The sequence below is a fragment of the Clostridium sp. E02 genome (genome assembly GCF_003833015.1).
GTDB lineage: Bacteria > Bacillota > Clostridia > Lachnospirales > Lachnospiraceae > Lacrimispora.
On record NZ_RJLQ01000003.1, the window covers coordinates 1 to 57,671 of the forward strand.

The following is a 57,671-nucleotide window of genomic DNA, read 5'->3' on the forward strand; positions in this document are numbered from 1 at the left end:
TGTAACATAGTATTTGCCATTCTTCGTGATGAAAAAGAGTTTCAAATCATCACACCAGAAGAACATCAAAAGAATTACTTAAAAGCGAGATGCGACGTCGCTGCTTAATGTAATGAATACCTCCTTCAAGCCAGCCACTTGATGAAATATCAAAGGGTCTATTAAAGTTGCCCTATTTTGTTTCATTGTAAATATCAAATATTTTTTAATTCACTATTGACATTTATTAGCTGGACTGATCTTGTTTCCAACCAATCAGTTCCCGTACCGGCAACCTCAGATGACAGCGTTAACTCATATTGAGTCCGCAAGGGTTCGACAGCCTATCCACAACAAACCAATAGGTGAAAGGAGAAGTTATTTCCTTTATTGGTTGTTGATGTTAACTCTGTCTGGAATGGATTGCAAGTTATTTCTGGATTTATTTTCAAGAGAAAAAACGGCAGGAAAAAGAACAGAAATGGGAGTTACAGAAATGGTATATTTACCCCCTGTAACCCCCGGCAGCCCCATTTTACCATAGAACTAATTTCCTGTAAATCCTATGGTCCACCATGAACCATGGGAGTAGGCAGTTATTATAAATCAATGGCAACACAGAATTGATTTACCATTCACGTTTAGCCTTGTGTCGCAAAATTTCGCCCCTGTATGACCTTTGAAACCGATGATAGAACACGTATGCCATTCAGGCAATAAAAAGCCTTGTTGGGCATATTTGCAGAAAAAAGAGGGGTATCCTTTTCTCTGATAAATGTTTGAATTGATGTTGCCACCTGTTCAGCTCTCTGCCACTTTTAAAATAAGTCGCATCTATGACTGTTCTTTTATATGTCTTCAAGTCGCAAACTTGCTGCTATTTAAAAATCTGGTTGAAGAATATTTCTGCTCATTTCCTGCACTAAAACTGGGGTGCACCATGGGGTCGAAAATGATGCAGGTTAAAGGCAGGTGCACCTTACGGCGCTCCTGACGGTTTACAGCAGCCGGCAATGCCGACTGCATAAGGATTTTAACCAATCTCCTTTTTTTTTATAAGGTGCCCGTCAATAAAGCAAAAGTCACCTGTTAGGTGGTCGTAACCGCACTGGAGCTAGCCAAGTTCAAAGCTTTTTAAGGTGTCTGCGTAGGTACACCGTATAAAATTTTCCAATTTATACGTTCCAATATGAATTGTTCGCCTTTTAATTTATTCAACCAAGTAAAGAAAAGGTATTAATTGGAAATTACATAGACTCCATCATAAATCAACTTGTATTAGAAGAAGTTTTTCTGTATCAGCACGGTTTTATGGGTGATGTGAAATTATTAAAATATATTAAAAATTGTGATTACAAGGCTATCTAAAACTTAGAGGAGTACATCAGAAAAAACACTGTGCTCCTCTAAGTTATTCAGTAAACTCTTATAAAAGGCTAATATAATTCAGTTACATACATTCTAAATTTTACAAAATATAATTGAGAAAATCCAAACTACAATTCTACTTCTTGAGTTCTAACAGAATTTGCTACAATCTCTAAAATAATTCGATTATCTGCCGGCTCATAAAAAGTTACTTGGACAGCTTCCGCCACTTCTTCTCTGGTTCCTCCGCCTTTTAATATGTCTGCAATTAATTCATCTAATAAATCCGACTTTTTTAAAATACTAATATCCCCTATCTCTTGTTCGGTTGATTGCCTGTCTTTTAGTCGCCAGCACTCCTCAAAAATTAACTTCAATATTTTTGCATTCCACTTTTCTATTACAATTTCTGCTTCGTTACCAAATATTTTTATACTTTTGATGATGCCATCAGACAAACCTATATTATTTAAATTATCCATTACTTCCTCCAACTCTAATGCGGAAAATCTTCTCCGGGTAGGAAACCAGTTCCAGACCCGCTCGTATATCCCGGTGGATATACCTTCTGCACATTATTCTTATTATTCCAACTTTTGCTAGGATCAATCTTATACTCGACATGATAATGTTGACCGTGATGTCGTGGATTATATGTTTCTCCAGGTTCCAGTGGGTGTGTTTCTGCTCTAATTCTAACGTTATCACTTGTAGGTATCTTTTGACTTGTCCCACCATTTGATTTTGTTACTTTATCTCTTGGTATTTCTGGTAATAAATCATCTGGATTTTCTGGAAATTTACCTACGCTAGTCTCCTTGCCCGAACCTTCATTCGCTTTTTTAGCTGGTGTTGAACCCGTATCAGATTGATCTTCATTTTTACATTCATTATATCCACTGGGATCATAATACACCACTGGATTATTGGCACAATACGCATAGAGGTTCAGCCCATCTCCACGATATACATCCTCCTGCAGGAACCTTCCTACCACCGGATTATAAAATCTTGCACGAAGATAATACTGACCTGTCTCCTGGTCATACTGCTGACCCGTATACAAGATCCGGTTTTGGATTTCCTCTGACTGTCTGCGGATCGCTCCAAAGGCATCATATTCATAGAAATTTTCTACTTCCCTCTGGTTCCCTGTTATGTACGCCGTACTATTCTGCTCATCTAGATGATATGCATGGTATCCCCCTTGCCCTTTGCTTTCACTGGCTGCGATACCATATCCCAAGACATTCCTATTTTCTGCATTCCAGTCCCCATCTGTTTCTGCCTGCAATACTCCGTTATAGTAGATGAATCGGGAGACTTGTCCATTCACGGATGACCCGGCTCTTAACTGCTCTCCATCGTAGCAATTCTCTAGTTCTAATCCATTTCCAGACACTCCGGTCTGTTGACTGAACGGATTATAATGATACCTCCTTTCCTCCCCGCTTCCGGCCTCTTCCAGGAGATTGCCCTGTTTGTCATATCGGTACGCATAACTCTTTCCAGACACAGTTCTCTCTATAAGCTGGTTTCTTCTATTATAACAGTACCTTTCCTCCCCTGCAACGAAAGTCTTCTCCATGCGGTTTCCACACAGGTCATACCCATACTTCATGGATTCCCCGTCATACAATTCTTCAGTCAGACGGTTCCTCTTATCATAACGGTATCCGATTACCGTTTCTCTTAAGCCAGTCTCTTCCGGCAATGTCCTTACTCCGGTCTTTGCTGTCCGGTTTCCATTTAAATCATACTCATAATGGAAATCAAGCAGCGGACGACTGTCCTCTAAGAAAGTTGCCAAACGACTGATGTTCCCATCCGTATCATATTCATATATGGTTTTGACTCCATTCAAATGAGTGATTGTTTCAAGTTTCCCATCCGCCCGGTGACCGTACCGAACAATCTCATAACCGCTTTCATCCCGAATACTGCTTAAATTTCCTCGCCAGTCATATCTATATTGCACAGTTTTTCCTGTGACATCCGTCAGAGTCTCTAGGCTTCCATCCCCATAATAAGTACAGGAGACAAGCATCTTTCCAGACGATGCTTTCTTCATTAGCTTCCCGTCCGGTCGGTATTCATAGGTATAGCAGAACCCTCCTGCCACGGCCTTCTTTTTCATACCGAAGGTATCATATTCCCAGCTTCTTGTAACTTCATTTTTTCCATTTACATCACAGCCCGTTTCCAGAACTGGGTTTTTATCTACGTTATAGGCGGTCCTGATCTGGTTTCCATTCCGATCAACGTGCAGTATCCTGCGGCCTTCCCGGTCATAGCGAAAGGTTTCGCTGTTCCCGTCCTGGTCTATGATCTCACAGACCTTTCCCTGGCTGTTATAGCGATAGATGATCTCCCCACCATTCGCATCCGTTGTGCTGGTGATATTTCCCATGCTGTCGTAGGTGTATTTTTCATTTCCTCCATCGGCATTGTGAACATTTTTAATCCGCCCCCAGCTGTCTACATCATATCCAGTCTGATTCTGATTTCCATCCACCACTCCAGTGATTCGTCCATTGGCATCATAAGAATATGCCTGAGCTGCCATTCCCACTTTCTTACTTCTGGCTGTATGGATCTTTGTTTCCTGACCTTGGACTCCATATGTATATGTGATCTCATTCCCATCTGCAGTCCGCTTAGTTTCCAGACTTCCGTTTGGAAGATAACGGTTTTCTTCCAGTATGGTTCCCTCCCCGTTCGTTAGGGTCAGGACATTCCCATAGGTATCATATCCATAGGTGAAACTATGAAGCTTTCCAAAGTTTTTCTCTGCCTGTGGGTAACTCTCAGTTTCCAGACGGTCATTTTTGTCATATTCATACTGAAAAACGGGGCCCAGACAATCACTCACATGGGTGATTCGATCTTTTAAATCATAATCATATCCAAGTTCCCAAACCTCTCCACCTTTTCCCTGACGGGCAATTCTTGTAATATTTCCTGCCAAATCGTAGTGAACCGATACGGTCCGGTCAATTCCGTTTTGCTTATCAAGAATTCGTTCTAAAATCAAACGGTCACAGGAATCGTATTCACGGAATATCTCATACCCTTCAGGAGTTTGTATCTGTGTTCGGTTTCCATTCTCATCATAATGGTATTGGGTAACTGCATACTTTGCTTCTCCTGGCACCGGATCAAGTCCACTGTCTAATTCTTCTTTTGTTTCCACCAGCCTTCCAGCCTTGTCATAACCATACTGAATTATCTGGTATATCCCTTCTGATATGGTCTTCTCCTCATAAATCCGTTTCCCATGAACATCGTAACCATACTGAATCACCGCTCCCAAACCGTCCTCTACACGGATCAAACGATCTCTCTTATCATAAGAGTACTTCAGAATAAGTCCTGGACCTTCTTTCTCTTTCAGCTGTCCGTCAAGGCCCCAGTATCCTCCGTAACGTTGCTCTTTCTCCTTATTTCCGTTGGCATCGTAAGAATAGGCGGTCCTTTGGTAGAACACCTCTCCATCTTCCTCCTTTGCCGGCTCCATGATCTCACAAAGCTGATTTCTGCCATTATAGGTATACCAGGTTGTCCAACCCAGAGAATCTGTCTTTCTTGTTGGATTTCCGGATATATCATAAATATACGTCGCTAGCAGCCTACCATCCGGACCGATTACTGTTTCTAAGTGTCCAGCATTATCATAGGTATACTGCCAACCATCTCCATCATCTGTCACAGCATCATAGAATTCCGGCAGTACATGCTTAATGCGGTTTCCATTGGCATCATAGAAGATCCGTTCACAGCCTCCATCTGGATAGTGAATCCGGATCTGGTTGCCGTTACTGTCATAATCATAACAAATTCCTTCTCCGTCGTCTGTTTCCTTATTATATGCATTGGGGTGGATCTTTTTCAAGACATTGCCTTCCCCATCCCGAAACTGTCTCTCATGCCCTCCGTCTGGGCGGAGGGTATCAATCAGACGATCCAAAAAATCATACCTGTAGGTATACTCTCCCTTCTGTTCCTTCCAAGCTTTTGGCGGATACAAAGCTAAGAGTCTACCCATACCATCATATTGGAAATGAGATTCATTCCCTTCCCCATCTCTTATCATGGTTTGATCGTTTTTTGCATTATAGCCGTATTCCGTACGAACAAGACCAGACTCTTCGGCCATCTTACGCCCCATGACATCATATTCAAACCGCACCTCTTCACCATCTGGGTAAGTAAGAATACCCGGCATTCCAGAATTCGTGTCATAATGGTATACGGTCTTATTTCCGACTGCATTTGTCTCCTCTAAAAGCCTGCCCTGCCGGTCATAGAGATAAGATTTTAAAAAGCAATTCTTTTGGTCTTTTGCAAATTCTTTTTCAATGATAAGATTATGATTTTTATCATACTCATAGCAATACTTCCGCCCTGCATTATCAGATTTTTCGATCAGGTCATCTGCTTCATTGTAATGATAATCGGTGGTAAGCCACCCTTTCCTGCCTTCCCTTCTAACTCGGCCTGCTTCATCATAAATCCACTCTTTTACCTGTCTTAGACGATCTGTTTCCTTTATTCGATATCCATTTTCATCGTATTCATAGTGAGTTTCAGACCCATCTTTATAGAGAACTGCTGTGATCTCCATATTTCTTCCATATTCATAGACTACGGTTTGCTTGTTTGCGCTGCTGTGTACCGTTACCTTCCGTTCCTCATCTAAATATTCCGCCTCGTAGGTATCCCCATTTGCTAAAGTCTGAAGAACCATTCTTCCTTTTTCATCATAATGATTTTCCAGATAGGCTATCTTCGCCTGGTCTACTGCCTTCGTTAAATATCCCTTTTCATCGTATTCGTAATGGGTCATCCCTTGATCCATGTGAACTACGTCCGTTAAGAGTCCACCTTCATAACGGTACTTCATGGTACGACCCATGTGATCGGATATCTGAACAAGCCGCCCATCTCTCATCGTTATATTTAAATGACCGCCAAGAGCCGTTTTAATTCCCTCTAGGTTTTTCCCATGATAAAGGAACTGGATCATCTGTCCATTTTGATCTGCTATGGATTGAAGAAGACCATGAACATTGTATCGGTAGATCCTGTGCTCCTTCCGGTCTTTTACAATCCAGCCGTTCTTGTCTTTGATCAATTCAAACCAACCACATCCGTAGGTAATATTATGGGACTTTTCTCCATCCCACTCAAAGATTAGGTGATGTCCGGAATCAAGTGTCACATGACGTTTATTCCCGTCCTGATAAAGTTTTCCTTCATATGGAAAACTCCAGCCAGCTCCCATGATACCACCTTGTTTATTTGTGGAGTGATACTTTCTAGTAATTCGTATAGACTCTCGGATATCTGGCAGGATAAAATCAACAGCAGAAATTAAAAATGCTCCGGAAACGACATCAACTGGCTCTCCAAAAAGCTGTCCAACGCCCGTTGTTATAAAGTTGCTTTGCAGCGACTGAATTACATTAACCTCTCTGTTTGGTAACAAAGCATCTGCTGTAACATCAACTACCGTACCAAACCCAGTTCCCGCCGCTGTACCCACCACTTTCTTTAACAATCTGGAATCGGTTTTTACCAAACTCTGTGCCTTCCCAATAAATGCCGTACCAGCCGTGCCCTTTATCATACCTAACCCTGCATTGACTAACATATTTTTTCCATTTACTGTTCCAGTTGTCTGATAGTCACGAATTGCTCCAAATATCAAGGTTCCACCAGTTTGAGCGACAAAATTAGTTACCTGTGACTTAGAACACATTAATTTACTAAATTTCCCAACTTGGGCAATATTTTTTAAGGCTTTACCAGTGACCACATCAAAGACCAGATCTGTCGCCATAGATGCCATATTATACGCATCCTCGTTTCCCATAAAAATCGTATCGCGAATAAAATTAGCTGGTCTTGAGGCATCCAGAGCATTTACCTTGCTGTATCCGTCTAATCCTTCCGCCATATCTGCGACTGAAAAAGTTGCTTTTACCCCTGCTGCAATCAATAATGGAGCGGTAGCCCCACCGGTGCATACCGTAAGTGCGGTTAAACCTACGACTGTAACAATGCTTACAACGCCATTAAAAAATTTCTGTTTGCTTTGTTGTTTCCGTTCAACCAATGCAGAGGTCAAAGCACTATTTTGCTCCTCACGATTAGCCGCATCTTCCTTTGTCAATTCAGCTTCTATTTCCTCTGCCGAAGGAACTGCCTCAGGGCAGGAATCTGCCTGATGGGTAACAAGATTTGATTTGATATTGGCTTGTTCTTCCAGGGAGATCATGTCATCTCCCCCATCTCCAAGTTGGAGCACCACCTTATTTTCCCCGGATAGCATTAGATTGCGAACTGGCACTTCTCCTCCTGCCATCATTCCCTTCTGGGTTTTTATATTGATGTTCTTTCCTGTTAGAGAAAGGTATCCGCCCTTGTTCATGTTAAGCAGAATGGTCCCACTGGAATCAGGTGCATAATTCAACGCATCTGCAGTCATATTCATAGCACTTCCGCTAGGATCTGAGAAGCTTTTGTTGTCCGGATTCTTTCCCGCTCCGCTTCCATTTCCAATAGCATGTACCGCCACTGCACTCTGTTCATCGTGCTCTGGAAAATAGATATGTACCCGGCTGCCTTCTTCTGGCATACAGTAAAAACTGCTGCTCTCAATGGCATAGGTGAAATACTTTGTCTCAGCGGCTGGTGCATAAATTGGATCGATATCAAACTGTACCCTTATACGATTTCCGCTCCGCTCCTTTACCGTTGCCGGAATGCTCATACCAAATATTCTTGGATTTTTTTCCTTTTCTATTCGGAGACCTTCCTGTCTGGAAAGGGCATACCGGTAAATCATTTCTCCTTTTATGGTGGTGATTTCCATTCCTGTGATCACAACGGATATCTTATTCATGGAAATTTCTTCACCCATCTGCAGAAAACGTCGTGTTTGGATGTTCCATTCAGACACTTCCTGAGACAAGATTCCCAAAGGTTCCAACACTTTGGTATAATGAGCTAAATTCTTTTCCAGAACATAATCCTCTTTTAATAACTCCGTTCCATAGTTAATATGAGGGATACCAAAATATACCTTTCCACAGTCATCTGTTGCATCCACCAATAGACAGGTGTCAAAATGACTGGCCAGCCTTCGCAAGAATACCCAGTCGCTTTCTTCGTACTGCAAAAGCATTTCGGGTATTTTGGCATCTTTTGTAATTTCATCCTTAATATCAAACCGACCATAATCAGTGAGCACCTTCTGTGCCACATTCATATATGTCATTGCTCCATCAAGAAAACTTCTGCTTTTTTCCGTACGCTCCCAATCCTTTGTATAGGAATAAGCTTCCAAATACAAGAATGGAAGACCCTTTTCTACTTTTGTATAGACCGTTTCTATTTTGCCTTGGAAAATCACCTTGCCATTGGTGTATTCCCTTTCCCTGATTATAACAGGAAGGACAGAAGCCATATTTACAAATTCTTCCGCTTTTTCTCCATCTACCAGCAGCTTCATGGAAAGAAATCCATGGCTGTTAAGTCCCTGTGTAAGCCGAAACGATTTCACTTGGATCACACCTTCAAGGGCCAATTCAATCTCCAGTTCTTTATAAGCTAATTTCATAATTCATTTCCCCCTTTATCATGAGGTAAAAGTTCTTTTGTATTGTTCCATAGCTATTGTTTCATTTAATAGATGTAACGTATGTCCAACCAATATCAGTGTTTACTTCAGAATATGTATCAAAGTTTTCTATAGCATCTTGTAATCCATTTTTTTAATAGTATTATAAAATTCAGATAAAGCATCATACGATACTCCTTCTAGTTCTGGCACTTGATTAAATATTTCCAATGCTTCTTTTTAGTTTCCGCTTTATAGATTTCATCGATGACATTTGCCCCTTGCAAAGATACTTGAATAAATATGCTGTAAAAAATAAAATTTATATACCGATATATAAATACTTCATGAACGTATTTTTGGGCTTTTTCATCATTCCACAGACGACGTTTCATTTTCTGGAAATAGAAAGGTATTGTCTACAAACGTACAATTCTCCATTTTCTTTCTAGCCTGTTCATAATCTTCTCCATGGGCTACAGCCCAAGTTTTAACCACCACATCATACAGTATATAATTTTGATACTCCTTAATATCCTGCTCACCAATCTCTTGTTTTTCTAAAAATCCATATACTGTTTCCGAATCATAAAAGTGAGTTCCCATTTCCCCCTCTGTCGGCCAGTATGAAATATGGATTGGTTCCAATGTCATGTTCCGTTTTTTGTAATCATAACTCATATAAATTATTACTTTTGTTGTATCATTTAATTCTATATTACTTTTTATTTGTATTTTATCCCCTTCTTTAGGAAAATATAATTTAACCTTAAAGCCAGATTTCAAACATTCTTGCCTATACGGTATTCTTAACCCTCCAAAATTTTCAAATTCTGATAAATTTTCATACGATACTTCTTCTAGTTCAGGTACTTGATTAAATATTTCCAATGCTTCCTTTCTAGTTGCCGCTTTATAGATTTCATCCATGACATTTCCCTCCTTGGAAAGATATTTGTAGGAAACTACTATTAAAAATAAAAGTAAAATCCCCCCCCCAAAATATACTAATTTCTTTTTAATCATAACTTCTCCTGTCTATTCTTAATTACAACTTTTCAATTTCATAAGAAAATCATAGGTGCCTTTATAAATTTTACTGTCTTTTATATCCTCTATATTTTTTATTCCATCATTGTTGGCATCTTTAACCGAAATACGATCAAAAACAGCCTTTTCTATAGATTCATACGAATTACCTTTTAGAAACTCTTTTGTTCGCAGTTCATCTGTATCGCCTGCAGAAAGGTCACTGTAATAATTATTCATACTATCTTGTAAACTGATGCCAGTACTCATCCTGTTTACAAGATTATCTGCGTCTAAATCTGCAATGTAATCATCTTCTCCAAAAGAAACCCTTTTATTATCCCCCGCATAGACTGCATCTCCAAGCCATCCTGTGATGTCCTTCCGTTCCTCTGCATTTTTCCAAGAGAGGGCATTTGCCCCTAAGTTACGCCACTTATTATCCACTTTATGTTTGTCCTCATTCAAATTAGCTGAAATGGTGTATAACATATGGGAATAATCACCTTTCCCAAAAAATTTCTGGTAAAGTTCCTTATAGTAATCCAAATATTCTTCATCCGTATACGTTTTTCCAGTAGCCTTTTCCATATTCTTTTTCCAAACATCAAATTCATCCTTGTCTTCATCTAATAATTGGACTACTACATCATAACTGTAATTTGAAGGATCACTACTCATGAAATGCTGCAAACGAATCATCTGCCTTAAATATTTATAGTCCTCCGATTTTATTCCTAATTCATTACAAAAAAAGTCTTCCTCCTTATCATATTTATATGCCCAGCCTGCTCCTTTTCGCCATGCATCAGTTTCAATTTTCGCAAAAAGTACCTTTACCTTTTTATTGTTATAATCTCCTAACTGACTGATTGCTCTTGCAAAATACCAATCCCTTTCAATAGGGGACTGATCTTCAAAATTTTTTTGTATTTTTTCATATATATCCTTCATGATATTAGAGCTTTTGTCATCAAATCCAAATTGTTCCTGCATAAAATCATTTCCATTCGTTTGTGCATTCTCTTGTTTTCCGGCTGAAATTCCGCTCCCAGGTTCTGGCTGTCCCGATTCCACGATCTCTATCTCTCCTCCGTAGATACAATAAAGCTTGGCTCCTCCCATCAAAGGACATTCTTTGTCGGTTTCGACCCCCTCTTGTCCATGATCCCATTCCTTGGCTATGATATGAGGCGAACAAACTCCCACCACTTGAGCCACACCTTCCTCTGAAGGGGCTTCCTGTTTCTGTTTCTTCTTTTTCCCTCCGGTAAAGAATCCCATCACATGATCTAAGAAGGTATCTGGACAAGCTTCCTCTACTGCTTTTTGTACTTTTGCTGCTTCTGCCTGCGTACTGGGATTCTCCATACTATAACAACCGCCAAAGCAAATCACGTTGTAGTCTCCCTTACAATCCTTTACTGTCATTTGGGGTTGATTCTTTAAAAAAACACCATGCGTTTTATGCAAAACAGTGCAGCTACCTCTCATTCCCATGCTGCAAGTGGCAGATGCTCCATGTACAACGTATGTATCTGTTAGTTCTGCCATGCTTCCACCTCAACTTCCTTCCATGTGATCCCAATTACATCTCTGCGCAGCAAACTTTCCACAACTTCTAAACTTACAAGTGGATTGGGAAACCGTTTGTCATCAAGCAAAAACACCTTATGTTCTCCGATTTTTTTCGGGTCAAGAACCAGCCGTTTCACACTCCCATTGGTGTAAAATTCTGTCTGGTTGGAACACATATTCATACGCTCTAAAAGAAGATGATGGTAGACTAGAATGCTTTCCCGTTCTTTACTCGCTATGGTAACGGTCTTAAACACCATATCATCCTCATACATATCAAGTACCTTTTTCACCTTATCTGAAACTAAGTACACGGGACTCTGGATAAAATCAGGTGCGGTTTCCCCACTATCTTTCGTCAAATACATCATGTTAGATTCCGTCAGTTCTTCCGCATCTTCCTTATAAAAAATATGTCTGGGACCACTGATATCAAAATCGCGGAAACAAATTTTATCTGGTAGGGTCTTGTCCTGTTCCATCATGAAAAATCTCATCTGATTTCCCTCCTATCGATTAAAATATTCTCTAGCTGCTCTGGTTCCAAATGCAGAAAAGATATATCTTTCTCCATAAATATGGAATACATAAGGTTTGCTCCTTTAAAATCATTGTCTTTCCATACACAATCAACAAAATCAGCCTGTTGAATCACTGCATTTTGAAAGCTACAAGCTTTCAAAGTACAGTTTTTAAACTGCACTCCAGTCAGATTTGCGCCATCAAAACTCAGATTCGTTAACGTGCAGTTTTCAAACTGACTGAAAAGAAATGTTTTTCCGGAACAATCGGAATCTTTTAGATCTGCCTGACTCCAGAACCTGGAAATCATAGTACCCTCCTGCTCATCGGAAAGCCTTAAAGCCCTGTCCCAATCCTTTTGATCTTTTTTCTCCCGGTCCACAAAGGCGATAATCTCACTGGTATCCCTATACTCTCCCCAGTAAATCCCCCAAGTGTCTAGCTTGGGAATTTCTGCAAAATCTTTGTTTTCTTCAATGTCACGAAATAGGAATCGAAGCTGACCTGCCAATATCTGATTCCACTCCATGGCCGTCTCCTGTAGGATGTTATTTCTATCATAGGAATTGACCTTTCCCATATACTTTCTTCTATCCTCTTCCAGCCGTTCCCTGATTTCATCCAGTCCTGAAAAGAGAAATTTCAGGGAAAAAGTCACTTCAGCAGGCGACTGATCCATATACCATCTGGCATCCATTGCCTGTGCAAACACGCTATAATCTCCCTTTAATAGATCGATACGAAGAAAAGAAAAATAAAAATACATAATTTTTTCTTTCTCTTTTATTATAATTTCATCCCTGAGAGATACTATGGATTGTCTTATGACATTCGACACTTCCTCTGCCTTATCCTGAAGTTCCGTAAAAAACTGCATTTTCCTCTCTTCCAGATAGTCTTTTTCCTCTTCGATAAATCGTTCCAATGCTTCCTTTCTTGTCATGTCAACCTCCTAATTCACCTTTACCTCAGTTCCCTGAATCAATAACTTTCCATCTACAGGCATCTGAATGGTGCCTCCTTTGACGCAGGAAATCACCGCCGTTTCAAGCGCATTTAAAGTAACCGATTCTTCTGCCGATATTTCCAGATTGTTCTCTGCCTCAATGTTTATAGTATCCTTTGCGCACAGGGTAACATCGCCACCTTTCCCAATCTTTACGCTCGCAGCGCCTCCGCTGCAGGTAAGAAAAATTCCATCTTCCGAAAGTTTCATTTCCTGCCCATAAGGATTGCTTAAATATTTAGTGGAAGGACTTCCCATCCGGTCAGGGACTCCCCCACTCTTCCCGTCATAAGAGCTTACAGCACTCACGGCGATTACATCCTTTGTATATTTTGAAGGAAAGTAAATGCGTACCTGATCCCCTGGCTCTGGCATATAATACCAACCGCTTCCGTCCGGGGACGCTGACAAAGTGGAAAAAGAAAACCAATATACATCATTTGCAGTTTTAGACTCTCCATCGATATCCAGATGGATTTTAATTTTGGTTCCTGCAATGTTAAGAACCGTTCCCTGAATGGCCGTTCCGATTAGATGCATCGGATATCTGGCTTTCGCAAGGATGCCTTCCTTTTTCTGTAGTTCGATTCGACAGTGGATCAATCCACGTATCAGCTCATAAGACATGCGGCGAATGACAAATTTTCGCCCTTCGTTTTCTAGTTGTTCAAAATACTCTGGCACGTGGTTTGTTTCAATATCTAGAATCAGAAAATCATTGTCATGAACCTTTTTCCCCTGCATACACCAATAACTGTATTCTCCCATTTCCTTCTTAACCCCTGTCTTTTCATAGTTCCATTTCCCCCAGGGTATATCTGGAACTCCTCCGTACAGTTTGATGGTATCTGCCGCAGGATTGCATACGAATACAGCATTTAATATGGAAAGCATCCGTTTTAAAAATTCCCAATCCGTTTCCTTATATTGGACCGCAATTTCTCCCAACGGTCTGTCCGTTATGGATAATTTAATATCACTTCCTGGATATTCAGAGACAATCATTTGAATCAACTGACCATAGGTCATGTTCACATCCTGAAAAGAACGAGAGCGCTTCTTTTGATCCATCCGAATGCTTCTGCTTTTGGCCTCAGCGAATATTTTTACGGTATTTCCTTCTGACTCCACCCTTACTCTGGTTAATATCCCTGAAAATACAAGTTCTTTTTCCGATAAATAAACGGATACAGAATCGTTCTCAGAAAATCCATATAACGCTTCTTCCCCATCTGTTTCCGCCAGATAGCCCTGAAGGAGCAGACTTCCATGCTCACCTGGGGAAACGTCTATTTTAAGTTCTTCCAAATTCTCGATCGGAATACCGTTTACCTTAATCATTTCTGCTGTATATGCCATAAAACCACCTCCTAATTCTCATGAACCTCATCACCATGAAATTCTATCGTTCCTTTTTTCATCTCAATATTTGCTCCTGACTGGCAGGATACCAAGATGGAAGTTTGTGATTGAATCGTCAGATCTTTTTTTGCTGTAATGTTTAAATTCTCTGTTGACAATACCGTAATATCCTTTAAAGCGTTTAAGATCACTTCTCCATTTTTCTTTAAAAATACACTCCCCTGACTTTCTCCAGCAGCAATGAGAACCCCTTCTTCGGTCATCTGTACCTGATTTCCTTGATCCGTCTGAATGTTTCTATGATTGGGATTGCCCATAGAATCCGAAGTGTTTCCTTCTTGTGGTTTATGCCCCTTTACATTTGTCACCACATAAGCTTCTTTTTCATCATCGGTAGGAAGATAAACACGCACACTCTCCCCCCTTTCCGGCATACAATACCAGCCACTTCCATCAGCGGAGGCCGCTACTGTTGAAAACGGAAACCAGTATTTATCCCCATCCCCTGCTTCTATGTCCATATTTAATTGAACCAAATTCCTCTGAACCGCCGCAATGACGCCTTCAATTGAAATCCCCGTGATATTATTATTAAAATACGGTAGAATTTTAAGACCTTCTCTCTGTCTTAATTGATATTTGTTCTTTAACAGACCGTTAACCAGCCTACGCTCTGCCGTTTCAATATACCAGGCATTCCCCTTATATGTAATCTGACTGCCTATTGAAACAATATCGTAGGATTCTAACTCATACATTGTATTTTGAGACGTTGTAAGTTCATGAAATCCATTTTCTTTCCTTGCCTTTAATTGTATAAAATCCTGTGATAGCTTAAAAGGAATCTCATTCCAGTTCCGATTTTCTGGCTTTGGAGACAATCCAGCTTCAAAACGGATATCTGCAAAAGCAGGATCTGGATACAAGTTTTCTTTGTACTTGGATAAAAAACGTTTTAGAAATTCCCAATCGGTTTCTTCATATTGGATGAGAAGCTGGTCTATGGGGTCATTTGGTATGTGTATCATAAAGTCACAGCCAGCATATGATTCCATAACCTGACCGATTAGCTCATGAATTCCCATCTTAGGATTCTGAAACATTCGCTTTCTCTTGAGAACATCCATCTGTCTGGTTCCATCCCAAGCTTCCATTGTGACTACAAGTTCTTCTCCATCCTTATCCAATGCGATTTTATCCAGTACACCGTAGAACAAAACGTGTTCCTCTTCCCCTTTTTTGTATCGCAGAGAAATCGTATCCTTGATTCCATGAAAATCATTTTCATCGGCATCACTATCTAATACCGCTTCGACATACAGGAAAGCATGTTGTCCAGGTTTTTCTGTAATTCTGAGTTTACGAAAATATGCAATTCCCATTGCCCCAAGAAAAAGATCTTTATAAGTAACCGCTCCATACTCATTCTGGTTGTTATTTGTCACTTCATTCACCATAAAAACACTTCCTCTCTCTATGAAAGACAGCTGTCTAGATTTATCACCATTGCTTCTAGGAAGATTCCATAGATATCTTGATCTTCTTTTTTACAATTGTAGTTTCCAGTAAACTGCTGTTCCTCCCCTCTAATCCGAAATATAATATTGTAAATCCAGCCCTTTCCCGTTGGTACATCAAAGCAGATATACTCCACATGGTCCAATTGCTTTTTCTTAGTTATCTTTGCATGCAAGCGGTTGGCCGCCATCCCATTCACTAGCACATTGGCCCATTGATCTAAAGACATGGGTTTAATACGTTCCTTGGGCCAGGATAAGATCTGGCTAACTTCATGGGTATGGTTGACATAAATAGCACCCTCTTTTTCTAGTTTTGTAGCCTGATAAAAATTTTTAAAGAGAACAAGAGGTATCTTGCGCTCCGTATATTCCGATGTTTCAAATTCAAATAGTTCATCATTTTCAAGTCTTATTTCTCCTGCTTTGATTCCGTCTAGAGCTTTTTCCAATGACAGTTTTTCAACTGGTATTGTTTGATCTCCCTTTATTTCTTTTGCAGATTCTTCCTTTTCCTTCTGCCTTCTAGCACGTTCCAAAAGCGCAATTTTTTCATCTAGATTCATGATTTTCCCACCTTTCTACAACAGCATAACGCTCCTCTTGTTCTGATTCCCGGTACCTCTCTTTATTTCCCCACTTCTCTGACTTTTGAGACATTCCAAAAGTCCCCTGTAAATTCCAGCATTTCCTTTTTCACCACATTCCTCCCCCAGTCTGGCTGATAAATATTCACGGATGCAGTCAACTGAAACCAGTCCATAATTTGCCAATGCGGTCATAGAAAAGCTCACATCATAGGGATCTGTAGACTGGCTTCTCAGCATTTCTTTTGAGAACTGTCTTATGATTTTCGGATTTAAAGTACTCCCTCCGGTTGCTGCATATGGCTGGTGAATCAAATTAATGGTGTCATATTCTGTAGAATAATCGTGAAGACTTTCATGGCTATCCCGAAGCCTGGCACCTTCCTGCAAACGGAACCTGCACAGCTCCATCTCACAGGCCGGATCTGGTTTTTTGTCTTCCAAAAACACTCTGGTATTTCCCATAATTCTTCCTGCTTCTCTAACCTCCGCAAGAAATTGTATCTTTAAATACCTAAATTTATCTTCCGCCTTACACTCCATTATGAACGGCTGCTCTAATAAATAGAGCTTTCCTTTCCAATATAGAATGCCGGAGGATATGGTAAGTCTCCCATCATCCCAAGTAATTGCGCAGCCATTTACCACTCCATCTCCAAACTCCTGAAACGATAAATCCAGAAAGTTCTTAGGGTAATCTCTTAGTTTATCTAGCATTTCTGCTCTTAAGATACGTTTCTTTTCAAATTGAGGATATTCATATTGAAACATTTCTATTTCTCCTTTCAACATAGTGTTATTTCATCGATTACCATGGTTTCGTCTATTTCCACAATTCCAAAATGATAGTTATAAAACACATCAACATGATAGGGAAGTTCAATAAACATTTTTACTAGAAAGTCCATTTTTGCTATAATCGTTTTGTCTTTTTCCCGACCTATGTATACCAGTATTTCATATGAATTCTGGTTGCTGTGATAAACAATATTATTGGGGATTAAAGCCTCCATCATGTCTTTAAACATATCCAGTGAACTTCCAGTTTCATACTGTTTTAACAAACCACTTAATATAACCTCACGTTCTTCCCCATCAAACAATATAACGGACTCTTTTGCCTTTGTCCCAAACGCATCCTCCATTAAATCTTGGTACAGAAGTTTTTTGTGATATTCTTCTTTTGTCATCCCCGAAAGGACATCATTCTGAGCCAACTGATGTAAGATCAAGTGAAATAAATTTCCCCTTAATGTCGAAAATTCCTCTAAATCTGGTTGAAATAAATCCTTAAAAATGTTATAAAACCGATAATAAGGATTGACCTCAATGACTGAACCTTCCTCCAATTCTATCTGGTTCAAATAAGGAGTCGATAACTCCATATAAGTACTGAATTCATGGGCCATCTGAAACCGAATACTCTTTTCCGGTATTCCTTGCCTTTTCAACTGCAGCATTACTCCCCACAAATAGTTCATACCAGCTTCCCTCCGCATTCATACTCTGGATATAGCTCCTGCACTTCAGAGGTAATAAAACTTGCCAGATCCCTATATAGCCATGTTTCTTTTCCTTTTGGTTTGAAATAAATGGTTAGCTGTTTTTTCCCTGTTCTATCCCGGATTTCATCTTCCATAAAAAAATTCATGGGATAGGTTTCCAGGGTTTCATGAGTCTTATCAGTCAAACCACAATCTTGATACTCAATATAAACCTCTAATCCAAACCCTCGGATAAAACGTTCCAATTCTCCTTTTGTTTTCACCATCTGCCCTGCTTTTCCGTGATAACGTTCCGCAAATCCATCTTTTCTTAAATTCTCCATTAAAGGATATGTATAACGGTCTATCTTTCGATTTTCCCCGCTGCAGATCTTGTAAACATCCCATTTTTTAGAATTTGCAACTTTTCCTGTAACCAAAAGTTTTTCTCCGCTTTGACGTACACTTCGAATTCCTGCCTTTTCCTCCACCAGATATACATGTTCGGTTCCGTAATCCCGTATCGATATTACGTGTTCATAATTTTCATGGTCCCCACATGCAACAGGAAACCCAACACTTTCCAATTTCAGATGGCATACATTCCAGATGGGAATCATATCGTAATGTATAAAATGGTTATAGATTCCAAAATCTGCCCCAAAATTGGTTACCGGAACCTGATCGTTTATTTCGTCTGGAATACTAGTTATACAAATGTCTGCCATTTTAAAAAGGTAAGGAGCATTGATTGTTTTCCATGGAATTCCATTCTTCATAAAGAGATGATACAAATGTTCTACTTCATCCAGATAACGTTTGCTTGGTTCCAGCCTTATGCTTACTGGGTATTCTTCTCCTGCCTTTAAAATCCCGGTATAGCTATCCTGATTTTTGAATATTTCTTCCACTTCTAAAACATCGCACTGTAGAAATACGGTGGATATGCAAAATTTGCCTTCTGATTTTATCTTCTCTTTTATATCTGATATCTCATAAACTGTATTTTCCAGATCCTCTTCACACATAGGGGACATGAGATGATGCGACTTGTCCAGATAAGACCGCTCCATTAGTCCGGTGCGGATTAAATACCGGTTAATGTCATAAACCAGATCATTCATTACTCGTTTTTCTAGCATTTGATACATCTTAAGATTGGTTTCGTATAGCTCTAGGAATACCCCTTCCATTAAATTTTTAAATACAACCCTTTCTTCCAGATTACTAATTGATTGAATCTCTTCCCGAATCATTTCTTTCATTTCTTCTATTTGATCCATCATGCATCGCCTCCTTCCTGCATTTTTATTGCCGGTCTTGCACTTAAAACAATATCGCCATATAATTCCCTGAATTCATGCCAGATACTGGGCAAAAAAGAACTAACGATCACAACATAATTATCTCCCACTTTTCGGCATGCAATATACCAATTATTTTTTATCCCATTATCCTCTGAATAATATAATTTTTGTATGACATTATCATTTAATTGGGGAAGCTCTCCATCTGGTAATAGTGTTAACTCGGACTCTTTAATATTTGAGGCTATAAGATTTATAAGATCTTCCTCTGCAGTACTTTCAGCAAGGTCTTCTTTTCTATATACCAATACAACAAGATCTAAATTACGTGAACTGGAGGTACAGCTTAAATCAAGATTCTCCGAATAGTCTTCAATAAAGTCATTCGGCACCGTAAGTGTTATCAGACCATCTTTTGTTGTGACTTCATAGGTCTCTTCGTCAGCAAGCCTGACTATACTGGATTTGGTTTGTTCCGTGGGTATATGATCCATCATACTTGATACGAATACGACTCCAAATATCCCCAGAATTATTAATAAAATAGTCGCTATGATTATAATTATGGCTAAAAAATTTGTTCCACCCTGTTTTTTTATGTATCGTTTCGCTTCTTCAGTCGTCATGCCTGAGGTCCGTCTGATGACAGTTAGCGCTTTTTTACGGTAGATGGAATTTCCAAACATTCCAATCACGATATGAGGCACCAAAAATCCCAGTGGAATAATGGACAAGACCAGACTAGCTATAAAACATAAAAAAGCCTCCAAATACATTTTTCTGTACACCAGCCAGTAAACTGGAAAGAACACTGCAGCTATGTTCCAACTTTCAAACTTTTGGTCTGTCCTTATATTACCCCATTTATTTTTGTAATAATCAGAGTTTTCCCCCACAAATAGTTCAGCACCCCAGCTATTTAATATTTCATATTCGTTTTCCATTGTTTATTCCCCTTATGTATTATGTTATATGTTATATTTTCTTTATTTTTTATTCCCGTTTCTGTTCTCCCCATAGGAGAATGAATGGAACAATGCGTTATTATTGTGAAACAGTCTTTCCTTTATAGGGTTCTGATCATCCTGACTATTATTTTTTTCATCCAGTGAATTATTGGTCTTTATAAACTGACTCATCACGTTACTTGCAGCTCTAAAGTCCTGTTTCCCTGTTATAGATTGTGAGATGAATTCAACCCCAGCCAATGCCAGTGTTACGTCTCTCACTCCAGATGCCCCCTTGCCGCTGCTTTTGATCTTAGATGAATTATCTCCAGTGCTACTGTCTTTGCCTGTTTTTTTATACAATACTTTTCCCATACATCTACACTCAATATTTCCAGATTCGTCAAATTCGATTGAATTATTTCCGGTTCTGCCTGCTTTCAATTGAATTCCTTTGCCTGCTTTTATCTGCAGACGCCTAAGCCCATCCCCCATTTTTATATTTCCTGAAGCCGTTAATTTTAGGGTACCGGTACTATCTAGACGAAGAGTCCCATCTGATGTCATTTTTAAGGATGAATTCTCTTTTCCAGTTGAAAATTTGACGTCTTGCTGATTCATGCAAAGCTCATTTCCATTCTCATTCCTCATAAATTGAACCTTGATTGGAAGATCAGCGGTTTGAAAGCCTGTATCCTCTCTCATGGCAGAGGTCACATATCCATTCCCTTCTTCCTCATCCGGAAAATGAATTTCAACTTTCGTCCCTATTTCAGACATGTAATATCCCATTTCATTATTTTCACCTGCTTCAAATGGAAAATATGGCGTATTCTGGCCTGTAATATCATCCATTAAAAAGTGAAGCTTTAATTTGTTTCGCTTAATATCAACAATTGAAGCCCACTCCCTTGTACTGGCAATTCGATGGTTGGATACATATGGAAATTCTTTTTCCTTATTATGAATAAGTTTTACATTGTACTGGATTTCTTCCCGATTAATGACAAGACTGACTGATTTAACAAAACAAGTTCTACTTTGATTTTTTACTGTATCACCAATTTCATACTTTTTATCAGAGATGATCCAATCTGTTTCCTGTTTCTTTAAATGATTTATTTTTATTGATTCCGGCTGTTTGTTTATCTCATGGATTTCCTCATGAAGGGGTCTGCCAAATGAAAACTGAATGATCGCTGAAGCCGGATCAGAATAAATCCCATCGTGAAAATGAGAAGCCATCCTTATCATAAATTCCCAGTCCGTTTCTTCATACTGGATAAAAAGATGCGGTATTTTTCTTTCCTCTGATATTTTATCTATAAAAGAGACATCGGGATATTTTTCTATAATTGTGCTGAGGACATCTTTGTATGTCATATCTAGGTTTTGAAACACTCTTTTTCGTTTAATCAGATCCATATGATACGTAACGGAAAGTGCTTCCAAATTAAAATAGCAAACTTGCATTTTTTCTTCCAGCTGCATATTGGTAATCAGCCCGCAAAAAATCAAACGCTTATTCCGATCCTTGATGATGATTTTTTTCTTTTCATCGACTTGTAATACCTGTTGGTTCGAACATTCTTCTTGACATATACCGCTTAACGTCAGATGTGTATGCTGATTGACTTCTTCTGTTATCTTTAGATCATAAATATTAACCAATTTTAATTCCAGTGATATTGTATTCCCCTTATATGTATAGTCCATATGTTTCCCCTCTGATCTAATAACTGAACCTATTTATTATTAATACTGTAATTGATAATTTATATAATCCTCAATGAATTTTTCCTTCTCGTCTTCTAACTGACCGATTACACCATTAACACTTTCATTTATATTATCAACTGCATTATCAATAATTTCATCTGCTTTTTCTTTCGCACTACGAGAAGCATACGCAGCTCCATTGAGAGCTGTTTCAGCTAAATCTATACTCAGATTAATTTGATCTATCTTTTTTTTCAGCTTAGTATTCATATCTTTCTTCTGACTCAGCTTCTTTTCCGTGTTGAGCCAATACTTTACTGATTTAGACTGAATAATTTTATTATTTTCTATAGTTTTTTTTGCTCTCTCTACAAGGGAAAGCTTCTGAACCGCACTTATATCCATCTGTCCATTATCTTCCACAGTGATAATTCCGCCCCGACAACACCCTAATACTGATTTCTTTAAAACGACCTCTACCTTTTCTCCATCAATATATAACACTTTATCTGGTTCGGTAATTACCCATTCGTGATAAATCTCCGGCAAACATGGCACTACTCCCCCTGATTCACTGTCATCTAGGATTGAATCCGGCGCATCTGCAGAACATTCACAATTCTGCACAACAATGTTTATCTCCGGTTTGTTATCTTTTTTAGAAGCGACTGCTTTTCGCTGAATCATATTCCCATGGTTTTCTATGTTTTTTAAATCTCCCAACCCATTGCAATAAGGGCACATCAGGATGGCTCCCTCTACCACAAAACTGGAATCCTCCTGATTCAATTTGAATTTCGAAAAATCCACTTGGTAGATTTCTGACAGTTTTTTACAAATGGCATCTTCCCTGCTCTTATTTACTTTGGAGTAGGCTTCCTCCGCTTTCAGAATGCAGTTCCAGTAACCATCACTCCACTTGGTCGAATTTGCAAATACCTCTCCATTTTTATCTTTTGCATATAAAAGACCGGAAATTTTTTTAGCAATGGTACTTTTCATGCTTTCTGGCAACGCATCAAGCTCATTCATCATTGAAATCGTATTGGCTATTCTGGAGGGAACGAACGTACGGTTTACCATCTTTTTTTTAGGTTTTAAATAGTAGTTGGGCTTATGAACATGGAAAAAATACATTTTGGGATCAAAAGTTTTTTTCTGTAAATCTGCATTTACATAATCTACACCGGAATCAAAATAAATTGAATTTTTATTAAGTCCTGTTTTTGATAATAACTGGCTTACAGGATCTCTGTATTCGTTAATGTTGTATATTATACTCTTGGCAAATTTCTGTTTTCCACCTGGTATTTTATTCAGAAAAGTTTGTGATTCTCCCTGACCGTCATAAGAATATACTTTATCAATCATACCTTCAGGAAGCAAATAAGCACAGGATGCCGCCATATTCCCCCCTTTTGAGTGACCTGCCAAGGTTACGTGATCCAAACCGGAGTTTATTACATAGGATGCTGCTTCTTTTTGTGATGGGGTTTGGGAGGAAAATATAGCTGCAACATTGTCATCCCACTGACTATCACCTGCAGTACCACGAAATATGATCGTCGGTTTTACCTTGTTTTGAGGATCTATTAGTGTCATGGCTCGGAAATCGGTTTTGTCATTATTCGTAAAATCTTTGATTTCCATTCGCATTAATGTATCGGAATCTTTGACCTGGTCAATGACGTCCAGGAATTCTTCTTTGGTCATTTCACCGCCGAGTTTTTCTTCTGTATCTAAGTTTGATACATATTCCTCAATAATAGCTACAAAATCGCTCATCTTTTTACTATTACTATCCTTTAATGTTTCCCAATTATCATTCATAGTAAGGTGGTATATTAAACTAACAAGTTTTGCACCATCCCTATCATTTAGCTCATTCAATGTTGTCATCCTCCATTACTTTTATAAGCAAAATCTTTTATAGTAAATATATTTTTCAAATTTACCCCCCATGAATTATATTTAGTTGAAGGATAATCACTGAGTTTTACAAATACAGTATTTTCTTTCTTTCTCTCATCCAACAACTTAAAATCATCTTGGGATTCAGCTTTAAAACAGGTAAAATAAATATTCATATTTTCATCATATTTATCATAAAATTTTTCCATGATTTGATATACCTCATTTCTTAATAATACATGATCTAATTCTTCATCTTTATTTAAAATTAAGTATATGCGCAAACTTACTTTTCCATTAACATATCTAAAATATGATTCGGTTGATGAGTATTGATTTATGCTATTAGCAAAGGTTATGTTAGGATTCACATTGACTACTAATTTATATTCTTGAGTAATAACTCCTTCTATTCTACTTTCAAAATATTTCTTTATCTGCTCTCTAAAAAATTTCCAACAGTAACTGTCACGTATTTCCTTAATTTTGCAATCTTTATCTGACATTGGAAATAAATACACACGGAAGCCAAAATCCGGTTCCTCCTCAGTGTGTACTTCATAATATATAGGGGAGCCATCCTCAGAAAATGGAATTGGTGAACCTCCACCTGTACTAATCCACTTAGGGTTAATGATGAATTTTTCTCCATATTTACTCTCAAGATGGTTTTCTATGGCCGCTGGATACTCGTCTGTAATAATTTGTATCTTTTCTTCTCCTCTTTTATGGTAACCTATTATCTCTTTCATAAATAAGATAATTAAAGTAAATATAATTACACCAATTACTATCCCAAAAACTATCAGTACCTTTACCATAAATTCCACCACATTATTAATTGTATCTTTATTCATATCCGCATTATTCCTCCCTTTGTTCCATATATTAAGCTAATAAACTTAGCTGCATCTTTATCTTCTATTTATTTAAACTACATCACCTTCCTTATTAATAATAAAGAAAACTGTTAAATATCATTAGTATCAATCTTTATCTCAAATTTTTCGTCCATTTCTATAGACCAAATTGATCTTTTGTACACTTCTGGATAATTACTTTTATATACTATAAAGTCTTTTCTTTCTTCATTTTTTACATCAATATATCCAAATTCTTTCTTACTTTTTGTTACATAATATATAAAATCTATATTTACATTATTATTTTCCTTTAACGCTATTAGCAGCTGATCCATATCCTTCTCAACTTTTAGTTCAGTACTTTTATTGTTTTGTGATACAAATACGCATATACTGATTCTTGGTTGGATTCTACTACTTCTAAAATAATCTTCTATTTTTGAATCTGGCATAACGTAACTTTCAAATGTTGTACCCCCATATATACTAATATATACCTTATATTCATCCGCCAATGTCTCATTAAGTTTCTCCTCAAGCTTTCTTCTTAACTTTGTTCGCAGAAATTTCCAGCAGTAGCTATCACGAATCTCTCTTATATCACTATTATGACGGTGTCAAGCTTTTTTGTAACACCTGTGTATAGTTTCATTCCCTACGCAGCACATCGTGCTGCATAAGGTGTAAGACCTCCATTATAACGGTGTGGTCTTATGTAATTATATTTTATATAAACGAAATCATAAACACCTTGGTCTAAAGCTTCATTGGTTTTGAAGCGATGAATGTTTAGATATTCGTTTTTAAACGTATTATAAAAACGCTCCATTACTGCATTATCATACGGACAGCCCGCTTTACTCATACTTTGCTGAATATGTTTTTTTCACAAAACTCATTAAAATCTTTCGATGTATATTGCGACCCTTGATCCGAATGCAAGATAATTCCCTTTGCTGGTTTTCGTCTATCTAATGCAATTCGAAGTGTATCAATTGCCAATTGTGCATCAATGTGATTACTGTTAAGCGTAGCTATTACTTCTCTGCCACATAAGTCTAAAATCGTACAATTATATCTTTTTGTTCCATCTGGACGAGGCATATAAGTAAAATCTGTACACCATATTAGATTCGGCTTTTTTACATCAAATTCACGATTTAATAGATTCGGAAATATTTTGTTTGCAACTCCTTTTTTGTACCCAGGTTTTTTCCTTCGAACAATTGATCTTAGCCCTAATTCCTTCATATAATGATGAATGGTAAGTGCAGATCTAATGATTCCGTTTTCGTTTTCAAGATAATCACGCATCATGTTATAGCCTGGAATGCCCTCCTCACGATGGTACTTGGCAACCATGATACGTTGAATATATGCCTTTTCTTTACGATATTCTTGTTTTTTATCCTTTTTGTAATTGTAGTAAGCATTGGGACAAATATGAAACTTTTTCAATAACCATCGAACACCAAATTTTGAATGATATTTCTGGATAAACTGGTATTGTGCTAATCTATTTCCTTCGCAAAGAATGCTGCCGCTTTTTTTAAGAAGTCATTTTCCTTTTTTAGTTCTTCTAATTCTTTTTTTAAACGCTTTGTTTCAGCATATGCGTCAGATTCTTCTTGTTTAGTTGGATTGCTTTTGCATTCTTTGCGGTATTGCTGTAACCAGTATGTGATTGTGCCGCTACCAAGATTGTATTCTTCAGTAAGGCTTTTTTTAGTTCTTTCCTCTTCCAGATAGAGGCGAAGTACTTTTTCTTTGAGCTCAGGCTCATAACGATTGTTTGACATGTTGTAACTTCTCCTTTGATGTAGGTTATTTTACCAAACTATACCTTGGTGTTACAACTTAATTATACAACGTCAAATAGAACAAAAATCAAAACCACTAGTTTTAGTCAATATTACCGACTTTGCCCAAATTTATAAATATGTTGTATAACATATAATTTATTCATTTTATTATCATATATGAATATATCATATAATGTTATTTTATTCAATATCTCTTTAATAACTTCTTGCTATTTTCTACATTATAATTTATGCTATTATATTCCAACTCTCAAGATCTTCTTTTAAACCTTCTGCGGCACCAATCACTTCTCTGTATCCATCTTCTGTAACACCAATGGCTACAAGTACTGAAACATTTTCATATTCTCCACCCCAGCATCGTTTTAAGAATACACCGTCCACAAAAACATATGGATAAGTTTTACTCTTAAGCTTACGATTTCTCCAGTTTTCAATGTGTTCATATACTTTTTTGTTTAAATTACTAATTGTACCAGGAGATACTTTTGTCCCCCACAGTGCTTGTGTAATATCCTCTACTCTGCGGACAGATACACCAGCAAGATACATCTCAATAAGAGCTTCTTCCACAGATGTTTCACGTCGCTTATACCGTTCAATAATGGCAGTTTCAAAGGCTACTCCTTTTAATTTAGGCATTTTTAGATTTACCTCCCCAGAAGTAGTAGTAAATGTACGGTCATAATGACCAGCACGGTACCCTTTGCGTTCTTCATTACGTGCATAGCGTTCTGCATTAACAAGCTGCTCTGCTTCCGCGTCTAGCAACGCATTTAAAGTCTCCTCAACACTGTTTTTTACTAAATCCTTTAATTGGGAGTGGATTAAATCTTGATTCAATTGTATAATGTTCTCAGACATAGTTTTTATCCTCCTTTGGAAATTTTGTTGTGGTAACTTAATTCTACCAAACGATAAAAACTATGTCTATTTGCTTATTTGAATTTGCGCAATCTATTATACGTCATCCTATTATAGTCGAATTAAATCGTGGATTGAAAAAATTTAATATGTTGTATTATATTAAGCTATTCCCATCTTGTATGGGATAAAAAAAGTTGTCAAGACTCCTGTCCTGACAACTTTTTTATAATAAGGTTAAAATTATCCCGCATTTACTACGTTTACAATCACCATTTTTTCAATCTTTCTTGTTGGTGAAATTGCTGCTGCAAAGGCGGTTAGTATCGATGCAAAAATAATAATACTTAAGACGAGGAAAGGCGGCTGCCACTGCTGCCCCCAATTCGCCGTGATTAACAGGTGAAAGAAGAGCCGGTGTAACAGAATCCCCAAAATACCTCCCGTAATACTGCCTGTTACTGCATAGGCAGCTGCCTCAGCCATAACGACTCTCTTTAACTGCCAACCAGACATACCAACTGCGCGCATGACTCCATAATGATTCATTCTGCCAGACACACTGGCATTTACCGTATTCATAATATTAATCAGTGCAACAAACGCGATTACAAGTAAAAATCCATATACAAATACTGCCATCGCAAAATATCCGGTGCGAACTTCATTGTTATGCTGTTGTAAGTCAAGAAGCTTTATTTTGGCAGGAAGCTTTTGTCTGACCTGATCCGATATATCCTGTGTTACCTGCATATCAATGACCTTATAATCAGAAATTCCGGTCAGTGCAGTAAACGTGGATTCGGAACAAACGATAATCCATTCCCCGTTTGCAGAATCAAAGGGAACTCCCGATACAATTCCCTCCACTTCTACTTTATATGGTATCGCTCCAATCTTTAGTGTAACCTCATCTCCAATCTTCCAGCCAAATCGTTCTAAGTACCCATAATCAACCAGTACCCCGTTTCCATTCTGCACCTGATCTAGATCGCCCGAAATCAGTGCATCCTTTGCCCACTGAAACTGCGGTTCATCATAAGAAACTAGAGTCGCAGTATTTGCACCACTTTTATCGTTGGCCTGGATATTATTCGCAAACATTCTCCCATACACATTTTTTACATATGGAAGAGATTTAAGGCTTTCTTTCAAAGAGTGATTCAACTGTGCCATATTCTGGTCTCCCTCCAGTGTCATGTCCGGAGCATATGGCTTTAAAGGACTTAATGCATGATTCATGAAGGTAACAAGGATCGTAAAACACAAAAAGAGAATCATGCTGATTGCAAAAGACCCGGAAATCAATATCATGCTTTTGGTGTTTGAAAAAGCATGGTTTAATCCCATCGCTATATCAACAGGAAATCGTTTTGTATTGGATGCTTTTGTAATACTGTAATCATTAAATTGATTGGTATTGCCTGTAACCGCTTCCTGGGGAGAAACCTTAGCCGCATGTTTTGCAGGTGCATCCGAAGCGATCATCACTGCAATTATTCCGGTCCCAACACCGGCAAGAATCCCCGGTAAACTGATCTTAAACATCGGCATAACTGGAAGGTACTTAGAATTTAATCCATTTAGAACGGCAATTGCCATCCACAATATGAGACTGCCAGCTAATACCCCTGCCGGAATTGCTCTTAATAAGTACTGTAGACCTTCCAGCCTGACATAACGTTTCATCTGTTTTTTTGTCGCACCCAGGCAGCGCAGCAAACCAAAAAACTGAGTCCGTTCCAATATACTCATATTAAAACTACTGGCAATCATAAAAACACCTGCCAATAAAACGAGGACGAATAAAATACCTGCCGTAAGATAAACGGACAGCATGGTAGAATTATCACTCTGCCCCATTAACCCCAAGAGCATCACATTTGTTGAAACCTGCTGATCCGATAATTGATATTCCACTTTCAGTTGTGAGAGCGCTTCATTTATATTTACTTTGTTCTTAAATTGAATATAAAAAAACTCCTTATACTGGCTGACCGGAAGTTCACGCATCCCCTCTGGTGATAACTGCAGACCATGAGCATCGGATCCTTTTAAAGTAGAATAATCCCGATACATTCCGCTTATTTGATACTTCCGTACCTGCCCATCGCAAAATGCAACCTCTATAAAATCTCCAATCGAAAGGTTAAATTGTTCCATTGCCGGTCTGTCCAGTAAGGCTTCCCGGGCAGAAGCCGGATAGTGTCCTTTTGTTACAATTAAATTCATTTGCTTGGCAAGTTCCCTGCTGCTGCTCTGTACAATTAATTCCTTCCCCTTATAGGTTGTATCTTCTGCCATACCAAGATATCCAGCCACATTAATATTCTCTCGTTTTCCTATTTTAACAGCAAGATCATCCGGAAGGTCCGATAGGATGGCATGCCAGTTGCCATAGCGTCGGATTGCCTCATCTGTTTGGGATGTTAAGCTCATATCTGCCATTCCAAAAATAGTGGTTACCAGCATAACGGATACCGTAATGCATATCACCGTCAGCCTGCTTTTTCTTTTGTGTACTCTGGCATATTGAAAAACAAGGGATAGATAGCTTTTCATTGAACATACCTCCCCAGATCTGTAAGTATGCCGTCCGTCACCTCTAAAACCCGGTCAGCCGCAGAAGCGAAGCCTCTGTTATGAGTAATCATGATTATCGTCTGCTGGTAACGTTTCGATGCTGTCTTTAAAAGTGCTATTACTTCAGCACTATTTTGAGTATCTAAATTACCTGTGGGTTCATCTGCAAGAATTAACATAGGACGTGCAATCAGAGCTCTTCCGATTGCCACCCGCTGCTGCTGGCCTCCGGACAGTTGACGCGGTAAATGGTTTCGTCTATCTTTTAAAGATAGTACAGAAAGTATTTCTTCTACGTATTCTGGATCTGGTTTCTGGTAGTCAAGCAATAGAGGAAAAACAATATTCTGCTCTACATTGAGTTCCGGTATTAAGTTATATGCCTGAAAAATAAATCCGATATTTCTACGGCGAAATATGGTAAGTTCTTCATCCTTCATTTGAAAAATATTTTTTTCGGCTATCATCACGTTACCTGACGATGGGCTGTCAAGAGCACCTATCATGTTCAGTAATGTACTTTTTCCAGAACCCGATTCACCCACGACTGCAATAAATTCACCTTTTGGAACCGTAAAATTCACATTTTTTAATGCCTCAACTGCCGTTTCTCCTGAACCATAGGTTTTACAAAGCGCACTAATTTCTAATAAACTCATAATCTGTCACACCTTTCTAAACAATTGATTTTAAACATTTAACTGGCTTAATCCAATGTTAGAATAGCAATGTTTCATTACTCGCACATGAATCTTAGATTACATTTTAGTAATATTAGGAATACATATTGTAAAAGTACTTCCCTCACCCAAAACGCTATTTACGGAAATGGTTCCATTGTGTGCCTCAATAATTGCTTTTGCAAGAGGAAGCCCAAGACCAAGACCCTGTACATCCCTTGAGAAGCGGCTGCGATAAAATCGCTTAAAAATATGATAAATGTCTTCCTGATGTATCCCACTGCCATTATCCCAGGCCTTAATCTGTATCATAGATGGCAGTTCTTTCCATTCAAGCTCAATAAGACAACCCGCACCCGTATGATCCAGTGCATTTTTTATTAAATTTCCAACTGCCTCTGCCACCCAGTTTTTATCACAAAAAAGGGATGATGTTTTTGAGCCTTGTAAGGAAATAATCTTTTGTTCCTCACTTGCCTGAAATTCAAAACGGGATTTAATCCCATTCATCATTTCGGCTATGTTTTCCTCCTTTTTCTCAACAACAATTGTTCCTGCATCTAACCTAGATAGTTTTAACAGGTTCTGAACCAGCACATCGATTCTGTCAAGTTCCTGTTCAGACAGCGAAACAAATTCCTGTATTGTTGCCATATCCATAGATTCATCCTGCAAAAGGCCGTTGTAGATATTAAGCGCAGCCAATGGGGTTTTTAACTGGTGAGAAATATCCGAAATGATTGCCTTTAAAAACTCCTTCCTCTCCTGTTCTTTCTCAGCCTGTGCATTCAGTACTGAAGCAAGTGTATTAACTGCATGAAATAATTTATACAATTCGCCCTCATGATTGCAGTCAATATTGATATGGGTATTGCCTGACAGGAATGAGTTTACCTGCAAGGCAGCCTGTTCAATTCGTTTGCTTTGTTTCCATAAATAAAGCAAAGAACTGCCTAAGATACCTACCGCCAGTAATAAAGATAGGATTAAAAATAGAATTATTAATTTTCCGAATAAACGCCACGAAATCAACTGGATCAGGATCGTAAAACAGCATAGAATTAAAAATTCTCCAATAAAAAATCCTTTCGTTTCTGCGGTCGTAAAAATTCTCATTCTGCCACCTCAATCATTTATATTCCATTTATAACCCATACGTCTAATTGTCAGCACCATCTGAGGATTACCAGGTTCCTCTTCAATTTTCAATCGCAACCTGCGTATATAAACATTCAATGTGTTTTCATCGATATAATCCCCTTCATGATCCCATAGTTTATCTAAAATCGATTCTTTTGTAAGAATTTGATTTGGATGTTGCATGAAAAGGCAGAGCAATCGGTATTCCACCGCAGTCAGATCCAAAGGCTTTTGTCTTTTATAAGCCTGTCCCTGCAGTAGTAAAACCCTTATTCCGTTGGAAGCCAATTCTGTTTCTGTCGTTTCAAAATGCTTTGCCCTGCGCAGCAAAGCATTGATTCTTGATATAAGAACCCCCAGTTTAAAAGGCTTCGTGATATAATCATCACCACCCATATCAAGACCCATGACAATATTCGTTTCCTCGTCAAAAGCTGTCAAAAAAATAATAGGAACTTTGGATATCCGGCGAACTTTTTCACAAAAATCAAACCCTGATCCATCCGGCAGAGCTACATCCAAAATTAACAAATCGTATTTTTCATCTTCCCACTCTGCATTCGCTTCTCTCACCGAACGCGCGATATCCAGATCATACCCCTGTTTTTTTAAAGCATAGGAAAGTCCGTTCATTAAACTCAAATCATCTTCAAGCAATAATAGCTTACTCATTTTTCTCCAAACATCTTTATATTAATCTTGTACTATCGGTAACTCTTATTACCCTTTTATTGCTATTATAAGCGATCAATTATAGAATAGCAATGAATGTTTCCTCATGAATACAGAACTATTTTTAATTTAAATATATTGTTTTCACACTCTGTTGTTACATATCCGTGGTATTTTTCAGCTGCCTTACAAATGGAATCAATCCCAATTCCATGATTCTCAATATCTTCTTTTAATGTCAGAATTTTACCTTGTTTATTTTTACGAATTTTACCATCAAATGAGTTTTCTACTGAAATTATCAAATTACTAAGATCCAATTTCATTCGAAGTTTAATAAAACGCTCACCACTTTTAACTCTTATATTTGCTTCTATTGCATTATCTAAAGCATTTCCAAGAATAACGCATAAATCCGTACTATCAAAAGGAACGGAAGTTGGTACATCTAACTTTATAATAAAATCTATTTTATTGTTTATCGCTAATGTATATTTATAGTTTACAAGTGCATCTATAACTAGATTATTTGTATTAGCAATGTGCAAATTTTGAAAAGGTTCTTCCAGTATGATTTTCTCGAAACACGTTTCTAATTCATCATATTTTTGTTCCCCTAACAATTTTTTTAAATAGATAATATAATTTTTAAAATCATGTTTTGTGCGTCTTAACTCCTTTACACTACTTTCATTTTCTTTTATATATATATCATATAAAAGAATTGACTGTTCAAGTACCTGGTTTTTTCTCTTTAATACAAGGTTTTCAGATAAACGCTGATATGATTTAATAAATCCATGCAAATCTTTTACAAGCTTATTCAATTAAGGCCCCCTCTATTTGATTGAAATAAAGACCAGCTACCTCTTTTCTCCTATCTTCACTAATGAAAAACACCTCTCCATTGATTAATTCTATCTGGTTATAAGATTTCCGCACGACATACATTGTATTTACCATGTAAGATTGATGGATTCGCCAAAAATCAATTTTTGACATTTTAAATTTTGTTTCAAGCTCATTCAGTTTTTCGTAATATTTAACAATACTACCATCTATTCTATGTATGAAGACAACACGTCTCTTACTTTGGAAATATAAAATATCTTTTACTAAAATCTTATAGGTGTCTTTCCCATATTTATATCGAAAATAACTATTTCCAGAAATTATTTTCTTATATGCCTTAACGAAACAGCATTGAAAATCCACACTTTTTAACGGTTTTACTAAAAACTGAAACGGCTGTACCTCGTATGCTTCAATCGCATACGAAGTATGACTGGTAACATATATAATTAAAACGATCTCATCAGCTTCGCGAATTTTTCTGGCTACAGTAATCCCATCCATACTTGTCATTTCAATATCAAGAAAAATAAGATCATACTTTATCTTCTCCTCAAATATTTTATCAACCAGTTCTATTCCATTAAAAAACACATCAATATCGACTGAAAGATTCTGTTTTTTCGACATATGATAAATCATTCGTTCAAATTCACCTGTAAAGCTAATATCATCATCGCAAACGGCTACTTTAACCATTCCACTCAACCCCTTCTCTTTCACAACACCTCAGCTTTTAAATCATTGCTAAGTTCCGTTTCCTCACCTGTCCTTTTCATCCTTTGTTACGCCAATGGTAAATAAAAATCAGCAATTTATTACTCCGTAAATATTTATATAATAATATTAGCATGCCAATATCCAAGATGCAATATTATTGTATATTTTTTCATAACTAATTATATTATTAACTGTTATATTTTTTATATAAGTAATAATTTCCATTTTTTTAATAAAGCAGATAATTAAATAGAACGGTGTGTCAATCTGTTTTTGGGGATGGAAAAAGGGGCATTATCTGCCCCTGTGTCTAAATCTAAGTTATGTTTTTAAATATCATCGACTCCCTGCATGGCATCATATCCGGTTTCGCCTGTTCGTACTTTAACTGCGTCCCGTACATCGTAAATAAAGATCTTTCCATCTCCGATATGTCCGGTATATAACACTTTTCTCGCAGTCCGAACCACTTCCTCAGCCGGAACCTTGGCAACTACGATCTCCACCTGTACTTTCGGAAGCAGCATCATATCAACCGGTACTCCACGGTAGTATTCTGCGGCCCCCTTTTGTATGCCACAACCAAGCACCTGCGTAACTGTCATACCAGTTACTCCAATTTCATTCATAGCCGTCTTCAACTCTTCAAATTTGGACTGCTTTGCAATAATTTCAATTTTTGTTAAGACAGATTTATTCGAATTCGACTCTTCCGTCACAACTTTTATGGGAATGGCTTCTTGAACCGGTATATCCCTTTTTATCGCCATCACACCGGAGACAGTTTCCACCTGACTGCCCAAATTATCCATGGGAACTACAGGTAAGAAATCTGCATATGCATTGGCAAGTCCGTGCTCTGTACTATCAAGGCCCTCAATCTCCTCTCTTTTGGTAACACGCAAACCAACTGTCCGGTCAATTATCTGAAACACCGTGAACATAACAATTCCAACCCAAGCCGCTACCGAAAGAACACCAACAAGCTGAATACCAAGAAGGTTCCCCCCACCTCCGTAAAACAAGCCGCCTTCCTTCGCAAAAAAGCCTACCAGAATCGTTCCCAGTGCACCGCACACTCCATGTACTCCGATTGCACCAACAGGATCATCGATTTTTACGACCGCATCAATAAATTCAATGGACAAGACCACCGCAAATCCTGCGCATAATCCAATGAGCGCAGCTCCTGTAGGCGTGACTACATCGCAACCAGCTGTTATAGCTACCAAGCCTGCAAGCGTACCATTTAACGTCATGGATACATCTGGTTTCTTATAACGAAACCAAGTAAACAGCATCGTGGTACACGTAGATACGGCAGCAGCCAGATTCGTTGTCATAAAGATTCTTCCTGCCTTTTCTATATTGTCGCCTTCCATGGACAGGGTAGAACCGCCATTAAAACCAAACCAACAGAACCAGAGAATGAATACCCCCAAGGCTCCTAGGGTAATGCTGTGACCAAGAATTGCTTTTGGTTTTCCGTCCTTTGTATACTTCCCAATCCTAGGTCCCAAGATGGAGGCCCCGATTACCGCTGCTACACCACCGACCATATGAACTGCAGTAGAACCAGCAAAATCATGGAATCCTAGCTGAGCTAACCAGCCCCCTCCCCAAATCCAGTGTCCGGAAATTGGATATACCACACAAGATATCACTGCACTATAGACACAGTAAGCAGAAAATTTGGTTCGCTCTGCCATAGCCCCTGACACGATGGTCGCAGCGGTTGCACAAAATACCGTCTGAAATAGTACAAAGGACCAAAGGGATATCCCGGAAGGAAGGATCTTCGTGTAATTTCCATGAATAAAGAAATCAAAACCTCCGAAATAACCAGTTGCAGACCCAAACATAATACCAAAACCCACAAACCAATAACCTGTGGTTCCAATGCAAAAATCCATCACATTTTTCATGATTATATTGCCGGAATTTTTCGCCCTGGTAAACCCTGCTTCTACCATAGCAAAACCTGCCTGCATAAAAAACACAAGGGCAGCTCCGACCAAAACCCATATCGTATTCACAGCTGACATATGACTACCTCCGTTTTTTATATTGATTCACCGCTTGTAAAAGTCTCTCCATTGCCTCTTTGATCACCCGGGTTGGGCAAGCTATATTAATCCGTTCAAACCCTTTGCCTCCCTCTCCGAATATATATCCCTCATCTAAAAACAGCTGAGCTTTTTGCTGCATAAATTTCTCCAGTTCCCGATATTCCATTCCCAGACCTCGAAAATCCATCCATTGCAGATAAGTCCCCTGCAATGGGTATACTTTAATTTCAGGAAGATTGGCCAGCATAAACGCTTCGATGTACGCTCGATTGGTATCCAAAAGAATTAACAACTCATCAAGCCAATCCCCACACTTGGTGTAGGCAATCTCACAAGCTTTATATCCCATCAGATTTAACGAATGATATCCTCTGGAAGCCGTAATCTTCCCCCTCATTTTTTCATTGGAGATAAAATGATTGGATGTCTGGAATCCAGCCAGATTAAATGTCTTACTGGGAGCTGTACAGATCACACAATTATCTAAATACTTTTCTTCAAAGGTCCCCATGGACACATGCTGATACCCCGGCAGAATTAGATCAAAATGGATCTCATCGGAAATAATAAACACCTCATTATCCAGACAAATCTCTGTCATTTTTAACAGTTCAGCCTCCGTCCACACCCTGCCTACCGGATTATGAGGACTGCATAATATAAGAAGCTTTACCTCTTTTTCCTTTGCTTTTGCTTCAAAATCTTCAAAATCTATTTCATAGGAATCTCCTGTATTGATTAATTCCGTTGTAACTAGCTTTCTTTTATTAGTCTCAACAGCCATGCGGAAGGGATAGTAAACCGGTGTCATAATCATAACCGCATCTTCGGGCTGGGTAAACGCACTCACCATCTGCCCCAATCCAGGAACAACGCCTGCCGTTTCTACAATCCATTCTTTTTTCGGTGTAAATCCATGTCTTTTTTCCATCCAGCCAATCACACTGTCATAATAGCCAGCAGTTGCTCCTGTATAACCCAAGATTGACTGATCTAAATAATCCTTTAATCCATTAATAATTTCCGGTGCATTCTTTAATTCCATATCGGCTACGGAAAAAGGAACAATTCCATCCTTGATATTGGGATTCTTAAGCTTCATATCATCCCATTTAAACGAACCCACATTTTCTCTTCTTACCAATGTTTCAAAATCGTAATGCATACTTTTTTCCTCCAATAGAGTTGATTATTATTTCCCTTCCATGTCTGCCTTTTGCTCCGTTATTCGCTTTAAAAACTGCTGGGTTCTTGGCTCCTTTGGATTTACAAGAATCTCGGAAGGTTTCCCTTCTTCCACTATGTTTCCGCCTTCCATAAAGATAATTCTGGAAGCAACCTCTCTTGCAAATGAAATCTCATGGGTCACTACAATCATCGTAATCCCTGTTCTTGCAACGGTCTTTATGGTATTTAGAACCTCACCCACCAGCTCTGGATCCAGCGCAGAAGTCGGTTCATCAAAAAGAATTACATCCGGGTCCAGAATCAATGCTCTGGCAATCCCCGCTCTTTGCTGCTGCCCTCCCGAAAGCTGAGATGGATAAAAATCACAACGTTCGGTTAGCCCTACCTTGGCAAGAATCTCCCGGCTCATTTTCTCTGCATCCGCCTTTTTGAACTTCTTAACGGTTACAAGGCCTTCCATAACATTTTCTAAAATTGTTTTATTCTGAAATAGATTGTAATTCTGGAAAACCATAGCCGTCTTTCTTCTTAATTCAATCACCTGGTTTTTTGTATGTTTTTTGCAATCTAACTGAAATCCATTTACGGTAACACTGCCATCATCCGCACTATCAAGAAAATTCACGGTACGGAGAAGGGTTGTTTTACCAGAACCGCTGGGTCCCAGGATCACGACTACTTCACCCTTTTCGATGGATAAGTTAACTCCTTTTAGAATGTGGTTGTTTCCAAAGGCTTTATGAATGTTCTTTAATTCTGCCATATATGCCATAATAACGGCTCCTTCCTATTATAAATGCTTCATTCTAAACGGCGGCTCCTGCTCTGAATTTCTTAAATCTATTTTCAAAGTTTCTGAATATTTTATTGAAAATAAAACTAATCCCCTCATATAAAATAGTTGTCATCACATAGGCTTCTATAAAATTTAATGCGGGCATTGCTAGGAGATTCGCCGTTGCCGTTATTTCGTATACGCCGACGTAATAAGCAAGGGATGTTCCTTTTATCAAACCGATGAAAATTCCACCAAGGTTTGGAAGGGCAATGGCAAGGGCTTGAGGAAAAATAATACGCACCAATGCCTGCGTTCTCGTCATTCCTACGCTGTATGCCCCCTCCATTTGTCCCTCATCAACCGCCATAAGGGCAGAACGGAAAATTTCCGAAGAATAGGCTGCCTGATCAAGAACAAGTGCGATAATTGCATATACAACTGGCGGGACTGCATTCACGTCTAAGGTAATCCCAATGCTCTGTCCATAATCGTAGAGAATAATGGGAAGGGCATAATAGGATATGTATAATAGAATAACCATCGGAACCCCTCTCATAAAGGAAACGAACACCCCGCAAATCTGTGTCAGTACTGGTATATGGTACTTTCTAACCAGTGCGATGAAAATCCCTAAGAACCAACCAACACCAGCAGAAACAAAGGCCATAAAAAGTGTAATGGGGACCGCCAATATTATTTTCGGCAATGAATCCATCATAAATTTAAAATCCATCCTGTTTTCCTCTCTTCCACATGAATTCTTGCATTAGCTTGTCGCTTTCTTTCTGCCTTTTGTATATAGTTTCTCAGTGATTTTACTTAAATACTCCAATAAAATACAGACAACCCAGTAGATCAATCCAGTTGCAATATATACTTCCAACCGATTCGCACCATAACTGGCAGAACTTATGGCTCTTGCTTTCCCCATCAGATCTATGACTCCAATGGCAAATGCCAGAGAAGTTTCTTTAAATAACATAATAACGTTATTTCCAAATGCAGGGATAGCAATTCCCAATGCCTGTGGGAAAACAATTCGGTAAAAGGCAGTGAATTCCTTCATTCCAACGCTGTAAGCTGCTTCTTTCTGTCCCTGATCCACTGCCAGATAGGAAGATCTCATCATCTCCGCCATATTGGCGGAAGTACTCAAAGACAGGCAGGCAATAATAAAAGCGGACTTACTGATTTCCGATAAATCGATTCCCAGCCCTTTTGCCAGCTGGGGCAGACCAAGATAAATGAGAAATATTAAAACGAGTGTAGGAATTCCTCTCATAAAGGCGATATATCCATTGGCGATCTCTCTTAACCATTTATTCTTTCCAATTCCTGCCACCGTTACAAACGCTCCCAGAATCAAACTGATTATCAGAGATAACAGCAATATTTCCATGGTAACAGGAAAAGCCCTTAAAATATTTGGAACATAACCTAGTATTGTTTCCGGTTTAAATGTATTCTCCAAATCCTTTTCCCTCCATTCTTGAACAAATTTTATTTTGTACCATTGTCTATCATATCTGAATAGGAGGAGAATACATCCTGCCCTAAGAATTGGGATGAGATCTTAGACAGAGTTCCGTCTTTTACCATATCCTTTAAAGCACCGTCAATGGCTGCGTTTAGTTCATCTTTCCCTTTTGCACACATAAGATAGGTATCCTCTACCATAACAACATCGGTAAGGCTTATATTATCAAGATGCAATTCCTCTTGTACGCTATCATAGGTAGACTCATAGGTAAGAGCGGCATCTACCTGCCCATTTGCCACTTGCTTGAAGCCGTCCGCCGTAGATAAGTCACTGACTGCATTGATTTTAATCTCTTTCCCTTTATTCTTTTCATTGTAATCCACCAACATGGAATATTCATAACTTGTGGGCGACTGGTTAATTGTTTTTCCAGCCATATCATCAAGAGATGCAATCCCGCTGTCCTTCTTTACACATAGCGACATGGGAGAAAGACAATAATACTGTTCCGGAAAAAGATATTTCCCCTTACGTGCCTCGCTCTTTACAAGCTGATGGGATACCACATCCAATGCACCTGAGTCGATGGATACAATCAGCGTATTAAAATCCATAGACTGTATATCAAATTCATACTTATCCAGTCGTTTGTCAATTTCTTTTAATACCTCAATGTCATAACCAGTTGGTTCCCCCTTATCATCAAGGGAACAATAGGGCGGCATGGCATTTCCAGTTCCCACCTTTACTTTGATAACTCCAGAATCCTCGCTCTTTGCGCAACCAGTGGCAGAAAACATAAGAACCAAAACCATAGCAGTACAAACCACTCTTTTTATTGACTTTTTCATTTTTATCCTCCTTTATAGGCTTGCTTAACTAGTTGTTTTCATTCCGCTTCCGTTGGGAAAAAGGGTAACAAAAAAGGCGCTTCCTATAAACTGCCTCCAAATATTCCTTGGATTAAAATCCAATTCCAATTTGTTTACACGTCTATAAGTAAACGCCTTTGTCCACTATATGTTCCCAATCCTTAACGGCTTCAGAACTATTACGGAAAGTATATGCTATGAAATTCTTTTTGTCAAACATTTTTTATCACGATAATAATATTTTATTATTATCACAAAAAATCGAAGCCATTTTTAATATTTTGATACATTTGTTACAAAACGGACAAATTAATAGATAATTTCACAAACAATGATTGCCACCGACCCCTTTTTTGGATATAATAGTAAAAAATTATTCGCTTGTTAAGAAAGGAGGAAAAGAATGGACATTATGACGCATTATGAATTACTCACCGATTTTCTCGGTAATGTTCTAAGTGATAATTACGAAATCGCCTTATTGGATCTTCGAGAAGGGAAACGATGTATCACTGCTATCGCAAACGGACAGAACAGCGGAAGGACAGTCGGAGCTCCCTTAACTGATCTGGCACTTAAAATCATTCAACAGGGGATTTGGAAAAAGGAACCCTATCTTATCAATTATAGCGGATTGACAAAAGATAAAAAGCCACTGATCTCTTCTACATTATTTATAAAAGAAGGACAAGAACTGCTTGGAATGTTCTGTTTAAATGTAGATATTCAGGTTTACCGAGAACTGTGCTCCTCTATATTAAAGTTAGGGAAAATAGCTACAAATAGCTCTGTTGAAACTATTTCAGAAATAACGCCGGAACACTTGGAAACTTTTACCAATGATATTAGCGATATTATTTTTAATGCCATGCCGGATTATATGATAGAGAACAAAATCCCCATGGACCGCCTGACACAAGAGGAACGAATTGTTATCGTAAAACAACTCAATGAGCAAGGTGTTTTTCTAATCAAAGGGGCCGTAAGTGAAACCGCCACAAAACTAGGATGTTCCGATGCAACCATCTACCGGTATCTAAGTAAGATCGGTAAAACAGAACATATGGAAAGCAAAAAATAATTGACATCTTTTATCAACCGTGATAAAATTTTTGATAATATTTTATTACAGCAGAAATTTGTTATTAAAATAATTAAAATGGAGGTATTCATTATGAAAAAAATTGAAACTGATCATGCACCCGCCGCCATAGGTCCGTATTCTCAAGCTTATATCTCAGCCAATACTCTCTATACTTCCGGTCAGATCCCAATCTGCCCATCAACTGGAGCTGTTGTCGGTACATCCATTGCAGAACAAGCCGAGCAGGTGATGAAGAATCTAGGAGCCATTCTTTTTGCAGCTGGAAGCAATTATAAACAAGTTATAAAAACTACCTGTTATCTTGCTGATATGAAAGATTTCACGGAATTTAACCGCATTTATGAAACATATTTTACAGAAAAACCGGCAAGGTCCTGCGTGGCTGTAAAAACCCTTCCAAAAGATGTGCTGTGCGAAGTGGAACTGATTGCTGAAGTCTAAAGTGCTATTTTCTCACTTACTTACATACACAAACTCTCCTTTCGTAATGAAAAGGAGAGTTTGTGCAAAAAACCTATGATTTATCTTCCAGATCCCATATACGCGAATATCTTATAAATACAAGACAGACCACAACACCAAGTATGGCAATGGTCAGGAAAAACAGGGCAGCTCCGGAACCTTTTCCGCTTCCTAAAAGAGACAGCCATCGGCTCCCTGCCTTTTGTGACACCATGAACGTTTCAAACACTCGATCTACAAGAAGACCTCCCAGAAAATACCCGACGGGAATGGTAAAAAACTGTAGTGTATTCCTTACGGAATAGACCCTTCCCTGGAGTTCTACTGGAATATTGGACCGCAGCAGAACATTCATATTCGTCCCCATTACCGGTATTAGAATCCAGCCAAGAACGGCTCCTATGCACCAGACTGGTACATTTCTCCCGAAGGCAAGTATGATATTTTCCGTTGCCATGGAAAACAAAAGCGAATTGCAGATCACCCGTACTCGGCTCTTTGGCGCAGGAGTAAACGAAACGATCATGCTTCCAAGCAGACTGGCAAGCCCGGTGCACATGTTCACAATTCCCAATGCTTTCTCTCCTCCCCCTGCTCTGGAAAGCAGCATGGCGGGTAACGCGGCATTATACATGGAGGCGACCAGATTAATAGCTGCCAGGAATAAGATCAGATCCAGAATTGCACGGTTGCTGGATAGGTACCGTAATCCAGACCAGGTTGCATGAAGCATAGATTCTTTGTCCTTCTGTTCCTGTTCCTCTTTCTCTCGTTCTGGTATTTTAATCCGGAATGCAAGAGTGATAAAAGCCACACCGAATGTACATAGATCAAACAGCAAAATAACATTCATTCCAGCAAAAGCAAGTGTTGCAGCAGCAAGAACTGGAGTTAAAATAGTATTTAGTGCATTGGAAAAACATCTAAGTCCATCGACCCTCTGATACTGGTTTTTCGGTGCAATCAAACTGATCGCTACGTCTGATGCAGGCTGCTGAATGGTATTCATTAAGCCATTTAAGGCATTTAACAAATACAGATGCCAGATCTCTAGACTACCTGTTTTTAAAAGAAAGAATATGATGACCGTACTGCCTGCAGCCAGACTGTCACAAACTAGCATCGTATATTTCTTATTCCACCGATCACACAAAGCTCCTGCAAAAAGACTTAGCACCACATACGGTGCGTAGGAGCATATGGATAAGAAAGCAGTGGTAAGGGCAGATCCCTTCTGCTCATAAGACCAGATCACTAGCGCAAAGCTGGTCATGGAACTTCCAAGCTCTGAAAAAGACTGTGTGATCCATAAAATAAGGAATGTGTGAAGTCCCCCAAAGAGACTTCTATATTTTTTTATCATGACTTTGCTCCTTTTTCGATTTATATCAATTTACGAAAAATGCAAAGTCTAATTGGACGGAATATCAAATCAATTCCTCCATGCAGTCCCGTCCTTTCTCAGACCTTGCATGGAGCACGATCAATACAAAGCATCCTCTTTTCCCCCTATAAAATCAAACAATATATCATACAACGGTTGATTATAAATTAATTTTATTGTAACATATTCTTCGATTTTTACAATGATTTTTCTATTAAAACAGCATTTGACTCCCTTATTTTTTTATGTTAGGATAAGCCTATATTTTAATGAAAGGATACGTTATATGAACCTTATGAACTTAATGCAGCTAAAGGATGCTTGGTCAGCCTTTAAAGGCAATCACCCCAAATTCCCCCTGTTTCTAAAAGCGACATCCGAAAACTCCATGAAAGAAGGAAGTATTGTAGAAATCCGTGTTACATCACCGGATGGAAAGACACTTACTACGAATGTAAAGCTAAAAGCCTCGGATCTTGCACTGTTTGAACAGGTAAAGAATTCGTTTCAATAAATAAAGGAGCAACTCTGTTGGTTATTCAAAAACAGGTAAAAACCAGTACATAGGATACTGGCTTTTACCTGTTTTTACTTCTTCTCTAATATTTTTTAATTTGGTTTAAAGCATGATTTAAATCTTCCATCTTAAAATCAGGATTATTGTCTTTATCACGGTCGACAATACTCATAAGAGACAGCCCTAACGGAATCCCCTCATCTTTTAATATTTTTTCAGCTGTTGCAGGTGCGAACCGAGAAAATACCTTCATCGCATCCTGATTTTGAGTAATATCATAAGCACTGTCTTTCAAAGAAAAATAGCCTTCTCTAACGATATCATCTTCCTTCAAAAACCAATTCCTTACTGCCTTACCAGCACCAGAATCCGGCAATTGGTAGGACATTTCCTTCTCATCCACTCGTTCAAAGGTCACACAGTCCTCTATATAATCTGTTCCTTCTTCTGCTTTCACACGTTTCACTACAAAGCAATTTTTTCCTGGCAATAACGCTATATTCTGAAAAATAACCGTACCATTTCCATTGTTATGGGCAGAACAAATAAAATCTTTTCCATCATTCCCAAAGAGTGCAACTTCGTCTTGATTCGTATATACTTTTATATCAATAAGGTCTTCCGCTCTTTTACTGAAGCGTTTGGAACAAATATGAATAAATGATTCTTCTGACCACATTGCTTTATAATAATAGAACGCATCCTTTTTTATCTTACGGTCATAGGTTACAAGACCTTTTTGATTGATATATTTCATTCCGCCTTCATTTCTTCTAAAGCTAGAAAAATCAAACATATTCCAAACAAAGCTGCCCCACAGATACTCTTTGCTATCAAAAATCCGATATACGGTTTCACTATATAACGCCTGATACTCTTCCGAGTAGTCTCTTACTGTTGGTTGCTCAGAATGTAGGGATGGGTTTGTATCAACACCATATTCACTGACTCCGATAGGCGTCTGCGGGCAGGCAGCATGAAATTGATCTAAGAAACTATCATAATCATTCATTTCACCATAATACCAGCCAAAATAAATATTATAACCCACCATATCCGTGATCTTGTTTAATTCACTTTCATACTTTACCGTATAGAGATTAGCACCCGTTATAAGTCTGGTATGATCCAACTCACGGGCATGGGAATATAATTCTCGGCACATATCATGCATATAAGGTGCATCCTTAAACATGCCAATCTCATTTTGTATTCCCCAGAAACAGATGGAAGGATGGTGAATATTTTGTAAAATCAGTTCTGTAAGCTGTTGTTTTGCGTTTTCGAACAGATCTCTGTCCTCCGTCATTTTAAGCATGGGAATCTCTGCCCAGACAATATATCCCTCCTGATCACAGCGGTCATAATTGTATTGGGGGTGCTGATAATGGGAAAGACGAATGGCATTTGCACCGATTTCATGAATCAATTTAAAATTAACTTCCTTATGCTTAGCAGTCATCGCAGAAAATACTTCTGCAAAATCCTGATGCATGGATACACCACGGATTTTTTCCTTCTGCCCATTTAAATAAAAGCCAGTCTGACCATCCATCTTTATGCTGCGGAATCCAATTTTCTCACAAACCTCATCTACCGTTTTGCCATTTACACATAAGGATGCCCGTAGCGTGTAAAGGATGCCCTTTCCTTTCCCATTCCATAAGTACGGATGGGGAACCTGGAATCTGACTGATTCATTCACCGGTCCCGAAGCCTGGGCTGCAATTGTTCCATCTTCGTCAAAAACATCGTAACAGATTATCGCGCCATCGGGTGCAATTACGTGAGAATCAATTTCCAATAACCCATTCTCACCCTCCAGACTGGCACGGGCAATCACTCCATTGGTTCCATAATAAAGATAGTCGAAATGTTCTTTCCCGGTTATCAGCAGATTTACGTTTCGGTAAAGCCCCCCAAAAATTGTGAAATCGCCGAATATAGGTGATATCTTCTGGTTTTCGGCATTGCTAACATATACTTCTAAACACACTTCCTCTTCTGACATAACGCAGTCAGGCAACTCAACACGAAAGCAGGAATAAGCTCCCTGATGTTCCCCAATCAGTATGTCGTTAACGAAAACCTTACAATACTGATCTGCACCTTCAAATTCCAGAAATACTTTCTCCCAATCTTTCGATACCATAAGTATTTTCCTATAAACAGTCAGTCCCCGGTACTGGTTCTCATCTGTATACCATGTATGAGGGAGCGTAACCTTGCAATAATCTTTCTCACTTAATGTCTCAGGTATATATGGATTCAGAATATCTCCATCGGATAATTTTGAGAACTCCCATCCATGATTTAATAATATTTTATTCATTTTCTTTCCTCATTTTGTAAATAGTTTCTTCGACTCTTTTCATTTTTTCCGGTGTTAGATCATAAAATTTCATAGCAATAATATTAAAAATTGCTCCAAGCAATTCTAGGCCATAAAAGAACACGATTGCCATAATGAGCAGGGATGTACTGTAAGGTGTATCAAGATCAGGGAATTTATCAGCAAACCCTATCGCAGCAAAGCCAATCCCTACTAAAAGTGGACCAAAGGATGAAATCATCTTATCCATAAAACTAAATAACGTTCCAACCATGCCAGGGATATATTTCCCGCTCCTGCTCGCCTCATAATCATTTACATCTGCAATCATAGGAGGGATGATTGAACTGGAGATCATCTGAAATCCTCCACCAATTACAGACACTAAAAACAGCATAATCGTAAAAAAGGAGAAACCGGTAAATGCCTCCCCATAGCCATTGACATAACCTGGTAAATTTAATGTTCTAGGATCACAAAAAAACCATAAAATAATAGCTAGCCCATCCATAATAACAACACCCCAGCTACCAAGCTGCATCGCTTTTCTTAAACCAAGCTTTCTGCCTATGGTACCAATTCCCAGTGTCATCATAACCAACCCAATTACAGTGATGTACATGGTCCAGCCGCCGGAAAGTTTATAATTTCCTGCAACAATGCCGTAAAGAACAAGTATGATAGCACTCGTTTTACAGGTATTGGCAAGCATGTCTGTGCCTTTTGTAACAATTATCATCTGAAGGGGACGGTTCTTTGCAAGTACCTGTATATAATCCGACATTTTTACCTGTGGGGCTTTTTTTGTGCTTGTGTCGCTAAAAAAACGAATATCCTTTGGTGCAATCGATATATAAGCAATAACGATACCAGCTGTAGCAAGAAGCGCAACAATCAGCCAGTACTCATGGAATAATTCTGCACTTTTAAGTGAACCATATTTTACGGCCAGTGATGCAACAACCATTGTCATTAAGGCTCTCATAACACGTACAATCACGGTTCCTACAATACTAAGTATCGGTCTTTGAGAAGGATCGTTTGTCAGACACACATTTCCAACATGATTACTGATATTTAAAAATGTATAACCAATATAATATAAAAGTGTAAATATAATAAAAAATATTGCTCTGAAACCATTTTCAGGTAAACGGTCTGTTACATTGAACATTAGAAAACTGTTGACAAACAACATTGTTCCGCCGACTATCAGACAGAGCCTTGTTTTTCCAAACCGTCCGCCGAACTTATCAATAAGGAAACCAACAATAGGATCTGTAACGCCATCCCACAAACGCATAATAGTAGAAAAACTAGATGCCAATACTACCGCCATCCCTACATATCCATTGAGATAATATGACATAATCATGGTAATTCCCATATAGAGATTCACCGCCATATTCGCACCGCTAAATCCGAAGATTCGCCAGACCGGAACGAAATGTATCCCGTCCTCCCTCATATACTTTTTTATTTTTTCATTTGAGCTGTTATCCATTATGTCCTCCCTGTATTTTTACATTATCAGCTACGCGTAATAGAATAGCATATTTACATTTTTTGTGATAGAATAATATCATTCAAAATAGAAATATATCATTCTCCCGGAGAAAGGCAGTAAAATGAAAAATAGTACCTATGAAAAATATACAATTGCAACGTCCTTAATTCAGGATTTTTATCATTTACAGATTAGCGTATTTGACCAGGAAGATCTAATAGAAAAATTTATTGATAAGAATCGAATTCATAATGTACAGGCTTTTTTTACCAGTGAGATTTTAAAACTTTATACACAGCAATACATTTCGGATCGAATCTATTATCTGACGGATGCATTCATGGTGCATTTAGTTATCTTTTTTATTGAGGAAAATCCTGTGGTAATAGGTCCTTTCTGCACGCTTCTTATGACGCCTAAGGATGCCCGTACCATATTTGATCAATACAAAATAACAAACTTAAGCCAGACGGATTTTTTTTCCTATCTCAGTTCGCTTCCTGCCATAAAAGAATCTGAGCTTTTTCGCATGGTTTCGTCGTTGATTCATACAGTCTGCCCGCAAAGTCCGGAAAAGCAGATTCAGCATATTAATTTTTTTAATCACACGGCTTTAATACCAAAAGAATATGAAACCCGGGAACACTATACAGAACTTCTTGAAAAACGGTATACGTATGAACAGCATTTTATTCAGGCAATTGAACGTGGAAACTCCAGATCTGCTATTTTTAATCTACATAATATGCAAATGGATGTGGCCTATTTAAAACGGATTGGAACTACCCTGGAAAATGAGCGGATCGGAGCGGCGATTACCAGAACAACCGTAAGACTTGCAGCACTTCGGGCTGGTCTTCCGGCCATCGTAGTTGACAGAATTTCGTCTCAGAACACTGCAGTTACTCATAGTGCAAAAAGCGTGGAAGAAATTCTGACTGCAAAAGAAAAAATGATCCGCGAGTTCTGTAATGCAATCCATCATTACAAAGATCACAACTATAGTTTCCTCGTACAAAGCGCGTTATATTTTTTTGACCACGAATATTATAAAGATATCAGGATTAAAGAACTTGCTGATGAATTAAACGTATCCCTGAATCACCTAATTTCTGTATTTCGCAAGGAAACCGGCACCACGCCTAATTCATATCTGCAAAAAAGCAGAATGAAGCAAGCCTCCATTCTGCTTTCCAGCACCAATATGTCCATGCAGGAAATAAGCAGTTCCGTTGGCATATCAGATGCGAATTATTTTATTAAGGTATTTAAAAAATCATACGGAGAGACACCAACCAATTACAGGAGAAAATACCGAAGCTAGTTTTTCCCTCTACAGTCTGGTATCCCATCGTCACAGAATACTTTATCATTTGCAGTTCCACAGAATTTACTTTTTCCGCATATTTTTTCAATTGTAGCTCTGACATTCTCCTGATTGCTGCCATAAGCATTCACAAAGTTCATGGGAGACACTCCGTTTTCCACCTCAATTCGGTCGCCCAGTTCCTATCGAAAGATGATTCAAGACATCTAAATTTATTTAATCAGTCAGGCAGAATTTTTGTTGCTATATTGTTTTAAAATTCAGGTTTTTATACTTTTCAAGCTTCTCGCTTGCAATTCTTCGTTTCTCAGGATCGGAGAAGAACCCTCCCTGTGTATGGATAATTTCTTCCAGGTGCTTGCCCCTTCCCTCCAGGGTGTTGCGGTCTCTTATGAGCCCATTTTCCTGAATCACAAACTTCCACTTTCCCTCTTCTGCTTTTTCAAGAGTTCCTCCAGCACCGCATACCTGGCATTCAACTGGAAAATGAAGCCCATCCCACTGCACTTCTCCCAAAATCAGTGCATTGGAATGGCAGTTTGGGCACCAACCCATATCTTCGTCTCCAAGCCATTTGCGTTCTTCCACAGGAGTATTGATTGCGGTCATGACGTTCGTTCCCATTTGCACTACTCGTTCAATCATCTCGTCATGAAGGAGACATTGTGCAGGAGCTGGAACTCTCGTAGCAAGATACATATCCACAACCTTAAAGTCTGAAGTAAACATAGCTGCCTGCATGGATTCCAGAGCCATGGACTGCCAGGAACGGGTGGATCCCCCTACCGCAATCAAAGCACTGACTCTGTCCTTATGTTCGATTGCCCCGATGGACTCCAAAAATGAGTTCTCATAACTTAAACTTCTCTGGGCAAACTTTGAAAATACGGAACAGGCTTGCAAATCGTAAGTGGGTGCTGCAAAAATAACTCCGTCAGCCTCCAGCAGTACTTCCATAATCTTTTTCTTATCATCCTTTTTATCCAATACGCAGCCGGCATTCTTTCCCTGTGACATGCCTATGGTACATGAGGTGCAGCCGGTACAATCTATAATGTCATAATCTCTCAAATTGATCATTGTAATATCGGCTCCCTCCTCCTGACATGCAAGAAGTGCTTCCTTTAATAAAATATCACAATTGCTGTTTTTACGCCCTGCGCTGACTCCTAAAATTTTTACTGACATGAAAATTCTCCTTTTCTATTTTTCGAAACTTTAGTACAATTATTAAATGTTAACATAGAAAATTTCTGTTATGTAATATCTATAAATATACTGTATACCTAACGTTAAAAGAATAACATAGTGTGAAAGAAGAAGCTTCCACTATTTATCGAAAATATTTCCCATATTACAGGATTATTTCCTACATTTGTCTCAATGAAAAGGAGTTTCAATGGCTTGTTTAAAAAATATAATTCAAAAAATTCAAGATACATTTATAACTGCATACAGCAGGAATTATATGATTGTCGCAAAGCGGATTTAAAGAGAGATGAATTATTACAGGTATTGCAGGCAGGTTATGGGTACCAGAGCATGCTTGACACGGCAATGTCATTTTTAAATAATCCCATAACTTTATGTACCACAAGCTTTTCCGTCCTTGCCTCCAGCCCTGAGAATTATTTTGATGATAAATTTGATGTGTATGACAAAAAATTCTATTTAAAAAGTAATTTTATTCAGAGTATGAAAGAAAAACAGGTTCTGCAGCATATGTTTACCTCTTCCTCTCCCATCATCGTGGATCCGGATGATTCACACGAAAACGCTTATCTGTTCTGCAGCATTCATATAAGACGTGCCGCAGTGGGATACTTATGCATCACCTCTCTTAACCGCCCTTTTAAAGCTGCTGACAGTTCCTTTGCCATGAACTTGTCAAAGCTAATCTCACTGGAGATGCAAAAGGATGAATGTTACGCAGAAAAAACAGGTCTGAAATATGAGTGTTTCTTAACCGACTTAATCGAGCAGAATCTACATAGCAAGAGCATTACAACCCGGTACCTGGCAGAGTTGAGAGAGACCTTCTATCCGTATTTCTGGGTACTGGGATTCACCTTTCATGGTTTTTCCAATAACTAGTTGAACCCTAATTACTATATTGATCAGCTGTCTGGAATTTTTAAGCACAGCATGGCTTTCTTTTATAAAGGGACTTTAATTCTATTGCACACAAGTAACTACAAAGATCCTTACCAGTCCATTGACAAACAGAAGCTGTCTCATTTTCTTCAGCTTAACCAGATCAATGCTGCGATTAGTTTTCGGTTCGAACAAATATTAGACACCCCTCGCTATTATAATCAGGTAATGTTTCTGTTGAAGAATCAAAACTGTATTATGAAGGAGCACATTCTTAGTTATGAAGACAATTATTTAAACCATCTTCTGGAAGCCGCTCATAATGAAATCAATCCAGAGACCCTCATTCATCCGGATCTTTTGTTTCTGCAAAACTATGACAGGGAAAATAACACAGAATACATGAAGACTCTTACGGCATATTTTCTGAATAATCGCAATGCCTTAAATACTTCTAATTACCTGCATATTCATAAAAGTACCTTCTTTTATCGCATCGGTAAAATCGCAGACTTGACGGAATTTGATCCTTCCAATGCACAGATTCTTTTCTCCTATGAATTTTCCTTTCATATATTGGGTTTCTAACGTTTGATGTCATAAAAGCAGGCAAAAATTCATCTGCCTGCTTACTTATCCTTTCAGATTGTCAGATTGTCTTATCATATCCTCAATTACAATATCGTATATTTCACCAACTGTGTTGCAATACTCAAGAACTTTCCAAGGCTCATTTGTGTGAAAATGTATTTTCACCAAGTCTTCATCGCCTGCCGCAATTAAACTGTTTCCTTCGAACGTATTTGTAATATATTCTGCAATTTGATCTTCATCTAAATCCTTATCTCTTTTATCAATTAATAATTGTGTATCGTAACGATACGCAAACTGATCATCCTCTGCATCTATTGATTTTATTCCCATCTTATCTTTCCTCCAAATTCTAATTAATTTACAATAGATTGTTACCATTCGCTTACTTTTCGTGGGCTACTAATTTTTTATCCTTTCGAAAGCTACAAGCAATATAGACCCTACACCATAACAGATAATATCCTTTATATCAAACACCGAACCTAACACAATCCGTAGAAACCTATTATGTTCCAGTCCAAGTATGTGTACGAATCTGAAATATTGCAGCACCTCTACTCCTGCTGCAAATAGGAATATATACAATGGGAGTAATCTGCATCTTTCCGGAATGAAGATTCTCGTAAAGCTATACACTAAAATCACTACCAGCATATCGCCAAAATACGGCCGCACAAACGTATCATGTACATATAATGCTATCATAACTTCCACAAATAATAGCAGTAGAAATACAATCGTATACTTAATTCTTAATTGATTCTTTTTTAACATTTGTAAGATCATAACGCTCCTTAATGATTGAACTCCAATGTTCTCCACATCCAACTGGTATGTATAAATTTACTTAAATTGGCTATTTCAATAACTCCAGTTTTTCTATATGATATATTTTAACATAAAACAACTTATATTGTAATAAGAAAGAGGAATTAAGTATGGAGAGCAGAAGAACGAAAAAACTAGTATTTAGCGCATTAATGGCAACGCTTACCACAGTTGCCACCATGGTAATTCATATACCAGCCCTTAATGGTTATATACATCTGGGGGATGGTTTGGTCTTGTTAAGCGGCATACTTCTTGGTCCTATGGCGGGAGCAGCCGCCGGGGGAATTGGTTCTATGATGGCAGATTTATTATCTGGCTATGCATTCTATGCGCCGGCTACATTTTTTATCAAAGCACTGGCCGCCTTCTTTGGTGGATATTTGTACCGCAGACTTTCACGCAACCGTCACAAAGCATATTTTCAAATACTTCCTTTTCTAAGTGCAGGTATTTTATGCAGCAGTATCGTCACTGGAGGTTATTTTATATTAGAGCTTATTGTATATAACCGAGCGGCTGCCATGATTAATATTCCATTCAATCTGGTTCAGAATCTATTTAGCTTAATTGTGTCCGGCGCCCTGCTTCCTTTTCTCCTGAAAATTCATGAGATTAGAAGTTTGAATCTGGAAACAAAGTCGAATGGTGATCTCACTTAACCGCAAAGGCTTTCATACCCCAGGTCTATATCAACAAACGAATTTTATCTACTAGAGTTATATCCGCTGGTAACCAGCCCACAGAGTTCAGCTCCGTCTTCGCCAGCCACTTTGCGTCATCATGCTCTTTTAAGACCAAATCACCAGCAACGATCTCTGCCCAAAAGCAATCCATAGAAAGATGAAATGTCGGATAATCATATTCGATGGTATGTATCAACTCTCCAACTAAAATCTCGGTATCTAATTCTTCCTTTATCTCTCTTTTTAGTGCTTCCTTAGGCGTTTCTCCATCTTCAATCTTTCCCCCAGGAAATTCCCAGCCACCTTTCAAATCACCATAACCACGTTGGGTAGAAAAGATAATTGGTTCTCCCTTTTTATTAAAATCTTTAATCACTGCAGCCACTACTCTTACTATTTTCATCCTACCTTCACTTCCTCTTTTCTAACATTACTTTGAAAATAACGGAATAAATCCTCTCTAACTGCATGATGCATCTTCATCTGGAATTTTACGATATCACGTTCTTTTCCACTATTATCATTCTTGCGAGCTGGTTTAATCTCTATTACTTCAAACAGCCCAACATAGTAGAAAGATGTTTCCGCATCGCTTTTCTTTACTAAGAGATGTTTTCTCGACGCTGACATTACATCTGCGACGTAAGAACTATTCATTCCTCTTCCCAATTGAGAATCCCAACGAAAAAACATATTATCTTCAAAAGCATCTGCGTAATCCGGTTTTCCATCTACATAATTTTTATCATCAGAGCTTCCCTCTTTATGATAAGTTACAAATATAAATACATCTTCCTCTATTCGCTTCATTCCATACATGATTGATGATAAATCCTTACCACAGTTCATCAAAAGGCTTACATCACGCCTTGAATATTTCTCATACAAAACAAATGGCGTACCATCTTTTTGATTAATCAAATACTTTTCCTTATATCTTCTAAGTCCCACTTCAATAATATCATTAAACTGTCTGTGGAATTCCATATGTAGAAGACGTTCTGCAAAACTTTTAAGCCTTCGTAACGTTTTCTTCTCATCATAAGCTACAATATCGATATGGCAAAATTTTTTGAACTCTTCCTCTTTGCTTACAAATTTTCCTTTTAAAATTTCTATCGCATTTTTAAAAGACGTCAAGTCTAGCTCATAACCGTATGTCTGTTGAAATTCTCCTTTAATCTGATCTACATCAATTACTTCACGGTTTAAAAAATATTTTAATATTTCCAGTTCATATGGCCTTGTTCCACTCAGTATTGTCTTTGACAAATACTCTAAGGTAATCATTTCCTGTTCCGTCATCTTTCCACTATAGAAATCTTTCTCTACAGACTCTAAGAAACTTTGATAGGTCTTATATTCTCTAATAATTACAAGGGGATCTATTTCTCCATTTTCATAAAAATCTAAAAGATACGGAACTCGTCCCAATCGATTTTTCAAATATATATAGCTCTCTTTGATGATTGATTTCATACCTTTAATCTTATCTATTGACGAAAAAATTTTTTCCTTTGCAATCTCATCAAAATGAACCGTAGAAGCACCCGGAATCGTACTGTTACCACTAATAACATATTTACGAATAACGTCTGGATTATAAGAACAATCTCCTGATAATGCAATTGGAATCATAAAGTTATTATTATAATTACCAATAAAATCCAGAATTACAACATACTTTTTTCCTTCCGCTTTTCTAAGCCCTCTTCCTAACTGCTGAATAAATACAATTGGTGACTGCGTAGGACGAAGCATAATTACCTGATTAACCTCTACAATATCCACACCTTCATTTAATATTTCAACCGAAAATATGTAATCCAATGGTTGCATATCTTCAAACGCATTATCTTCATCCATTGCTAATCTTTCAAATGCTTCATGCCGTTTATCTTCAGACGCATCACCATTTAAGGCGATTGTTCTATATAATTTTCCAGTTACTGGATTAAACATCTGGTTAAATTTTGCTGAAAGTCTTTCAGATTCATCTATTCGAGAGCAAAATATTAAACCCTTCACTCGATCGCCACTATATCCGTAAAATTCAGCTTGCTTGCTAATATGTCGAATACGTTCAGCCCCAATAAGTTGATTAAAATCTTTTTCAGAAATATTTTTTGCTTTCATCTGCTTTTCATCTATCATTGCAATATCACTGATTCCAAAATAATGAAATGGACAGAGCATATTTTCTTCCATCGCCTGTTGAAGACGAATCTCATATGCAATTTGGTAATTAAAGATTTCATAGATATTTCTACTCTCAACATTATCATCTCGTTTATCTGGAGTTGCCGTCATCCCAAGCCAAAGCCTTGGCTTGAAATAATTCATTACATTCTGATAAGTATCTGCAGACGTATGATGAGCTTCATCTAGAATAATACAATCAAAATCATTAGGATCATATTTTAATAAATGCTCATCTCTATTCAAAGTTTGAATTGTTGCAAACACATAATCACTATCATATTCATGATATCCAGCCCCTACTAATCCCATCGAAACTGACTTCGCAAATACCTTTTCATAAGATTTCTTCGACTGACGTGCAAGCTGTCCTCTATGAACTAAGAACAATACTCTCTTAAACTCAAGCTCACGCATGGCAAAAGCCGACGCATAAGTCTTTCCTGTTCCTGTTGCCGAAATCAAAAGCGCTCTTTCCTCGCCAGCAGCTAATATTTTTCTAAGGTTCGTAATAAACCCAACCTGCATACTATTTGGCTGCAATCGATATTTATCAATAGATGTAATCTCATCTTGCTTCGCAATCTCACGCTGTCGCTTGATAGTTTTATATTGTTCTTTATAATTCTCATAGAATTCATCAAACTCAAGGGAATACCTAGATTCCCAAATTTCATAAAATTCTGCAATAATCTCCTGTGCCATCTCTCCTTGTTCCGTAGATACAACTTTCGTATTCCACTCTCGATTCGTAGTTAATGCTGCACTTGTTATATTGGAGCTACCAATTATAATCCGATAGATTTCTTCCTTTTTAAAAATATAACCTTTCGTATGAAAACCTTCATCAGCGATTTCCACATCAAACATCTTGATCGTAATATTCTTAAGGCCATTCAATTTTTCTAATGCCTTAGGCTCACTAAAATTCAAATAATTGGTTGTAAGGATCTCTCCAGGAATGTTTTTCTTCTCAAGTTCTTTGAGCGTCTGAAGAAGAGGCGTAATTCCACCCATTGTAATAAATGCGACACTAATCTGGAACTGATCGCATACTATTAGCTCATTCTCAATGGTTGAGAGTACTTTTTTTCCTTCTTTATGATTATTTGAAACAAACTGTGGCTTGTAAGCCAAATTAGATGAAAATGTTTCATCAACATATGCCGTTTCCAAACCGTTCCTAATTTCAGCTAACTTTTCTTTTGTCATGTAACGGTTCCCCTTTTACCAAATTTGGTACCCTTGTCTTCTTGCCGAATCATAGACCGGCTGCATGTTTTTCTCCAATATATTATAAAATTCCTCTTTTGAATTTCCTTTTCTATAGAGTTCCTGATTTGCCCATATGGAATGTAAATTATCCCGGTAACAAGCCTCATACTTTTTTCTAATCTCTGGCATCCTATCATCATGAATCATACCATACATAATGAACTGGTTACTTGCAAATCGCTTAAAAAACGGATTCCATTTTGGAAGCTTATTACTTTTTGATGAATTTAGCGTGGAATCCATTGGCATTAAATTCCATAATTCATCGTTCATTACAAAGGACCATGGAATAAAATGATCCACATCATAATTACCTTTTACAATAGGTGAATTTTTAAATACATCAACGATAGACTGATTATCCATAACTACTTTCCATAGCTTTCTAACGCTGTTTAGTTTACGCATTTTTTCATTCATTTTCGCAAGTTTATATATAAGTCCGGGAACTTCGGGATTATTGTTCTGAAGCCACTTAACCTTTTCATATTGAATCCATCCAAGAATGGTTACTGTATTATCCTGTATCATCTTTATCCATGATTCATTTAAAAAGACTTCCTTCTTAAGTAAACTTCCTGTTCCAAGTGTATATGGCAGTAATGTTATCTGATTGATCCTTTCAATATAGGCAACCATTCTTCGATCACTAGCCCACTCTGCTCGTTCCTGACATTTATCGAAAAATCCTGAAAGCGCCCGATACGGGACCATGTGGGTTAACTGTTCTTTATAAAGTGTAAGTTCTTCGTCATATTCTTTTATCCTATTTTTGATTTCAACCTTTGAAGCATTTGCCGGAAGTTGACTTAACTCATGTAACGTTATTACAGCTCT

General features: G+C 38.1%; 46 protein-coding genes and 2 pseudogenes (1 of these 48 running past the window's edge). 7 read left to right on the forward strand and 41 right to left on the reverse strand.

Translation table 11 applies throughout. From position 1 onward, the window contains the following. Positions 1–1,475: 1,475 nt before the first annotated feature. From EFT72_RS02425 to EFT72_RS02575, 31 genes and pseudogenes are all read right to left on the reverse strand, one after another. Positions 1,476–1,829 (reverse strand): hypothetical protein, encoded by a 354-nt coding sequence (locus tag EFT72_RS02425; protein ID WP_124065274.1) that lies wholly within the window; start codon positions 1,827–1,829, stop codon positions 1,476–1,478. A gap of 14 nt (positions 1,830–1,843) precedes the next feature. Further along, complete coding sequence (locus EFT72_RS02430; protein WP_124065275.1) at positions 1,844–8,971, reverse strand: RHS repeat-associated core domain-containing protein; 7,128 nt, start codon at positions 8,969–8,971, stop codon at positions 1,844–1,846. A gap of 372 nt (positions 8,972–9,343) precedes the next feature. Further along, positions 9,344–9,997: a TipC family immunity protein gene (locus EFT72_RS02435; protein ID WP_124065277.1), complete on the reverse strand. Its 654-nt coding sequence runs from the start codon at positions 9,995–9,997 to the stop codon at positions 9,344–9,346. 18 nt (positions 9,998–10,015) lie between these two features. Further along, entirely contained in the window at positions 10,016–11,554 is a 1,539-nt protein-coding gene (locus tag EFT72_RS02440; RefSeq protein WP_124065279.1) for a DUF4280 domain-containing protein, read from the reverse strand. Continuing rightward, positions 11,542–12,075 carry a hypothetical protein gene (locus tag EFT72_RS02445; protein ID WP_124065281.1) on the reverse strand — a complete coding sequence of 178 codons (534 nt, stop codon included), beginning with the start codon at positions 12,073–12,075 and terminating at the stop codon, positions 11,542–11,544. Before EFT72_RS02445 ends, EFT72_RS02440 begins: the two co-directional genes overlap by 13 nt. Continuing rightward, positions 12,072–13,043, reverse strand: coding sequence for a pentapeptide repeat-containing protein (locus EFT72_RS02450; protein ID WP_124065283.1), 972 nt, complete (start codon positions 13,041–13,043; stop codon positions 12,072–12,074). Before EFT72_RS02450 ends, EFT72_RS02445 begins: the two co-directional genes overlap by 4 nt. Positions 13,044–13,052: 9 nt before the next feature. Further along, positions 13,053–14,465: a contractile injection system protein, VgrG/Pvc8 family gene (locus tag EFT72_RS02455; RefSeq protein WP_124065285.1), complete on the reverse strand. Its 1,413-nt coding sequence runs from the start codon at positions 14,463–14,465 to the stop codon at positions 13,053–13,055. An 11-nt stretch (positions 14,466–14,476) separates the two neighbouring features. Then, positions 14,477–15,925 (reverse strand): phage baseplate assembly protein V, encoded by a 1,449-nt coding sequence (locus EFT72_RS02460; protein ID WP_124065286.1) that lies wholly within the window; start codon positions 15,923–15,925, stop codon positions 14,477–14,479. Between the two features lie 17 nt (positions 15,926–15,942). Further along, complete coding sequence (locus EFT72_RS02465) at positions 15,943–16,551, reverse strand: hypothetical protein (RefSeq protein ID WP_124065288.1); 609 nt, start codon at positions 16,549–16,551, stop codon at positions 15,943–15,945. Positions 16,552–16,566: 15 nt separating this feature from the next. Continuing rightward, positions 16,567–17,343: a DNA and RNA helicase gene (locus tag EFT72_RS02470; RefSeq protein ID WP_124065290.1), complete on the reverse strand. Its 777-nt coding sequence runs from the start codon at positions 17,341–17,343 to the stop codon at positions 16,567–16,569. Positions 17,344–17,357: 14 nt separating this feature from the next. Then, complete coding sequence (locus tag EFT72_RS02475) at positions 17,358–18,053, reverse strand: hypothetical protein (protein WP_124065292.1); 696 nt, start codon at positions 18,051–18,053, stop codon at positions 17,358–17,360. After that, a complete protein-coding gene (locus tag EFT72_RS02480; RefSeq protein ID WP_124065294.1) occupies positions 18,050–19,342 on the reverse strand; it encodes a hypothetical protein in 1,293 nt (430 codons plus the stop codon). The genes EFT72_RS02475 and EFT72_RS02480 overlap by 4 nt, the downstream gene beginning before the upstream one ends. Continuing rightward, on the reverse strand, positions 19,339–20,307 hold the full coding sequence (locus EFT72_RS02485; protein ID WP_124065296.1) for a DUF2628 domain-containing protein: 969 nt from the start codon (positions 20,305–20,307) through the stop codon (positions 19,339–19,341). Before EFT72_RS02485 ends, EFT72_RS02480 begins: the two co-directional genes overlap by 4 nt. 42 nt (positions 20,308–20,349) lie before the next feature. Continuing rightward, positions 20,350–22,026, reverse strand: coding sequence for a hypothetical protein (locus tag EFT72_RS02490; protein ID WP_124065298.1), 1,677 nt, complete (start codon positions 22,024–22,026; stop codon positions 20,350–20,352). A gap of 39 nt (positions 22,027–22,065) precedes the next feature. Then, a complete protein-coding gene (locus EFT72_RS02495) occupies positions 22,066–23,919 on the reverse strand; it encodes a PAAR-like protein (RefSeq protein WP_164473049.1) in 1,854 nt (617 codons plus the stop codon). A gap of 5 nt (positions 23,920–23,924) precedes the next feature. Then, positions 23,925–24,797, reverse strand: coding sequence for a hypothetical protein (locus EFT72_RS02500; RefSeq protein ID WP_124065301.1), 873 nt, complete (start codon positions 24,795–24,797; stop codon positions 23,925–23,927). Positions 24,798–24,910: 113 nt separating this feature from the next. Continuing rightward, complete coding sequence (locus EFT72_RS02505; RefSeq protein WP_124065303.1) at positions 24,911–25,318, reverse strand: hypothetical protein; 408 nt, start codon at positions 25,316–25,318, stop codon at positions 24,911–24,913. A 140-nt stretch (positions 25,319–25,458) separates the two neighbouring features. Beyond that, positions 25,459–26,602: pseudogene (locus tag EFT72_RS02510) on the reverse strand (IS3 family transposase). A 267-nt stretch (positions 26,603–26,869) separates the two neighbouring features. Further along, positions 26,870–27,490: pseudogene (locus EFT72_RS02515) on the reverse strand (transposase); the annotation flags it as partial. 243 nt (positions 27,491–27,733) lie between these two features. After that, positions 27,734–30,052 carry an ABC transporter permease gene (locus tag EFT72_RS02520; RefSeq protein ID WP_124065304.1) on the reverse strand — a complete coding sequence of 773 codons (2,319 nt, stop codon included), beginning with the start codon at positions 30,050–30,052 and terminating at the stop codon, positions 27,734–27,736. Further along, positions 30,049–30,732 carry an ABC transporter ATP-binding protein gene (locus EFT72_RS02525; protein WP_124065305.1) on the reverse strand — a complete coding sequence of 228 codons (684 nt, stop codon included), beginning with the start codon at positions 30,730–30,732 and terminating at the stop codon, positions 30,049–30,051. The genes EFT72_RS02520 and EFT72_RS02525 overlap by 4 nt, the downstream gene beginning before the upstream one ends. A gap of 99 nt (positions 30,733–30,831) precedes the next feature. Then, positions 30,832–31,869 (reverse strand): HAMP domain-containing sensor histidine kinase, encoded by a 1,038-nt coding sequence (locus tag EFT72_RS02530; protein WP_124065307.1) that lies wholly within the window; start codon positions 31,867–31,869, stop codon positions 30,832–30,834. A gap of 9 nt (positions 31,870–31,878) precedes the next feature. Beyond that, positions 31,879–32,565: a response regulator transcription factor gene (locus EFT72_RS02535; protein WP_124065309.1), complete on the reverse strand. Its 687-nt coding sequence runs from the start codon at positions 32,563–32,565 to the stop codon at positions 31,879–31,881. A 104-nt stretch (positions 32,566–32,669) separates the two neighbouring features. Beyond that, positions 32,670–33,392 carry an ATP-binding protein gene (locus tag EFT72_RS02540; RefSeq protein ID WP_124065310.1) on the reverse strand — a complete coding sequence of 241 codons (723 nt, stop codon included), beginning with the start codon at positions 33,390–33,392 and terminating at the stop codon, positions 32,670–32,672. Then, entirely contained in the window at positions 33,385–34,116 is a 732-nt protein-coding gene (locus EFT72_RS02545; protein WP_124065312.1) for a LytTR family DNA-binding domain-containing protein, read from the reverse strand. Before EFT72_RS02545 ends, EFT72_RS02540 begins: the two co-directional genes overlap by 8 nt. A gap of 350 nt (positions 34,117–34,466) precedes the next feature. Beyond that, the gene (locus tag EFT72_RS02550; protein ID WP_124065314.1) at positions 34,467–36,182 is read right to left on the reverse strand and encodes an ammonium transporter; all 1,716 of its coding nucleotides are present in this window, start codon (positions 36,180–36,182) and stop codon (positions 34,467–34,469) included. 4 nt (positions 36,183–36,186) lie between these two features. After that, complete coding sequence (locus EFT72_RS02555; RefSeq protein WP_124065315.1) at positions 36,187–37,371, reverse strand: MalY/PatB family protein; 1,185 nt, start codon at positions 37,369–37,371, stop codon at positions 36,187–36,189. A 27-nt stretch (positions 37,372–37,398) separates the two neighbouring features. Beyond that, positions 37,399–38,157 (reverse strand): amino acid ABC transporter ATP-binding protein, encoded by a 759-nt coding sequence (locus EFT72_RS02560; RefSeq protein ID WP_124065513.1) that lies wholly within the window; start codon positions 38,155–38,157, stop codon positions 37,399–37,401. A gap of 43 nt (positions 38,158–38,200) precedes the next feature. Continuing rightward, positions 38,201–38,905 (reverse strand): amino acid ABC transporter permease, encoded by a 705-nt coding sequence (locus EFT72_RS02565; protein WP_124065317.1) that lies wholly within the window; start codon positions 38,903–38,905, stop codon positions 38,201–38,203. 33 nt (positions 38,906–38,938) lie between these two features. After that, a complete protein-coding gene (locus EFT72_RS02570; protein WP_124065318.1) occupies positions 38,939–39,643 on the reverse strand; it encodes an amino acid ABC transporter permease in 705 nt (234 codons plus the stop codon). 29 nt (positions 39,644–39,672) lie between these two features. Next, positions 39,673–40,503, reverse strand: coding sequence for a transporter substrate-binding domain-containing protein (locus tag EFT72_RS02575; RefSeq protein WP_124065320.1), 831 nt, complete (start codon positions 40,501–40,503; stop codon positions 39,673–39,675). 424 nt (positions 40,504–40,927) lie between these two features. On the opposite strand from EFT72_RS02575, the gene EFT72_RS02580 reads away from it, so the two are divergent. Next, the gene (locus EFT72_RS02580; RefSeq protein ID WP_124065322.1) at positions 40,928–41,605 is read left to right on the forward strand and encodes a PAS domain-containing protein; all 678 of its coding nucleotides are present in this window, start codon (positions 40,928–40,930) and stop codon (positions 41,603–41,605) included. Between the two features lie 93 nt (positions 41,606–41,698). Continuing rightward, positions 41,699–42,070: a RidA family protein gene (locus EFT72_RS02585; protein ID WP_279221924.1), complete on the forward strand. Its 372-nt coding sequence runs from the start codon at positions 41,699–41,701 to the stop codon at positions 42,068–42,070. Between the two features lie 73 nt (positions 42,071–42,143). On the opposite strand, the gene EFT72_RS02590 is transcribed toward EFT72_RS02585, so the two are convergent. Next, the gene (locus EFT72_RS02590) at positions 42,144–43,454 is read right to left on the reverse strand and encodes an MFS transporter (protein WP_124065324.1); all 1,311 of its coding nucleotides are present in this window, start codon (positions 43,452–43,454) and stop codon (positions 42,144–42,146) included. Between the two features lie 307 nt (positions 43,455–43,761). Between EFT72_RS02590 and EFT72_RS02595 the strand changes: the two genes are divergently transcribed. Beyond that, the gene (locus EFT72_RS02595; protein WP_124065325.1) at positions 43,762–43,989 is read left to right on the forward strand and encodes a hypothetical protein; all 228 of its coding nucleotides are present in this window, start codon (positions 43,762–43,764) and stop codon (positions 43,987–43,989) included. Positions 43,990–44,074: 85 nt separating this feature from the next. Here EFT72_RS02595 and EFT72_RS02600 read toward each other — a convergent pair whose 3' ends face one another. Together EFT72_RS02600 and EFT72_RS02605 are read right to left on the reverse strand one after the other, a co-directional pair. Next, positions 44,075–46,324: a glycoside hydrolase family 2 TIM barrel-domain containing protein gene (locus EFT72_RS02600; RefSeq protein ID WP_124065327.1), complete on the reverse strand. Its 2,250-nt coding sequence runs from the start codon at positions 46,322–46,324 to the stop codon at positions 44,075–44,077. Continuing rightward, positions 46,317–47,828, reverse strand: coding sequence for an MFS transporter (locus EFT72_RS02605; protein ID WP_124065329.1), 1,512 nt, complete (start codon positions 47,826–47,828; stop codon positions 46,317–46,319). Before EFT72_RS02605 ends, EFT72_RS02600 begins: the two co-directional genes overlap by 8 nt. Before the next feature lie 124 nt (positions 47,829–47,952). Between EFT72_RS02605 and EFT72_RS02610 the strand changes: the two genes are divergently transcribed. Then, positions 47,953–49,155 carry a helix-turn-helix transcriptional regulator gene (locus EFT72_RS02610; protein WP_124065331.1) on the forward strand — a complete coding sequence of 401 codons (1,203 nt, stop codon included), beginning with the start codon at positions 47,953–47,955 and terminating at the stop codon, positions 49,153–49,155. On the opposite strand, the gene EFT72_RS19100 is transcribed toward EFT72_RS02610, so the two are convergent. Both EFT72_RS19100 and EFT72_RS02615 read right to left on the reverse strand, forming a co-directional pair. Then, positions 49,152–49,298 (reverse strand): hypothetical protein, encoded by a 147-nt coding sequence (locus EFT72_RS19100; protein ID WP_164473050.1) that lies wholly within the window; start codon positions 49,296–49,298, stop codon positions 49,152–49,154. The two genes, EFT72_RS02610 and EFT72_RS19100, sit on opposite strands and share 4 nt — an antisense overlap. Before the next feature lie 103 nt (positions 49,299–49,401). Further along, positions 49,402–50,346, reverse strand: a complete 945-nt coding sequence (locus tag EFT72_RS02615) for a flavodoxin family protein (RefSeq protein WP_124065332.1) — start codon at positions 50,344–50,346, stop codon at positions 49,402–49,404. Between the two features lie 216 nt (positions 50,347–50,562). Here EFT72_RS02615 and EFT72_RS02620 point away from each other — a divergent pair, with 216 nt between their 5' ends. Next, a complete protein-coding gene (locus EFT72_RS02620) occupies positions 50,563–51,252 on the forward strand; it encodes a hypothetical protein (RefSeq protein WP_124065334.1) in 690 nt (229 codons plus the stop codon). A gap of 84 nt (positions 51,253–51,336) precedes the next feature. Beyond that, on the forward strand, positions 51,337–51,840 hold the full coding sequence (locus EFT72_RS02625; protein ID WP_164473051.1) for a helix-turn-helix domain-containing protein: 504 nt from the start codon (positions 51,337–51,339) through the stop codon (positions 51,838–51,840). A gap of 45 nt (positions 51,841–51,885) precedes the next feature. On the opposite strand, the gene EFT72_RS02630 is transcribed toward EFT72_RS02625, so the two are convergent. Beyond that, positions 51,886–52,176: a hypothetical protein gene (locus EFT72_RS02630; protein WP_124065338.1), complete on the reverse strand. Its 291-nt coding sequence runs from the start codon at positions 52,174–52,176 to the stop codon at positions 51,886–51,888. Between the two features lie 69 nt (positions 52,177–52,245). Continuing rightward, a complete protein-coding gene (locus tag EFT72_RS02635; RefSeq protein WP_124065340.1) occupies positions 52,246–52,632 on the reverse strand; it encodes a DUF2809 domain-containing protein in 387 nt (128 codons plus the stop codon). A gap of 152 nt (positions 52,633–52,784) precedes the next feature. Between EFT72_RS02635 and EFT72_RS02640 the strand changes: the two genes are divergently transcribed. Further along, positions 52,785–53,336, forward strand: a complete 552-nt coding sequence (locus EFT72_RS02640) for an ECF transporter S component (RefSeq protein ID WP_124065342.1) — start codon at positions 52,785–52,787, stop codon at positions 53,334–53,336. Positions 53,337–53,361: 25 nt separating this feature from the next. Here EFT72_RS02640 and EFT72_RS02645 read toward each other — a convergent pair whose 3' ends face one another. The 3 genes in view from EFT72_RS02645 to EFT72_RS19435 are tightly spaced (at most 15 nt apart) and all read right to left on the reverse strand, a layout consistent with a single transcriptional unit that may run on beyond the window. Further along, positions 53,362–53,763 (reverse strand): (deoxy)nucleoside triphosphate pyrophosphohydrolase, encoded by a 402-nt coding sequence (locus EFT72_RS02645; RefSeq protein WP_124065344.1) that lies wholly within the window; start codon positions 53,761–53,763, stop codon positions 53,362–53,364. Further along, positions 53,760–56,771 (reverse strand): DEAD/DEAH box helicase, encoded by a 3,012-nt coding sequence (locus tag EFT72_RS02650; RefSeq protein WP_124065345.1) that lies wholly within the window; start codon positions 56,769–56,771, stop codon positions 53,760–53,762. Before EFT72_RS02650 ends, EFT72_RS02645 begins: the two co-directional genes overlap by 4 nt. Positions 56,772–56,786: 15 nt before the next feature. Next, a protein-coding gene (locus tag EFT72_RS19435) for an HNH endonuclease domain-containing protein (RefSeq protein WP_206426595.1) crosses the window boundary here: on the reverse strand, positions 56,787–57,671 show its 3' portion. It continues 285 nt past the right edge of the window; only the last 885 of its 1,170 coding nucleotides appear in the window; the start codon falls outside the window, past its right edge — the gene reads right to left on this strand; it ends in the stop codon at positions 56,787–56,789.

Bases quoted from the DNA above. Each gene is read 5' to 3' on its own strand.
- EFT72_RS02475 (WP_124065292.1), bottom strand. From the start codon at position 18,053: ATGAACTATTTGTGGGGAGTAATGCTGCAGTTGAAAAGGCAAGGAATA.
- EFT72_RS02590 (WP_124065324.1), bottom strand. From the start codon at position 43,454: ATGATAAAAAAATATAGAAGTCTCTTTGGGGGACTTCACACATTCCTT.
- EFT72_RS02635 (WP_124065340.1), bottom strand. From the start codon at position 52,632: ATGATCTTACAAATGTTAAAAAAGAATCAATTAAGAATTAAGTATACG.
- EFT72_RS02450 (WP_124065283.1), bottom strand. From the start codon at position 13,043: ATGACAAGAAAGGAAGCATTGGAACGATTTATCGAAGAGGAAAAAGAC.
- EFT72_RS02465 (WP_124065288.1), bottom strand. From the start codon at position 16,551: ATGAATCTAGATGAAAAAATTGCGCTTTTGGAACGTGCTAGAAGGCAG.
- EFT72_RS02645 (WP_124065344.1), bottom strand. From the start codon at position 53,763: ATGAAAATAGTAAGAGTAGTGGCTGCAGTGATTAAAGATTTTAATAAA.
- EFT72_RS02545 (WP_124065312.1), bottom strand. From the start codon at position 34,116: ATGGTTAAAGTAGCCGTTTGCGATGATGATATTAGCTTTACAGGTGAA.
- EFT72_RS02615 (WP_124065332.1), bottom strand. From the start codon at position 50,346: ATGTCAGTAAAAATTTTAGGAGTCAGCGCAGGGCGTAAAAACAGCAAT.
- EFT72_RS02640 (WP_124065342.1), top strand. From the start codon at position 52,785: ATGGAGAGCAGAAGAACGAAAAAACTAGTATTTAGCGCATTAATGGCA.
- EFT72_RS02525 (WP_124065305.1), bottom strand. From the start codon at position 30,732: ATGAGTTTATTAGAAATTAGTGCGCTTTGTAAAACCTATGGTTCAGGA.
- EFT72_RS02490 (WP_124065298.1), bottom strand. From the start codon at position 22,026: ATGGACTATACATATAAGGGGAATACAATATCACTGGAATTAAAATTG.
- EFT72_RS02565 (WP_124065317.1), bottom strand. From the start codon at position 38,905: ATGGATTTTAAATTTATGATGGATTCATTGCCGAAAATAATATTGGCG.
- EFT72_RS02585 (WP_279221924.1), top strand. From the start codon at position 41,699: ATGAAAAAAATTGAAACTGATCATGCACCCGCCGCCATAGGTCCGTAT.
- EFT72_RS02605 (WP_124065329.1), bottom strand. From the start codon at position 47,828: ATGGATAACAGCTCAAATGAAAAAATAAAAAAGTATATGAGGGAGGAC.
- EFT72_RS02435 (WP_124065277.1), bottom strand. From the start codon at position 9,997: ATGATTAAAAAGAAATTAGTATATTTTGGGGGGGGGATTTTACTTTTA.
- EFT72_RS02595 (WP_124065325.1), top strand. From the start codon at position 43,762: ATGAACCTTATGAACTTAATGCAGCTAAAGGATGCTTGGTCAGCCTTT.
- EFT72_RS02440 (WP_124065279.1), bottom strand. From the start codon at position 11,554: ATGGCAGAACTAACAGATACATACGTTGTACATGGAGCATCTGCCACT.
- EFT72_RS02455 (WP_124065285.1), bottom strand. From the start codon at position 14,465: ATGGCATATACAGCAGAAATGATTAAGGTAAACGGTATTCCGATCGAG.
- EFT72_RS02530 (WP_124065307.1), bottom strand. From the start codon at position 31,869: ATGAGAATTTTTACGACCGCAGAAACGAAAGGATTTTTTATTGGAGAA.
- EFT72_RS02520 (WP_124065304.1), bottom strand. From the start codon at position 30,052: ATGAAAAGCTATCTATCCCTTGTTTTTCAATATGCCAGAGTACACAAA.
- EFT72_RS02460 (WP_124065286.1), bottom strand. From the start codon at position 15,925: ATGGTGAATGAAGTGACAAATAACAACCAGAATGAGTATGGAGCGGTT.
- EFT72_RS02550 (WP_124065314.1), bottom strand. From the start codon at position 36,182: ATGTCAGCTGTGAATACGATATGGGTTTTGGTCGGAGCTGCCCTTGTG.
- EFT72_RS19100 (WP_164473050.1), bottom strand. From the start codon at position 49,298: ATGAACTTTGTGAATGCTTATGGCAGCAATCAGGAGAATGTCAGAGCT.
- EFT72_RS02575 (WP_124065320.1), bottom strand. From the start codon at position 40,503: ATGAAAAAGTCAATAAAAAGAGTGGTTTGTACTGCTATGGTTTTGGTT.
- EFT72_RS02445 (WP_124065281.1), bottom strand. From the start codon at position 12,075: ATGAGATTTTTCATGATGGAACAGGACAAGACCCTACCAGATAAAATT.
- EFT72_RS02560 (WP_124065513.1), bottom strand. From the start codon at position 38,157: ATGGCAGAATTAAAGAACATTCATAAAGCCTTTGGAAACAACCACATT.
- EFT72_RS02650 (WP_124065345.1), bottom strand. From the start codon at position 56,771: ATGACAAAAGAAAAGTTAGCTGAAATTAGGAACGGTTTGGAAACGGCA.
- EFT72_RS02470 (WP_124065290.1), bottom strand. From the start codon at position 17,343: ATGTTTCAATATGAATATCCTCAATTTGAAAAGAAACGTATCTTAAGA.
- EFT72_RS02425 (WP_124065274.1), bottom strand. From the start codon at position 1,829: ATGGATAATTTAAATAATATAGGTTTGTCTGATGGCATCATCAAAAGT.
- EFT72_RS02610 (WP_124065331.1), top strand. From the start codon at position 47,953: ATGAAAAATAGTACCTATGAAAAATATACAATTGCAACGTCCTTAATT.
- EFT72_RS02480 (WP_124065294.1), bottom strand. From the start codon at position 19,342: ATGATGGATCAAATAGAAGAAATGAAAGAAATGATTCGGGAAGAGATT.
- EFT72_RS02535 (WP_124065309.1), bottom strand. From the start codon at position 32,565: ATGAGTAAGCTATTATTGCTTGAAGATGATTTGAGTTTAATGAACGGA.
- EFT72_RS02580 (WP_124065322.1), top strand. From the start codon at position 40,928: ATGGACATTATGACGCATTATGAATTACTCACCGATTTTCTCGGTAAT.
- EFT72_RS02430 (WP_124065275.1), bottom strand. From the start codon at position 8,971: ATGAAATTAGCTTATAAAGAACTGGAGATTGAATTGGCCCTTGAAGGT.
- EFT72_RS02555 (WP_124065315.1), bottom strand. From the start codon at position 37,371: ATGCATTACGATTTTGAAACATTGGTAAGAAGAGAAAATGTGGGTTCG.
- EFT72_RS02630 (WP_124065338.1), bottom strand. From the start codon at position 52,176: ATGGGAATAAAATCAATAGATGCAGAGGATGATCAGTTTGCGTATCGT.
- EFT72_RS02500 (WP_124065301.1), bottom strand. From the start codon at position 24,797: ATGAATAAAGATACAATTAATAATGTGGTGGAATTTATGGTAAAGGTA.
- EFT72_RS02600 (WP_124065327.1), bottom strand. From the start codon at position 46,324: ATGAATAAAATATTATTAAATCATGGATGGGAGTTCTCAAAATTATCC.
- EFT72_RS02485 (WP_124065296.1), bottom strand. From the start codon at position 20,307: ATGGAAAACGAATATGAAATATTAAATAGCTGGGGTGCTGAACTATTT.